Source organism: Streptomyces sp. NPDC006193 (genome assembly GCF_040613915.1).
GTDB lineage: Bacteria > Actinomycetota > Actinomycetes > Streptomycetales > Streptomycetaceae > Streptomyces.
The window spans coordinates 57,672-105,764 of record NZ_JBEXTB010000024.1 but is presented as its reverse complement, the minus strand read 5'-3'; the positions used below and the strand labels follow the sequence as shown (position 1 = coordinate 105,764).

Here is a 48,093-nt window from a genome sequence, read left to right as displayed (position 1 = left end):
CCAGCCGCCCGTCGTCGGTCGACCGGAGCCGAGCGGCGCTCATCGCAGCGGGTCAGATCTCACGAAGGTACGCATCTCGATCCCCGGCGACCTCGCCGGGGCGCGGCTCCTCTTTGCCGTAACGGCAACAGAAGTGGCCTTCGGCCGGTGCGCCGTCGCACCCTGGCGGCATCCGGAAGAGAGGCTGATCATCATGGCACACGACCATCACGCGACCGGGCACGGCCACGGGCACCAGCACGGCCACGGGCACGAGCACGGCCACGGGCACGGTACGGACATCGACTGGAACGAGATGGCCCCCCTGCTGGAGTCACAGGCGGAACTGTTCAGTCCGGTCTACGAGCGGGCCATGGCGTGGCTCGCGCAGGAGGTGACCGAGCCGGGGCTGATCGTGGACGCGGGCAGCGGCCCCGGGGTGGTGTCCTGCCTGTTCGCCGAGGCGTTCCCCGGAGCCCGGGTCGTCGCCGTCGACGGCACCGCGCCGCTGCTGGAACGCGCCCGCGCCCGTGCCGCCCGCCTGGGGTTCGCCGACCGCTTCGACACCCTCGCGGGCGAACTGCCCGACGTGCTGGGCGAGCTGGAGTACCCGGCCGACCTGCTGTGGGCCAGCCGCAGTCTGCACCACCTCGGCGACCAGCGGGCCGCGCTCGCCGCGTTCGCCGAACGGCTCGCCCCCGGCGGCACCCTGGCCCTGCTGGAGGGCGGCCTGCCCTCCCGTTTCCTGCCCCGGGACATCGGCATCGGACGGCCGGGCCTGCAGGCGCGGCTGGACGTGCTGGAGGAGGAGTGGTTCGCGCGGATGCGGGCCGAACTGCCCGGCTCCGTCGCCGAGACGGAGGACTGGCCGGCGCTGCTGGCCGCCGCCGGCCTCACGCACACCCGTACCCGCACCTTCCTGCTCGACCTGCCCGCCCCGGCCGCCGACCGGACCCGCGCCTACGTCGCCGCGCACCTGTCCCGGCTGCGCGAGGGCTTCGGCGACGCGCTCGACGCCGAGGACCGCGCCACCCTCGACCGCCTGCTCGACCCGTCCGACCCGGCGAGCGTGCACGTGCGGCCGGACGTGTTCGTCCTGGGCGCGTACACGGTGCACACGGCGGTCCGGCCGGTCTGAGGCCCGCCGCCGGAGCGCGCCGGCGCCGGGCGGCCGCGGGGGCAGCCCGCGACCGGCGCGCGCGCCCGTCAGTTCGCGGCGATGAACTGCCGGGCCAACTGGTCGCCGAGGGACACCGCGGCGCTGTGGCTCTCGATGGGGGAGACCTTGGAGTTCGTGAACAGGATGTAGGTCACGCCCGAGCCGGCGCCGCCGGTGGCCGGGTCGGGGTCGATGCCGAGCGCCTTGGCGGTGGCGTACGACGCCTCACCGATGATGCCGGAGGGACCGGTGTCGCCGACGACGGCGTACTCGACCTTGTCGCGGTACACGACGGCGACCACGCCGCCGCCCTTGATGCCGGCGCCGGAGTAGTTCCAGATCCCGCCGGCGCTGGGCACCACGACGTAGGGCAGCGTCTCCGCCTTCAGCGGCCTGCCGTCGGACTGGTGGAAGGCGGTGTCGTCCTGGAACCACGGGTCGCGGTCCTCGTTGCAGTTGGCGGTGCGCTGGCCGTCGCAGTCGATGTCCATGTCGGCCTTCCAGAACACCGCGCCGTTCTTGCCGCACACGGGGACGGTCGCCGCGGTCTCCTCGTCGGTCCGGTACATGCCGTTGGAGATCTGCCGGCAGGACGTCGCCTTCGCGAGCAGGTCGGCGGCGCTGACCGTGCCCTCCCGCGCCGACCGCGGCGAAGGGGCGGCGGAGGCGTGCGCGGGGAGGAGCCCCGCGGCGAGCAGGGCGGCGCCGGAGGCCGCGGCCAGGGAGAGTATTCGGAGGCGCACGGGGACACCCTTCTGTCAGGAAAGTTTCCTTACTGGGTCACCGTGGCCCGGTGGGCGTGTGCCGTCAACCCCGGGGGTGCGAACGGCTGAACACCGCGCGATTGCGGGGCCTTGCCGCGCAAGGCGAGACTGGTGGGACCGGATGTGCCGCATCCGTCCGGCGCCGCCGGCGGGCCCAGTTTCCGGGAGGCGAGCTTCATGTTCGTGCGCACGGTGTACGCCACCGGTGATCCGGCACTGCTCGACACGGCCGTCCGCTCCCTGAACAACGAGGGACGGGACCTGCTGGAGGAACGCCCCGGCTACCGCGGCGCGGGCGTGTTCGCCGACCGGGAGCTCGGCAAGCTCCTCGCCGTGAGCTGGTGGGACAGCGAGGAGGCGCAGCGCAACAGCGACGAGGTGATGCGCGAGCGGCGCGGCGCGCTCCTGGAGCCGTTCGCGGGGACGGTGGCGGTCGCCGTCTACGAGGCGGCGGTGGTCCACCACGTCCGGCACCCGCGGCAGGGCGGCGGGCTGCGCGTCACCCGGCTGGAGTTCGACCCGCCGGACGGGGACCTCGTCGTCGACGCCTTCCGGGCGGCCGTGGTGCCGCGGGCCGAGTCGCTGCCGGGCCTGGCCAGGACGTCTCTGCTGGTCGACCGCGGACGCGGGCGGGCCCTGGCCGGCGCCCTGTTCACCGACCGCACCTCCCTGGCGGCCTCCCGCGCGGCCATGGCGGGCGCGCGCCACGAGGCGACGGCGAAGGCGCACGTGGACGTGGTCGGCCTGGAGGAGTTCGAGGTGGTGTACGCGGACGTGCGCTTCGACTGAGCGTCCCCGGCACGCGCGCCCGGGGTCATCGCCGGGCGGCACGGCCACCGCCGGGACGCGGCACGGCCGCGCATCCCGTGCGGCGGCGGGGTGCACGGCCGGGCCCGGCGGTCAGACCATGTCGAAGGTGGCGGGGTCGGGACCCAGCCTCCGGTCCTCGTCGAGGGCGCTGATCGCCGCGAGGTCCTCGTCGTCCAGGCTGAAGTCGAAGACCTCGATGTTCTCCTTGATCCGCGACGGCGTGACCGACTTCGGGATCACGATGTTGCCGAGCTGGATGTGCCAGCGCAGCACGATCTGGGCCGGGGTGCGGTCGTGCTTCTGCGCGATCGCGACGACGGCCGGCACCTCCAGCAGGCCCCTGCCCTGGCCGAGCGGCGACCAGGCCTCCGTGGCGATGCCCTGCTCCGCGTGGAACGCGCGGGCCGCCTCCTGCTGCAGGTGCGGGTGCAGCTCGATCTGGTTGACCGCCGGGACGACGGAGGTCTCGGACATCAGCCGCCGCAGGTGCTCGGGGAGGAAGTTCGAGACGCCGATGGCGCGGATCCGGCCGTCGGCGTGCAGCTTCTCGAACGCCTTGTAGGTGTCGACGTACGTGTCCCGCGACGGCAGCGGCCAGTGGATCAGATACAGGTCGACGTAGTCGAGCCCCAGCTTCCGCAGCGACGTGTCGAACGCGCGCATCGTGGCGTCGTACCCCTGGTCGCCGTTCCAGAGCTTGGTGGTGACGAAGACGTCCTCACGGGGCAGGCCGGAGGCGGCGATGGCCTTGCCGGTGCCCTCTTCGTTGCCGTAGATCGCCGCGGTGTCGATGCTGCGGTACCCGGCCTCGAGCGCCGTGGCGACGGCCCGCTCTGCCTCGTCGTCCGGCACCTGCCAGACGCCGAAACCGAGCTGGGGCATCTCGACGCCGTTGTTGAGGATGATCGGGGGGACCTTGCTGCTCACGAGCCTCTTGATCCTTCGTTTGTCGACAGGTGGTACTCCTATCGTCAACGATCACGGGCCGCTTCGCATTCCTGACCGCGCAATCCGTCCCGGCCGGCCGCCGCGACGGCCCGCCGAGCCGGTGCGTCAGGTGCGGTAGAGGGCGTCGACCTCGTGCGCGTACGCCTTCTCGATCGCCTTCCGCTTCAGTTTCAGCGACGGGGTGAGCAGGCCGTGCTCCTCGGTGAACGGCTGGGCCAGGATGCGGAAGGTGCGGATCGACTCGGCCTGGGACACCTGGGTGTTGGCGGCGATCACCGCCCGCCGCACCTCCGTCTCCAGATCCGGATCGCGCACCAGGTCGGCGGGCGCCATCCTCCGCTTGCCGCGCATCTGCAGCCAGTGCTCGACCGCCTCCTGGTCGAGGGTGACCAGGGCGGCGATGTAGGGGCGGTCGTTGCCGACGACGATGCACTGGTTGACCAGCGGGTGCTCGCGGACCCGTTCCTCCAGCACGCCGGGGGAGACGCTCTTGCCGCCGGAGGTCACCAGGATCTCCTTCTTGCGGCCGGTGATGGTCAGATAGCCGTCCTCGTCCAGCGAGCCGAGGTCGCCGGTGGCCAGCCAGCCGTCGTGCAGGGCCTCGTCGGTGGCCTTGGGGTTGTTCAGGTAGCCCTGGAAGACGTTGCCGCCGCGCAGCCAGATCTCCCCGTCGTCGGCGATGTGCACGGTCACGCCCGGCAGGGCCTGGCCGACCGTGCCGTAACGGGTGCGACCGGGCGGGTTGGCGGTCGCCGCGGCCGTCGACTCGGTCAGGCCGTAGCCCTCGTAGATCTGCACGCCCGCGCCCGCGAAGAACAGCCCCAGCCGGCGGTCCATCGCCGACCCGCCGGACATCGCGTTCCGTATGCGTCCGCCCATCGCGGCGCGCACCTTCGCGTACACCAGCTTGTCGAAGAGCTGGTGCTGCATCCGCAGCCCCGCCGACGGGCCGGGCCCGGTGCCCCAGGCCCTGGCCTCCACCGCCTCGGCGTACTTCACGGCGACGTCGACGGCCTTCTCGAACGGGCCGGCCTTCCCCTCCCGCTCGGCCTGGCGGCGGGCCGCGCCGAAGACCTTCTCGAAGATGTAGGGGACCGCGAGGATGAAGGTCGGCCGGAACGCGGCCAGGTCGGGCAGCAGCGCCGCCGCGTTCAGCTCCGGCTGGTGCCCGAAGCGGACCCGGCCGCGGACCGCGGCGACCTCCACCATCCGCCCGAAGACGTGCGCCAGCGGCAGGAACAGCAGCGTGGAGGCCTCGTCGCCCGTGCCGGAGCGGAACACCGGGTCCCACCGCTGGACGGCGGTGTCCGCCTCGAACATGAAGTTGCCGTGCGAGAGCACGCAGCCCTTGGGCCGGCCGGTGGTGCCCGAGGTGTAGATGACCGTGGCGACCGAGTCCGGGGTGACGGCCCGCCGGTGCCGGTGCACCGTCTCGTCGTCCAGGTGCGCCCCGGCGTCGTACAGCTCCTGCACGCAGCCCGCGTCCAGCTGCCACAGCCGGCGCAGCCGCGGCAGCCGGTCGATGACCGTGGCGATGGTCATGGCGTGGTCCTCGTGCTCGACGACCGCCGCGGACACCTCGGCGTCGTGCAGCATCCAGAAGCACTGCTCGGCCGAGGACGTCGGGTAGACGGGCACCACCTGCGCGCCGATCGACCACAGCGCGAAGTCGAACAGCGTCCACTCGTAGCGGGTGCGGGACATCACGGCGACCCGGTCGCCGAAGCGGACGCCCTGGGCGAGGAGGCCCTTGGCGAGGGCCAGGACCTCGTCGCGGAACTCGGCGGCGGTCACGTCCCGCCACCGCCCGGAGAGGTCCTTGCGGCCGAGGGCCACGCGCAGCGGGTCGGTCAGGGCATGCTCGAAGACTGCGTCCGCCAGACCGCCCACCGGGGGCGGCGACGCCAGCGGAGGGTTGGTGAACTCGCGCAACCTCGCTCCCGGTCTCTCACGCGTCGGTGCCGTTGGCCCGCGCACCGCACAGCGCCGTGAAAGCTACCCCAACGGGGCACCCTGCGGGAGGGGTGCGGAAAGCGAGCAAACCTCACGTTTCTCCTGCCCAGGGGGCACGAAATGCCCCCACATGGGGAAGGGCCGGACACAATACTGACCCGTCAGTAAGTTTCGGTACCGTAATCTCCACCGAATCTGTACGCACCGCTTACGACGTCCCGGACCCGCGGCGGCGCCCGCGCCCCGGCGGCGCGGGCACCGACCGCCCTCCGGGCCCGCGCGGCCGCCGCCGTCCGTCAGCCGCCCCGGCGCCGCAGACGCTCCCCGCCCGCCAGGACCGCCGACGCGAGCGCGTCCGCCGCAGCCCCGGCCGCGCCCCGGCGCGGGCCGTGGACCAGGACGAAGTCGACCTTCCCCAGATCGGGCAGGCCGACGTTCCCCCGGGCTCTCGGCTCCGCCTGGGCCGCGGGGGTTCCCGCGGGCAACCGGAACAGGCCGGGCGGGATCAGACGGCGGGCGTGGACCATCACCCCGAGACCGGCCCGCGCGGCGGCGACCAGCCCGTTGAGGCTGCCGCTGGTGCACACGATCCGCCACGCGCGGCCCTGCCGCTCCAGCGCCTCCAGCGCGCGGGCCCGGGTGATGCCGGGCGGCGGGTACACGATCAGCGGGACCGGCCGGTCGGGGTCCAGGCGCAGCCGCTCCGCGCCGATCCACACCAGGTCGTCGCGCCAGACCAGCTCACCGCGCGGATCCTGCGGACGCCGCTTGGCCAGGACCAGGTCCAGCTTCCCGGCGGCCAGCCGCTCGTGCAGGGTGCCGGACAGCTCCACCGTCAGCTCCAGGTCGACCTCCGGGTGGTCGTACCGGAAGCCCTCCAGGATCTCCGGCAGCCGGGTCAGGACGAAGTCCTCCGACGCGCCGAACCGCAGCCGGCCCCGCACCCGCGTCCCGGTGAAGAAGGCCGCCGCCTGCTCGTGCGCCTCCAGGATCCGGCGGGCGAAACCCAGCATCGCCTCGCCGTCCTCCGTCAGCTCCACCGCGTGCGTGTCCCGGGAGAACAGCTGCCGGCCCGTCGCGTCCTCCAGCCGGCGCACATGCTGGCTGACCGTGGACTGGCGCAGCCCCAGCCGCCGTGCGGCCTGCGTGAAGCTCAGGGTCTGGGCGACCGCCAGGAACGTGCGCAGCTGCGTCGGCTCGTACACGGGACGAGCCTAGGCGACGAAGACGCACCTGGGCGGGCCCGCACCCGTGCACGGTGTGCGGCCGTGGTCAGCCCGTCCGGCTCAGCGAGCCCGTGGCGCGTCCTTCAGATGCCGGTCCAGGAACCGGCAGCTGTCCTCCAGTTCGAACCACGGGGTGCCGGTGTGCCCGCCCGGGTTGGCGTGCAGCGTCTTCTCCGTGCTGCCGAAGGCGTCGAACAGGTCCAGGGCCCGCTGCCGGGGGTTCCCCTCGTCGTCCCACTGCAGCAGGAACAGCAGCGGAACGGTGACCAGCCGGGCCTCCTCGCGCTGGGCGCGGGGCACGTACCCCCCGGCGAAGAAGCCCGCCGCCGCGATGCGCGGCTCGGTCACCGCCAGCCGGATGCCGAGGGCGGCCCACCCCCCGGAGTACCCGACCGGGCCGTCGATCCCGGGCAGCCCGAGCAGGGCGTCCAGGGTGGTCCGCCATTCGGGGACCGCGTTCTCGACCAGCGGGCCGACGAAGGACTCCAGGACGTCGTCGGCCGGCTCGCCGGCCTGCATCGCCCGCCGGAGGTCGGCGCGGGCCCGCTCGTCGGCGGCGGAGCGGGGACGGTCACCGCACCCGGCGGCGTCGATGGTGGCCACCGCGTAGCCGCGCGCCGCGGTGTACCTGGCCCGGGCGACCAGCCGGTGATCCGCCTTGGGCAGGCCGTTGTTGTGGGCCATCAGCACCAGCGGGGCCGGCGCGGAGCCGGGCGTCCACAGGGTGCCGGGGATCTCGCCGAGGGTGAACTCGCGCTCGACGACGCCGTCGTGGAGGCGGTTCTCGGAAGTGAAGCGCATGGTCGTGCCTTTCGGGAGTGCGCTCGAACGGCGCTCCCGGACGACCTATCGCCCGACCGTGACCCCGAAGGGGAGCACCCATGCCGATACTGCGTTCACGGGTACCACCTCCTCGTCGCCTCGCACGGTCTCCGGGAGGTTAGCAACGGCCGCCGTGGTCCTCCAACGGGTTTTCCGCAGGCTCCCCGGCCGCATGCCGCCGCCGGGGCCGGGGCCGACGCCCCCTCTCCTCCTGTCGCGGGGGAGGAGAGGGGGCGCCGGGCGGGCCCGCCGCCCGTCGTCAGCGGGCGCGGGCACCCGCCCGTGCCCGCCGAGGCCGGTAGACGCTGGCCAGCACGGAGACGGTGATCCGGCCGGGCAGGGAGCCCTCGCCGTCGAGGTCCGCGCGGCTCACGTGGTGTGCGCTCGGCGTCATGGCCACCAGGTCCAGGGCGTCCGGTCCGGCCAGCGTCGCGGAGTACTCCACCCGCTCGGTGGCGCCGGCCTCGAAGAAGGGGTCCAGCGCCCGGTGCAGGCGCTGTTCCTTGGCCGGGTCGACGGTGACCGCCGCAGGCAGCCGGCCGTGCAGCTCGGCCAGGTGCCGCACGGTGGGACGGACCACGATCAGCCGGCCGGCCGGGCGGAGCACGCGGTGGAACTCGGCCGGGTTGCGCGGCGCGAACACGTCCAGCACGACATCGGCCGCTTCGTCGGCCAGCGGGAAGGGCCGGAAGACGTCCCAGGCCACCGCGGCGGCCCGCTCGTGGGCCCGTGCCGCCGAGCGCAGTGCGCGCGCCGACGTGTCCAGGCCCAGACCGCGGGCGCCGGGCAGCCGATCGAGCACGCCGGCCAGGTAGTAGCCCGTGCCGCATCCCACGTCCACGACGGTGGCCGCCCTCCCGGATGCGGCGCCGGCCGCCAGGCGGGCGGTGGCTTCGCGGACGGGCGCGTAGGCGCCGGTGGACAGGAAGCGGCCTCGGGCCCGGACCATGGCGGTGTCGTCGCCGCTGGTGGCGCGGGTGCCCGTCAGCAGGCTCGCGTAGCCGTGGCGGGCGAGGTCGAAGGTGTGGCCCTCCGGGCAGCGCAGTGCCCCGCGGTCGGGGCGCAGGCGACGGGTGCGGCACGTCGGGCAGCGCAGCAGGTCGAGGGAGAGTTCGAGGGCAGGGGGAAGCGACACGGGCACGAGGCACTCCTGGCAGGGGGTGAAGGGAAGGGACCGTGCCTGCACATGCGCAAGGGGCGCCGCTGCGTGGCAATGGGCGGCGGCGGGAACGCGGTCCACGGTGCAGGCACACCGAGGAGGGCGACGCCGTCCGGCATCGCCCTCACGGTCTTCCGGTCACAGGAAGCAGCAGTGCGGGGTGCTCATGAATGCCACGTCATGAGTCTACGAGCAACAGAAGTCGTCGATGCCCGAACGGAGTTGCCGGACACGCCCTGGCCGTCGGCCCGGACGGGTCCGGCAAGGGGCTGGGGGCGGCCCCGGCAGCGTCTCCCCGGCTCGTCGGGACGGCAGCGGACGGCCTGCGGTGTTATCGCGGAACGTGATGACAGTGAGTGCGGTGTGCCGGTTTCCCGATCGGCGCCGGTGACGGCACGATGGGAAGGCGCCCGGTCCTGCGGCCGGACCGCGGACGACACGCACACCCCCCGCGACACCCGCACGACAGCCACTCGGAGCATCGTGAAACGCCTACGCCTACGCCTGCCGAGCCGGATGCCGATCGACCCGTACATCGTGCTGCTGCTCGGCACGGTGGGCCTGGCCGCGCTCCTTCCCGCCCGGGGCGCCGCCGCGGACGTGGCCTCGGGCGCCTCCACGGCCGCGATCGCCTTCCTGTTCTTCCTCTACGGCGCCCGGCTGTCCACCCGCGAGGCGCTGGACGGACTCCGCCACTGGCGGCTCCATCTGACCGTCCTGGCCTGCACCTTCCTCGTCTTCCCGGTGCTCGGGCTCGCCGCGCGCGGGCTGGTGCCGGTCCTGCTGACCCAGCCGCTCTACCAGGGCCTGCTCTTCCTGACGCTGGTGCCGTCCACGATCCAGTCGTCCATCGCGTTCACATCCATCGCCCGCGGCAACGTGCCCGCCGCCATCTGCGCCGGCTCCTTCTCCTCCCTCGCCGGCATCGTCCTCACCCCGCTGCTCGCGGCGGCCCTGCTCACAGGCGCCGGCGTCGGGTTCTCCACCGACTCCGCGGTCAGGATCGTGCTGCAGCTCCTGGCGCCGTTCCTCGCCGGGCAGGTGCTGCGGCGCTGGATCGGAGGCTTCGTCACCCGGCACAGGAAGGTGCTCGGACTCGTCGACCGCGGCTCGATCCTGCTGGTCGTCTACACCGCGTTCAGCGAGGGCATGACGCGGGGCATCTGGCACCAGGTCAGCCCTCTCCGGATGGCCGGGCTGCTCGCCGTGGAGGCGGTCCTGCTGTCCGTGATGCTGGCCCTGACCTGGTACGGCGGCCGCGCCCTCCGGTTCGGCCGGGAGGACCGGATCGCCCTGCAGTTCGCCGGGTCGAAGAAGTCCCTCGCCTCGGGGCTGCCCATGGCGAGCGTCCTGTTCGGCGGCCACGCCTCGCTGGCGGTCCTGCCGCTGATGCTCTTCCACCAGATGCAGCTGATGGTGTGCGCGGTCATCGCCAAGCGCCGCGCCCGCGACCCCGAGGCGGCCGGGGAGGTCTCCGCGGAGACCGCGCAGCCCGAGGAGGGGACCGGCGAGCCGCCCGCGGACCCCGCTCAGGCCCCCGGGGACACGGCGCGGGCCTCCGAGCAGACCGGCCGGGGCCCTGACGGGACCGCCCGGGCCACCGCGGAGTCAGCCGCGCACCGTGTTCAGGGGGAGCCACAGGACCGTGTCCCGCGGTGAGCGCAGCACGTGCGGATCCGCCAGCTCCTCGTCGCTGAGCACCCGGTCCCAGACGCGCACCTCGTCCAGCGCGCCCGTGAAGAAGGCGCGACCGTCCATGCGCTGACCGAGGTGGACGCCGAAGGGGGAGTTGCGGCTGACCGACCCCGGCACACCGGCGGCGGCCGGCCCCGCACCGTCGACGGACAGCGTCAGCCGGCCTCCCTCGCGCCCGGCGCCGCCGCGGGCGGCGCCCCCCTCCCGGCGGAGGACGGCGTGGTGCCACCGGCCGTCGTTGTACGCCCCGTCCGTGCGCACCGACACGGTGCGCGGCGCACCGGCTCCGTCCCGCACGGTGATCAGGCCCTGCACCCGGTCGTTCGCCGGTTCGCCGCGCAGCCACACCTGCGGCTGGCCGGTGCCGATCCCGCCCATCCACAGCAACGGCTGCTCCCCGGCCGTGGCCGTGTACCGGAACCACAGCGACGCGGTGAAGTCCCGTGTGCCGAGGGGGAGCCCGGAGCGGTACGGCAGGCGCACGGCGTCGTCGGTCCCGTCGAACGCCAGGGCGCCGCCGGACACCCCGGGCGTCTCCTCCGCGCCGCCCAGCACGGCCGCCGGGCGGGCGTGCGGGGCCCGGTCGGCGGTGACCGGGTCGGGGCCGCGGCGCGGCGCGAGCCAGTCGTCCGGGAAGCGGGCGAAGCGGATCTCGTCCCGGGCGTCCACCGCACCGCCCTCGTACAGCAGGCCCACCGCGCCGGCGCCGATGCGCACCAGGTCGGAGTATCCGGACCAGTCCGTGGTGACGACGGTGCCGCGGTCGACGGAGTCCCAGGTCCGGCCGCCGTCGTAGGAGGCGCGGATCATCATCGTCCGGCGCCGGTCGGGGTCGCCGGGGCAGGCGAGCAGGAGGCGGTCGCCCAGGCGCAGCAGCGAGCCCTGCACCTGCGGGGCGTACAGGCCGGGCAGGGCGCGGAACGGCGCGGTGAAGCTGCCGCCGCCGTCGCGGCTGACGGCCTGGGTGCGGTGGCCGAGGTCGGTGCCGTCCTGCTCCCGGCCGCTGACCAGGAGGGAGCCGTCGCCGCGTTCGGCGAGGGCGAGCTCGGACGGCTTCTGCCGGAAGGTGCCGTCGGCGGCCACGGGCCAGGTGTCGGTGGCGCCGGTCCGCCAGTGGCCGCCGTGGTCGTCGCTGACGATCAGGGCCGCGTGGTTGGCGGTGACCCTGCTGCCGTCCCAGGTCTCGGCGTTGACCCCGAGGACCAGGCGGCCGGCGTACCGGCCGCGGGTGAGCTGGACGCCGTGCACGGGCCCGGTCGCGTACCAGGAGTTCCAGTCGGCGGGGAGGATCTCGGGGCTCAGGTCGCGCGGCGCGGACCAGCTCCGGCCGTCGTCGTCGCTGTACTGCAGGTGCGGGGTCCGGTCGCACGGCACCGTGCAGGCGGCGCCGTCCGTGCGGCCGGTGTTGTACGTCTCCGCGAGCCAGATCCGGCCGGTGGCGCGGTCCACGACCGGCGCCGGGTTGCCGTGGGTGTCGCCGCCCCCCTCGGTGACCACCTGCAGCGGGCCCCAGCTGCGGCCGCCGTCGGTGGAGCGCTTGAGCACGATGTCGATGTCGGCCGCGTCCCCGCAGTTGAGGACCCGTCCCTCGGCGAACGCGAGCAGCGTTCCGCCGTTCGTGCGCACGACAGCCGGGATGCGGAAGCACGCGTATCCCGGGTCCTGGGAGGCCCGGAACAGCACCTGCTGCTCGAACTGGGGCGACCGGGCGGCCGGCTGCGCGTGGGCCGGACGGGCCTGGAGCGACGGTACGAGCAGCGCGGCCGCGACGAGGACGGCGGCCGGTGCGGCTCTGCGGCGGACGCGGGAACCTGACGGCACGGTGCGACCTGCCCTTCGTCGGCCGGACAACGGGACATCATCCGGACGTCCCACGTCCGACGTGCGCCCCCCGACGGTAGTGGCGGGTGGGGCGCCCCGCAAGGAGGGCGCCCCGCAAGGAGGGTGCGCGCAAGGAGGGTGCGCGCGTCAGGGCCGCAGCACCACTTTGCCGAGGTTGGCCCGGGAGGTGACCGCCTCGTGCGCCGTCGCCGCGTCCTCCAGCGCGAAGGGGCCGTGGACGGCGGGCTTCACGGCGCCCTCGGCGAACAGCCGCCACACCTCGCGCCGCCACCGCTCGTACAGCTCCGGCCGGCCGCGGGCGATCAGCGCCATCTGGAAACCGATCACCGACTTGGCGCCCACCAGCAGGTCGTACGCCCGCAGGGTGCCGCCGCCCGAGCTGAAGGCGACCAGGCGGCCGTGCGGGGAGAGCGCGGCGAGGGCGGGGGCGAGCAGGTCGCCGCCGACGGCGTCCAGCACGCAGTCGACGGGGTCCCCCCAGTCGTCGTCGCCGTACCCCACGCAGCCGTCCGCGCCCAGCGACCGCACGAACTCCGCCTTTCCGGGGCCGGACACCGCCCCCACCACCCGGCCCGCGCCCTGGGCCCGCGCCAGCTGCACCGCGAGGTGTCCGACGCCGCTCGCCGCCGCCGTGACGAGCACCGCCTCGCCCGGCCGGAACCGCGCGGCCCGCAGCGCCCCGAGGGCGACGAGGCCGCTGCGCACCAGGGCGACCGCCGTCACCGGGTCCGCGTCGCCGGGGACCGGCGAGGCCATGGCCTCGGACATGACGGCGTAGTCGGCGTACCCGTGCCCGAAGCACAGCCCGGTCACCGTCTCGCCGGGCCGGAACCGGGTCGTGCCCTCGCCGGCCGCCACCACCTCACCGGCGATCTCGCCGCCCAGCGGGACCGGTTCCGCGGCCTCCGCGACCTTGCGGACCACCGGCAGGGTGACGCCGACGGCCGCGCAGCGCACCAGCAGCTCCCCCGGGCCCGGTTCGGGGACGGGCGCCTCCTCCACGAACAGCGGGCCGCCGGGGACGTCGTAGCGGACACGGCGCATCGCACCCTCCTGTGGCCGGGAGAAACCCGGCGGAACGGTCCGTGGGAAGCCCCCACGAAGTCATTGGAAACCCCAACGATAGGCAGAGATCATGGGGAAGTCCAACGATTCCTCGGATAGGCTGCGGGCATGGCCGCCGAAGCACCGCTGCCCGCGATCCGCTCCCTGCCCAGCTGGCTCCTGGGCCGGGCCGCCGCGCGGGGCCGCGCCCTGGTCGCCGAGGCCCTCGCGGCCGAGGGGCTGCGGATGTGGCACCACGTCGTCCTCTCCGCCGTCCGCGACCTCGCCCCCGTGGCCCAGGCCGACCTCGGCCGCAGCGTCGGCCTCGACCCCAAGGACGTCGTCGGCATCCTGAACGACCTCCAGTCGGCCGGCCTGGTCGACCGCGCCCCCGACCCCCGCGACCGGCGCAAGAACGCCGTCACCCTCACCGGTGACGGCGCCCGGCTCCTGCGCCGCTGCGAGAAGGCCGCCCGCGAGGCCAACGACGCGCTGCTCGCCCCGCTGTCGGCCGCCGAACGCGAGCAGTTCACCAGCCTGTTGATCCGGATCTCCGGCACGGACGGCTGACGGCGGCCGACGCCCCGGCATGACCGCAGTCCCCGTCCCCGACCCCCGGCGCACCGCCCCCAGCCTCGTCGACCGGACGGAACGCACCGTCGCGCTGTCCAGGCGGGGCACGGTGGCCAGGTCCGCCGCCTGGCCTTCGGCTGACCCTGGCCTTCGGCTGACCCCGGCCTCGGGCTGACCCTGCCTTCGGCCGACCGGCTGCCGCCGCCCGCGCCGTAGCCCGCGCTACCGCCCGCGCCGTACCGGTCAGGTCCGGGGCGCCGTCTCCCGCAGGGCTATGCGGTCCTCGCCCGCATACACGTTCATGGAGCTGCCCCGCAGGAAGCCCACCAGCGTCAGGCCGGTCTCCGCCGCCAGGTCCACCGCCAGCGACGACGGCGCCGACACCGCCGCCAGCACCGGGATCCCGGCCATCACCGCCTTCTGCGCCAGCTCGAACGAGGCCCGGCCGGAGACCATGAGGATCGTCCGGGACAGCGGCAGCCCGCCGTCGCGCAGGGCCCGTCCGACCAGCTTGTCGACCGCGTTGTGCCGGCCCACGTCCTCCCGGACGTCCAGGAGCTCACCGTCCTCGCCGAACAGCGCCGCCGCGTGCAGCCCGCCGGTCCGCTCGAACACCCGCTGCGCCGCCCGCAGCCGGTCGGGAAGGGCAGCCAGCAGCCCGGGGGTGACCCGGAGCGGGGGAGTGTCGGCGATCGGCCAGCGCGTGGTCGTGCGGACGGCGTCCAGGCTGGCCTTGCCGCACAGTCCGCACGAGGAGGAGGTGTAGACGTTGCGCTCCAGGGTGAAGTCCGGGAGCGTCGCACCGGGCGACGTCCTCACGTCCACCACGTTGTACGTGTTCGAGCCGTCCGCGGCCGCCCCCGCGCAGTAGACGATGTTCCGCACGTCGGACGCCGCGGCCAGCACGCCCTCGCTCACCAGGAAACCCGCGGCCAGCGCGAAGTCGTCGCCCGGCGTGCGCATGGTGATCGCGAGCGGCTTGCCGTTCAGCCGGATCTCCAGGGGCTCCTCGGCGACGAGCGTGTCCGGCCGGGTGGAGACCGCCCCGTCGCGGATCCGGAGGACCTTGCGTCGTTCCGTGACTCGTCCCATGTCCTGATCAGCCCCGGTTCTGTGCGTGCTGGCAGCCGAAACCGCCCCTGATGCGGAGGGTGCCGTGGGGCACCGGCCGCCGTGCGGCGGGGTGACCTCGACGCTTCCATTGTCCGGCACCGTGAGGGCGGGCACGCGGCCGCCGGTCTGACCGGAGCCGACAATCGGCGCGCCGGATTCCTGTGGCTTCACCTGCCGCCGTACCCGTGAGTCACTGATCAGACTGGTGCATCCCGCTAAGCACGGCAACGAGGGGATCTCCGGCATGAACGGCTCGCGCATCGCCGCCATCGGTCACTACCAGCCCGCCAGGGTGCTGACCAACGACGACCTGGCGGCCATGGTCGACACCAGCGACGAGTGGATCCGCAGCCGGGTGGGCATCCGCACCCGGCACATCGCCGGCCCCGACGAGCCCGTCGACGAGCTGGCTGCGCACGCGGCCGCCAAGGCCCTGGCCGCGGCCGGCCTCACCCCCGGTGACATCGACCTGGTCCTCGTGGCCACCTCCACCGCGATCGACCGCTCGCCGAACACCGCCGCCCGGGTCGCGGCCCGGCTCGGCGTCCCGCAGCCCGCGGCGATGGACGTGAACGTGGTGTGCGCCGGGTTCACCCACGCCCTGGCCGTCGCCGACCACACCGTCCGGGCCGGCGCGGCCACCCGGGCCCTGGTCGTCGGCGCCGACAAGATGACCGACGTCACCGACTGGACCGACCGCACCACCTGCGTCCTCGTCGGCGACGGCGCCGGGGCCGCCGTGGTCGAGGCGTGCCCGCCGGGACGGGAGCCCGGGATCGGGCCCGTGCTGTGGGGGTCGGTGCCCGAGATGGGGCACGCCGTGCGGATCGAGGGCACACCGCCGCGGTTCGCGCAGGAGGGGCAGAGCGTCTACCGCTGGGCCACCACCCGGCTGCCGGCCATCGCCCGCCAGGCCTGCGAGAAGGCCGGGGTGGCGGCCGAGGAGCTCGCCGGGGTGGTCCTGCACCAGGCCAACCTGCGGATCATCGAGCCGCTGGCCGAGAAGATCGGCGCCGTCAACGCGGTGGTCGCCCGCGATGTCACGGAGTCCGGCAACACCTCGGCCGCCAGCATTCCGCTCGCCTTCTCCAAGCTGCTCGAACAGGGAGCGCTCACCAGCGGCGACCCCGTGCTGCTGTTCGGCTTCGGCGGCAACCTGTCGTACGCCGGGCAGGTCGTGCGCTGCCCCTGAGACGCCGCCCGGGGGAGGCCCCCGCCGGCCCCGGCCACCTCGCCGGGCCCCCGGCGCGCGGGTGCTCCGCCGCCTGCCGGCTCACCCTTCGTGCACACCCTCTCGCCGACCGTGAGACGCGGGCGATGTGCCGCGCCGGCTGCGGCGCGGAGGCCGTTCAGCGGACGGATACGCAGGTGAAACGCACTCCGAAACCTTGGTATTGTTGTCCACGTCGCCGCGGGGGACACCCCGAGCGAGGCGGCAGACACCTGGTCCGGGTGGCGGAATGGCAGACGCGCTAGCTTGAGGTGCTAGTGCCCTTTATCGGGCGTGGGGGTTCAAGTCCCCCCTCGGACACCACGGAGGGACGTTCACGAGATCGTCCCGAAGCGTTCACGAATTACCGGTCGAGTCATGTGACTCACCGGTAATTCGTCGTTTCTGGGGCCTTCAGGCCTCGTGATCGGCTCGGTGAGGAGGCGGGGCGGTGGCGGTCCAGGTACTGCGCCTCTCACCTGCGGAAACAGGACATGCCTGCGCGACGGCTGGTAGCCGTGGCGCAGGCATGTGGGGTTTTCAGGGGGCGGAGCGCGGCGGAGGTGTGTCACTCGCGTGGCGGAGGCTCGACCTGCTCCGTCGGAAGCGGCCACGCCTGGGGCGGGTCGGAGGGCTCACGGGGTTGGGTTACGGCGCTCTGTGTGCTGGCTTTGCGGGGCTGGATGCCCTGGTCGCGGAGGAACCGTCGGATGGCTCTGAGGTTGGCCACGAAGATGATGACGGCATTGAGCAGGGTCTGTGCGACGCGTCCGTGCGGCAGGCGGAGCTGGGGATTGTCGATGCTATCGAGAGCGGACTTCTTGAGGTTGCCGTTGCCGCCCTCGTTCTGACTGCGCAGTCCGGACCAGGCTTCCTGCCACAGAGGGGTGAACAAGGGGTATTTCTGCCGCCACTTGGCCAACACGGTGCCCGGGACGGTGATGCTCTTCCCCCGGCAGATGTCGGGGTAGACGGGGGTGTCCCGCTTGGGCCTGCGGATGGTGGGCAGGGCTGCCGGGGTACGGACAGTGGGGGCGTCGAGGTCGACGACGGTGGACGGGCGTGGCTGGGGCCGGCGGTAGCAGGTGACCGTGGCGTGGGATCCGAGGGCGGGGCACTGTCGACGCTGGTCCCCTGCGGGCCCGTACTCCTTGATCTTGGTCTGGTAGTCCTTCCGGGACTGGATCAGGTTGAGTGCGTGGGCGCGGTCCTCGTCCGTGCGGCTGTCGATGTATGTGGCGCCCGCAGTGACGAGCGGGGTGGGCATCAGCGGGCAGTAGAACTCGCCGCCGACCAGCTGCATGCCGCGGAACTCTCCCTGCCGGTCGACCTTGTCGTCATTGTAGTGCTTCACCGTATTGAGGCCGAGTTTCAGCAGCTGCAGATGCAGGTTGTGAGGCTTGGCCTGGGTGATGCCCCGGTCGGCGCAGAACAGGTCTTTGACCAGGCCTCGTTCGAAGGCCGGCTGGATGGCGCGCAGGGCGGCCGGGCCGGGTTCGGTGCCCGGGGTGTGAAGGATCATGCCGAGGCAGACCGCGGGGTAGGTGCCGGCGAGGTCGCCATGGCCATGGCCTGGGAACGCGGCCATCATGGCGTAGCGGAACTCCCCCTTCTCCGGCGCCTTGGCCTTCTTCTCCCGTGCCGACTTGGTCTTGCGAGGCACTGGCTTGTTTGCGATGCCGCGCCGGGTGCCAGTGTTCGCGGAGGCCGCAGCTTTGCCGCTGGGCCCCGACTTCTTCTGCGTTCCTCCCTTCACGTACATCCCGGCGGTGATCTCAAGCGAGGCCCGGTCCTGGTGTTAGTCCGGCTCTTTGCCCCAGACCGGAACCGGAGTGTCGTCGACCGCGATGTGGCCAGGCCACTGAGCGAAGTCGCCGCGCCGGTAGGAAGCCATCACCGGAGCGAGGATCAGATCCTGGGCGATGGCCTCCAGGTTGCGCACGGTGTCCTGGTTGTCGCGGGCATTCCACTTCCGGCGGATCTTCTTGGCCTCGCTGAGCGACAGCCTCTTGCGGCGGTCGTGCGGTGCAGGGTCGAGGCGCCGGGTCATCGAGGACCAGGACCGGTAGACACGCTTCGACGTCGCGTACTGGTGGTGCGCGACGCGGTCGATTTCTTCTCGGGTTGCGCCCTCGTGGATGTGCAGGTCGACGTCGGGGACATCAAGGAGGGCTTTGGACCCTGGAGACAAGGCGAAGAAGAGCGTCTCCCATGCGTCGTTGATGTTCGCGCTCTTGCCCATGTACTGCGACAAGATCAGGCCGATCAGCACTGTGCGGAACGGGAAGCCCTTCGGGCCTGGCCGGTGCTCGTTGGAGGGAAGGCATTCCAGTGCTCCGCTGTGGCGCACGAGGTCGAAGACTTGCCTCACAACGCGGTCGCTGAGGGTCCGGCCGGGGGCCTGCGGTGCAGGGCGTAGGGCTAGGCCGGTACGCCGGCAAGGTTTGTCCTCCGGGTTCTTCCTGCTCACGCCGCCGCCCCCCGCAACAGATCGGATGCCTCCGCTTCGGGCACGTCGTGGAGGAAGACGAGGTAGCGCGAGAGGCTGTGCAGGGTCCCGAGTCCGGACGCTTTGAGGATCACCTTCAGCGGAATACCTGCATTCAGCAGATCGACGAGCCAGGTCGTGCGCAGCCGCTGGGTCTGCAGCACTGCACCGTCACAACGGCCGATGATCCGCGGGTACCTGGCCAGCCAGTCCGATGCGATGTGCTTGCTGGTGCGGTCCTGCCAGTCCGGCCGGAAGGCGTACGCGTCTGCCGGGATGTGGGCGGCTTCCGCCAGCAGCAGTTCCTCGTAGGCGTACCGGCATACGACAGTGCGCGGACGGCGCCCGTGCACCTTGACCAGGGCCCGGCCGGTGGGGCCCGCGAGGATGTCCCGTCCCTGAACGTACACAAGATCCTCAACGGCGAGCCCGCAGCCGACGCCGAGACAGAACAGAAGACAGGCGTTGCGCCGCTGGGCGGGGGTGGGCAGGCTCTGCGCCCAGATCAGCCAGTAGGCGATTTCTGCCGGCGGATAGGGGGCCACTGGGGCGGCGGTGGCCTTCAGCCGGATCGGCGGATGCTGTCCGAGCTGGTCCAGCAGGAGTGCCTCGGAGGCCCGGCGCAGCTGGCTGCTGCAGGTTCGGCGGCTGTTGGCGGCCATGCCGCGGCAGCCGACGAGGATGAACCGTTCGACGGTGCTCTGGTCAAGGGTTCGAGCGGGAGGCCCTGGGACTCGACCCAGGCGACCAGCCGCGCGAGCGGCGTCATGACCACGTCTGGGCCGTAGGGTCCCGCTGCGACGGCCATGAATCCCAGCGAGCGGACGACCGGAGCGATGCGGTGCCACTGGGCGGGCGGCACCGTCTCCGCCTTCGGTGCGTAAGCCAGCAGGCGATTCGACACAGCGACCTCCAGGCACAAGGCCCATGACAGGTGGCCGGTTAACCGGCCACTGGTGTCAGTGTCGATCACGATCTGAAGGAACGCATCTTTATGACCGGAGGCCGAGCGCGCACGGCGCCGCCATGGAGCTACGCCGTCGATCCGGAGGAGTGGCCGGATGCCCGGATCGCCGGGGAGCCCGCCGCGGCGGTGGTCCAGACGATTGCCCGCCGCCTCGCCGCCGCCCTGCGTGAGAGGCCGGAGCTCTCGCTGCGTGCACTGGCCGCCCAGAGCAACGTCGGCAGACAGACCATCGGCGATCTGCTGGCGGGCGCCACCTGGCCGGATGTACTGACGGTCTGCCGACTGGAGCGCGCCCTGGGCCTGGCGCTCTGGCCCGGATCGAATGCGACCCAATGTGCTCATGACTGATCCCCAATTGCCTATTTTGAGGTCAGTCGTGCACGCTCAAGTGCGGAATGGCGCAGATGCCCTATAGCGCCACCCGTGGGAGCGCTAGAGTGAACGTGCGCGACGGACCGGAACCCTGCTAGGAGAAGCGTCCGTTCGCGTGTTTGGCGGCCTCCCTCGACCGCTAATCGAGGGAGGCCTGCTTGTTGGGTGAGGGTCGTTCTCGGGTAGATCAAGCAGCCCGGGATGACAGCACGGCCCGGAACATTCCCGGTGCTACGTTTTCCACCTCGCCAAGTTGCTTCATACGGTTGAGGGTTTTTCCTACGGATGAGCGGACCGTCGCGTCCGCTCCCGGGCGCACCGCCGCCGCGATATCGGTGATGGACATTGCCTCTTGAGCGGCGCACAGGAGCGTGAGGATCGCATCGCGCATGCTTCCGTTACGCGGTGGCCCCAGGGTCCGAGTGCCAATCCCCGGGCGCGCATCTTCGGACGAAGGATCCTCGTCGGCGACGGAAACTTCAGACGGACCCTCCTGGGAAGGCTGAGCGGTTTCCGCGTCCTCGCCAGTGTCCGGCGGCTCTTCGCGGACATCGGTGGATTCGGCGCCCTGGCACATCATCGCGTACACAGCTTCCAATGTCGCCAACTCGCCGCGCAGTGAAGTGATCAGCTCCTTCACGGCATGCCGGGCCTGGCCGATGTAGACACCCTTGTCTGACGCAGGTGCGCTGGTCCGGTATCCCACCATAGCGAACTCCTAAGGAAGGTCGCTGCCAGTGTAGGGACGGCACACTGTGGCACGCACGCAGTTCCTGTGAGGCGCTATCAAACGGTCAGTAGTGTGCTCAAGCACGGCAAGTTATCGCAGGACTCGACCTGTCTTGGCGCAGAGTTGGCTCGCCGAGGTCGTGCGATGCCGCACCGGAACTGTGAGACGTGCCATCACAGATTCGGATGGCCTCTCGGCCGTTCCCCCGTTTACCCCGCCCTCGTTCGGCGCGGAGTGTGACACCACCGTTCCCCTCCGGTTTTGCCGACGCCACGGACACCGACGCCCAAGGTTCCCTGCTGACTCTCCATATGCCTGTGCAGCATAGAGTCTCAGGTGGTGTCCTCGAACAACTGCCTTAGCAACTCCGTCTGGAAAAGGCCCACTTCGGCCCCGACTTCCGCAAGTTCGCAGGCGACCCGACCGAAGCGACGTCGGGCATTCTCCTCAATCACCACACTGGGGGCGCCGGCTGAGGAGTACCGCCCCTCACCGGTGGCCGGTTCCGGTTCTCTGGTACTACGAATGCATGCGGATCGAACGGTTCATAGGCATCGACCTTGCCTGGGCGCAGAGCGGAGCCCGCACCAACGCGCACGGCGTCGTGAGCGAATGCGGCTGGACCCGTGGCCTCAAGGAGACGATGTCATGGCTGGCCAGGACAGCCGTCGACGGATCGACCCTGGCGTTCGTCGACGCACCGCTGATCGTCGACAACCCGGCTGGCCAGCGGCCCTGCGAGCGGCAGGTCGGCCAGCGGTACGGCCGTTGGAAGGTGAGCGCGAACAGTACCAACCAGAGCTCTCCCCGAGAGGCTGGAGTGCTGCTGCCGGAACGGCTGGAGGAGTCGGGCTGGGCCTACGACGACGGCAGGGGCGGGCCGCCGACCGGCAGCCTGGTCTTCTCCGAGTGCTATCCGTACACAACTTTGGTCGGAGCCGCCGAGCTGGGCTACGACGAGGAACGCCCCACGTACAAGCGCCGACCGGCACGAGTTCCGACGACACAGTGGCGAGCGGTACGGGCGGCGGAGTGCGACAGGCTGATCGGGCACCTGGCGGGCCTGGCCACCGCCGATCCGCCCCTCCTGCTCTCCTCCCACCCAGTCTCTCGTCAACTGCTCTCCGAGCCCTCACCTCAGAAGGCAGCTGACTACAAGCATCGGGAGGACCTGATCGACGCGCTGCTCTGTGCGTGGACGGCCGCACTGTGGTACCGGCACGGACTGGGGCGCTGCCAGGTGCTCGGAGCGGACAGCTCCCTGCCTCCGGGACAGGCTCCCACCATCATCGCGCCTGCCGGCCTTGAGCAGCGGCGTGACGGTGAGAGGAGGTCGATCGAGGAGATTCAGCCGCTCGACGGTCCGTCGCCGGTGGCGTCACGGCGCTGATCGCTTTCTTCCCCCGTCACCTGTCGAGTGTGAACAGGCGGCTGACCAATTCCGGGTAGGTGAGGCCTGCTTCGGCGAGAATCTTCCTGAGAGCTTCCGGCGGGCCCTTCTGCAGCGGGGCCGGGGAACCGACGCGGCCAGGTACCGCGGAAAGATCGCCGCCGCTGAACCGTGATTCCGGTGTGGCGGGGAGTCGTACTTGGTAGGTGCGCCAGACGCGTGCCGGGGGATTGAGCAGGACCAGGTAGGGGTCCGCCCATGCCATGAAGGCCCAGCGGTTCTTGCTGCGGGCTCGTACGAGCACGCCGTCGGCGTGGTGCCGCCCGAGTCGTTCGGCGGCCTTGGCCACGACCGGAAGCGGATTGCCGAAGGAGCCCGTGATCTCCCAGAGCCCGTCCTCGCACGCGACCGACCAGCCGGCCGCGGTGAGCCCCTCGATCGCCTCCGCGTAGGGGTCGTCTTCCTGCGCCAGAGTGATGAGTCTGTCCACCTCACTCCAAGGCGCGACGCGGGCGAGCGCCCGCTCCGGGGGGATCATCAGGTCCTCCGCCTCGGCGGGCTCGGCGCGCGCGATCATCGCCTTGCTGCCGTGCCAGGCATGGGCCGCCAGTACGTCGTGCTCGCCGCCGCCGGAGAACGTGGCGTCCTGGACGAGCAGTGTCATCACCACGGCCGCCACCGCGTCCAGCCGTCGCCGGGTCTCGGGCGGCGCAGCGTGGTCCGCCTCACCCGCCGGGTCCTCAGAACGGAGTGCTTCGAGGAGGCGGCTGAGTCCGTCGCGCCAGCTCTGGTCTTGCTCGTCCCAGATTCCGGCGGCCAGGAGCTGGACGTACAGGTTGGCCACGAGTAGTCGGACCGGAACCGGTGCTGCGGCTGATCCGGCAGGGCCCGTGAGCGCCGCGACCCAGCGCTGGGCCCAGGCGCGACAACGGGCACGCTGCTCTGGCGCGACGTACGGGGCGAGCGGCTCGCTCGTGGTGGGGAGGTCCACCTCCTCCGTCTCGTCCTCGTGCTCTTCGTCGTCCTCCTCCCGCACGCCAAGGGTGACCGCCGACACGATCCACCGCGACGAGGGTGCCTGCGGCAGGTCGAGCGGCGAGGTGCCGAACGCCAAATCCGTCAACGGCGCCCCGATCATCCGGCGGCAGTCGGCGAGGTAGGCGTCCCAGCGGTCGACGCCGCTCGATGTCACCGAGCCCGTTGTCGTGTCTTCCACCGGGCTCACCCGGGGAGCGGACGTTCCGGCGGTGAGTTCGCGCAGGCGCAGCAGATCGGTTTCGAAACGGCGTGCGGCACGCTCGTCGGCGAACAGGGTCTGCGCCGTGTAGTCGTATCTCAGCCGGGGACCGCTGTCGGCGCTGTGGCGCCGTGCGCAGTGCACGGGGCTGTACACGAAGACGACGGCGGATTCGGCGGTGGTGCCGTCAGGACGGACGCACGTGGCGCGAACCGCCGCACCAGGAACCTCGGGCAGCGGGAAGGAACAGGCCGACGCCCCCGCCGGAATGGTTCCGGTCCGTGTCCAGGAACCCGGTGAACCGTCCGGAGACGTGCTGATCACCACGGGCAGGGGCTGGGGGTGCGCCAGAGAGACGTGCAGGCCTTCACTGTCCGTCTTCGCGCCCAGCAGGACGAGCGTGTGACCGGTGGACTGGAAGGGCCGGATGTTGCGGCCCGTCAGGCTCGCGAGTGAGGTGATGCGCCCCTGTTCGGGAAGCAGCGGCGCGGTGTCGGCGGCGAGTACGGCGAGCTCGCAGTTGCCGCCGTCCCGGGTGCTGGTGCACAGCGCGGCGCGGGTGAGATTCGGGCTCCCGGTGAGAGCGTATCGGCGGCCGCCGGCCTGCCACTCGATGAATTTGCCGTGCCGCATCCGAGTCTCCTCGAGGAAACGGATCTGCGCGTCGAAGCCGCCGAGTGCCCTCTTGATCGCTCCGGCGTCGTAGCTCGACCAGCGAGGCTGGAGCCCGAGGATGGTGCGGCGGGGTGTCAGACGGCCGAGCAGCCCGCTGAGGGCATGACCGGCCTCGTCGACGAACGGGGCGTACGCGTGCAGTTCGTCGACAGGACCGAGCGGCAGTTGGTCCAGCAGACTCTCCCGGAGATTGTGCAAAAGCCGGGCACCGGTTTCCGGTCCGACCGGGGCGTTGATATGCCGCTCGGCCAGAAGGGCAGCCAATTCCGTCAGATGACTCGCCGCCCAAGGGGCCAGTTCCACGGCGGAGGGCAGTGCGTCCAACCAGTCGGCGAGGTCGGCCAGGAGCGCGTGGGAGTCGTCGTCCTCGGTTTCCACCACCGTCCACAATTCGTCGTTGGCACCCCAGCCGGACAGCGTCGGGTTGCCCGAACCCACTGCGAGCCGGCAGGCGTGTTCTCCGATCAGAAGGACGACCTTGGGGTGGAACGCACGCTGGCAGGAGACCAGACCGTGCAGATAACTGCGGCCGGCCATGCGCACATCGACCGGGTCGTACAGCCCTTGGGCCGCATCACCGATCACCGCGGTGCGGGCACCCAGGCCACGGGCGACGGGTATGGCGACCTTCTCCAGGAAGGGGAGATCAACTGTGAAACCCAGGAAGAGTGCTTCGTGCAGCGCCTGCTGATCGCTGCGTTCATTCCACTCTCTCAGCAGCGTGACGGGAGATGCGAACCGGGTGTGCTGTGCCGCGCTCATGGGTTTGTCTCCAGGATTCGCCGTCCCTCCGCAGTGACGGTGTGGCAGTTGTCGCGGACCGCGAAAAGCCCCAGCTGCGCCGCCAAAGAGCCCAGTTGGGGGATGCGGGTGCCGATGTCGGAGTCTCCTTCGTCACCGGTCTTGAAATAACGCTCGTTGCGAAGGTGCAGACGGGAGAAGATCTTCAGCCCGCCGGTCGCAGGGTCGGTGCGCAGCTTCGCGAGGGCGACTCTGCGGGACTGGGCGAGCATGTCATCCACCAGCCGGGCGGCCAGGTCGCGGACCGGCCGGTCGGCATAGTCGTCGATGAGGCCGTCGACCCACGTCGGGTCGAGGAACTCGGCCCAGCGCCGCTGACGGCCCAGGAAGACGGCCCGTACGTCGTCTGGCAGATGACCCTCCCGGGAGCGCAGCGCACCCACCATCAGGAGCAGCACATTGGTCACCGGGGCATCGGCACCCTGCGTCAGGAGTTGCCGTTCGACCGGCAACAACTGACCTGCCGCGTTCTTGAGCGGAGGCAGGTCGTCCAGGACCCGCCGTACATCCACATCCGGGGCCTGTTGCGCCAGCCAGTCGCGCAGTTCCTCGGCCGACCGGTCGGCCTCGCCGTCCTTGGAGCCGACACCGGCCACCAGTGCCGCCCACAGTCGACGCCAGGCGCCGACGGAGTAATGGCGCAGCAGCACTCCCCGCCAACCTGCCGTTTCGGGAATCGCCGCCAGAACGGGATCCGTTGTCGCCTCGCCACCGAAGGCCACCGCGGAGCGCAGCGTCTCCTGATACCCGTCGCCCTCATGACCGTGGAGATCGATAGCCCGGCCGAGGATACGGAGGGTCGCACGCCGAGTGCGGTCGGACGCCTCCCAGTCCCCATGTGCGTCGGTACCTCCGCCACGGGTCGCGGTCAGGACGTCCGTCAGCCATTCCCGCTCGGCCGGACACTGGACACCAAGAGCCGCCTGCCCCGCTGTCTCCAGGTCGGCGAAGGACACGACGTCCCGCTCCGCGAGAGACAGCAGAGGGGCGAACAGCTCCTTGACCGCGGGAGGGCACGGGTGCCGACCGGGTCTGAGCACTCCGTCCCGGACGTCCACCGTGCCGAGCACCGTGGCGGGTCCGCCGTACTGGTCCCAGAAGCCCCAGCGGCGTGGTGAGTACGACTGGCTCAGCTGCTCCTCGTCGGCGGCTCGCGCGAGTTCCAGTTCCTCTGTGCAGAAACGCCGCACCCGATCGACCCCGTGGGCAAGCCACGCCGGTTCTGTCTCCTTGTGGTGCTGGAGCGCCGCCAGCAGGACCTCGCTGCGGCGGACAGCCCGGCGGCACGCGGTGATGTCCCACGCGTTCCGTTCCGCATGCGCCGCGATCGCCGCATACAGCGAGTGGTAACGGATGTAGCGGGTCACAGTGGATACTCCGGGAACCAACCGGTCCACCGCCCGCATCACCGGGCCTTCCACCGCCAGGGGATAGCGCCCGGACCGCACGCCCAATCCCTCGAGTGCCCATGCCGGCCCACGGACATCCGCTGTCACTTGCCACTCCTTGTCGGCTGCCGGAGCGTTGCATCGGCAGAAACTACCTGACCCTGCTTCAGGGTAGGTGCTGATTTCGGACGAGAGGCCAGTACGGTCGACTGGATTATGGAAGGTGCCAGGACACGCCCGATCCACCTCAAGGCCGTCCACGACTGGACTTTCCGCAACGCCCGGGTTAAGTGTGGCGCTGGCGCAGGCGCCCGCTGTACCAACCCCCTGGGGCAGCCCCGACAGACAGCGCATCAACGGACTCCCAACGTGTTCTCCACACCAGGGCGGCTGCGAGTTCCCAGAGCACATGAGGGCTGGCCGAGTTGGTGCGGCGCCATCGGGACGGCACTGGTCCTACTCCGTAGTGCGCCGCCTATTATCACCGATCTGGGGCCGTGGGCCGCGAGGCCCGACGCCAAAGAATTGCGCCTCGAAGGCTCTGGCATCGAGGCCTGCCTCAGGCGCCGGTAACCGGGGTCAGAAGGCTCGCAGCCTCTCGATGTGATGTCTCTGTTGTTTTTCGTCCTGTTCGATGTGCACACTGACAAGCACTCTTTGACCGTCCGGCTTGTAGTAGATGCGGCCAAGTCGCTCGCTTCCCGCGATGCCCGTCGCCAATTCCGTCACCTCAAACCAACCACGCATTCCCGAAAGGTCCTTCCCGACAGGGCGCCCAGAGTCGATTTCAGCAAGTGCTTTCATCGTGGACGCTGGCGAGTCGAGGTTGGCGATCACATCGACTGCATCGAGAACGAACTCAAGGCGGCTGAACGCCCGAGGCAGGAAGTCAATGACGCCCCCGCGTCGAGGCCGTTGCGCGGTCGCGGCGCGAAGTCGTTCCGTCTCTAGGCCCTCAAGTTCCGACACTCTCCCAAGGAGTGCGTCTACCTGCACCGCCAAGTCGTCAGCTCGTGCTCCGCTTTCTGCCGCTTCCGAGTCGGCCGCTCGCACACGTTCCAGCAGCAAGGAGTTCTCGGCAAGAGCGAGTTCTCGAAGTTCCTCGGCGTCAGCGAGGTTCTTCACCAGTTCCGCCGTGTCAGCCATGCCTCCCAGACCTTGTCGGAGCACGGCGAGTTGCTCTTGCAGATCTGAATGACGGCGTTCCGCGAGGGCAACGGATTCTCGGTATCGATGCTCGCTCGCTTCCGCGTTCGCAAGATCGTGACGGAGCTGCGCGACCTCACGTTCAGCCGCCTCGCCCTTGCGTGTCGCGACGTACAGTTGGTTGAGCAGCTCCTCGATCCGAGCGTCGGCATCAGCAAGGCGAGCTGTGGTCGTATTCGTGACTGGCACCGTCGGCGGGGGAGACGACGGCGGTGCGATGACATCCCCGACGAGCGCAAGTGCTTCGGCCTGGCTGCCCTTGAACCGAAGGCGCGCGAACCAGTCGTAGAAGTTGCCGTCATCTGCTGGACGATGGCTGACGTCCCAGCGCTGGATGCTGAGACCCGCGTCCTCAAGCGCTGACACCAAGCTGCTGGCCATGCGCTCCGACGCGTTGAAGACGACGTTATGCCCGTACTGGTTGGTTTCGAGGTGCCACTCGACGTCGAAACCGCTGGTCTTCTCCAGTGGTTCACCGACAAAGGGAGCGTACGGAACCTCTGATCCGGTAAACAGGAAACGATCGCAGTCCGCGAGTTCCCAGCTCGTTCCGTCCAAGTCGATGAGATCGCCCTGCCGGAGTGGGTAGACGGAGCCCGCATACGCGACGCCTGCGTACCCATCGGGAGTCAGACGAATCGGACGGCGGACTCCAGACTCGACTTCCGTTCCGTGGTCAAGCACTCGCACGAGTGCCTTGGCGCTCGCCATGTCACGCCGTTCCGCATCGACACTCCGGGTGCCCCCACTGACGCTTGCAGGCGGCGCACGGCTTGTAGTAAAGGTGTTCCCGCAACTGGGTCTCTGTCGCACCGTCGCGCACGTGCCGGGTGAAGGCCCTTGAATTGTGCCGATACAGCACGTCGCCGGGAACGGTCGCCTGGTCCTTGTCCCTCGCCACATTCGCACGGACGACCAGTCCCGCCTGTGGCACGACCACGGACTCCTCAGGTGCTTTTGGGTGCGCGGCTGCACCTCCGGGCATAGCGGAAGCCGGGAGGCCAAGACCGAACTCCAGGTCGTAGTACGACGCCGTGACTCGATCGTGCTTCTGGCTTGATGACGCCTCGACCGACAACACCAAGTCGTCGTCGAGAACGACCTTCAGCTCGAGGCGCTCGTGCAGTGGCGGCGCGGTCTCGTCGACGCCGAGTGTGATCATTCCCAGGGACGTTCGCCGCTCGCTCGCCTGCGGGTGTGATGACAACGCGGTCGGAGTGGCGATCGGAAATTTCGCCTTCCCATCCGTCGGATCCGCGCAGTACAGGTGGAGGGTTTCGTGCTTGACGTCTCCACCGAGAGGCATTTCAGTGCCCGCAGCGAGGAGTGGCATCAACGACCCACGGGCGAGCTCGAGTTCGATGGGCTTTGCCAGTCGGAGCCTCTGCCTGTCATGCGCGATCCACGCAGCTCCTTGTGAGATCAACGTGGCGCTGTTCGTCGGCACCTCAACTCGGTCCGGACCGAACAGCTCGTGCAGCCGGCTCCGAATCGCGGGCATGGCCGCCATGCCACCGACCACTACGACCAGCGAGACCTGCCCGGGCGCCATCGACAAGCTGCCGAGCAGCGACTCGATCTCATCAATACCTGCCGTCACGAGCGGCCGCGTGATCTCCTCCAGCTCCTGACGAGTGAGCCGGTACTGCAACGTGGCACCTGATTGGAAGTAACTTGGCCGGTAGAACGTCACGTCAACACGGTCAGCCGAGAGCTCGATCTTGTTGCGCTCCGCGTCCTGGAGGAGCCGGAGCTCGGCCTCAGGGATCGCAAGGTCGTCGTCAGTGGCACTTCCGCGAGCCCGAGCACGCTTCACGACCTCGTCGCGAATTACCTTGTCGAACTCGTCGCCGCCGACCTGGGTCGAGCCACCGTTACGAAGTTGTCGCACTTGGTCTTCGTCGACTCGGCAGAGAGTCAAGTCCAGCGTTCCGCCGCCCCAGTCGACAACCAGGACGTTTCGTCGTGCAAGCCGCCGTGCCATCTCTTCTGGGTCGGTTGCTCCCCGGATGAACCCGTACAGGGCGGCGAGCGGCTCATGGACGAACTGGGCTATACGCATCCCGGCCCCGGCGAACGCCTCTCGCAGCGCCGCGCGGCGGTGCCCATTCATGGTCACGGGGATCGTGACCACAGCGTTGTCGAGGCTGCCGAGCACCTTCCGCTGCGGACTGCGCAGGGACTCCGACCGGACGTGCCGCACGACGTCCGCAACGATGTCGACAGGGCTCCGGTCGACGCCTCCGACTGCGATCGCCTCCTCGCCGAGGAGGAACTTCGGCGATTTCACCGTGTTGCCGTGCACCCCAATGCCCGCGGCACCCAACGCGTCCTTGGCATCGCGGCCGACGACTACCTGCTCGCCCTCGTACCGGACGATCGAGGGATGTGGCCGGCCAGTCTCGACGTCCATCACGTCGATCACGCGGTCACCAACTACCACCGAAACAAGGCTATTGGTCGTTCCGAAGTCGAACCCGACGATCACGCGAAGCCTCCAGCCGCGTCCTTCAGCTGCTCGACCTCACGCGTGAGGGCAAGCAGAGAACGGTCGAGGAACTCCTCCGCGACGTCGGGCGCACCGTTCCGGAGTGCGTGCAGACCATCGGTAAGCAGATCGATCTCACCCCCGAGACGCCGGATGATGCGCGTTCGCAGCGTTTCGTAGTCGTCCGCCATATGGCTCTTGTCGACCACTCTGTTATCGCGCTCGGCCGCGAGCTCCTTCTGCAGTCGCACCACGTCGGCAGAGAACGCGTCGGCGCGAGCCAGCGCAGATTGCTCACGCTCCTCGACGGTCGAAAGCTCATTGCGGAGCCGAGTCTCGCGATTCCGAGCAGCGGCAGCCTCACTCTCGAGATGTGTGACCTGCCGTTCCAAGCGGGCGATCCGGGCGAGGTAGTTCGCGCCGACGATCCCGAGCACCTTGTGATCGCTGCTTGCCCCGACCTGGCTGGCGGCTCGCTCCAGCCCTGCTGCCTCCGGGGCCTCGTACCTCCAGAGGGAGTCGTACGACGCATCGATGAACTGATCCAGGGTCCACTCACGTTGGAGTGCGCGGAGGAGTCCGTAGCACGCGATCGCATGCCTGACGAGGCGCTCACTGTCTGCGGCTTTGAACTGCTTCGGGGCCGTTCCAAGTTCGTCGACGACCCGCTGAGCCGCGGCACGCACGTGTTCGATCGAGAGCTGCGGATCCTTGCGGGGATCGACCAGCTGGTCTACCCTGCCCCCGAACACCGGGCTGTGGCCCAGTGCGACTACCGCGAGGTCAACGAGCCGGTTCAACGCCGGTGCGAGGCCACTGTCCTCGGCGCGCTTGAGCGGGACCCCTTGGCGCGCCGCGTACTGAAGCAGCTTGAACGGGGCCGACAACGTTGGGTCTGTCGGCGCGAGAGACTCGACCAGCGCACTCTGTGACGCGATGCCCTCATCGGTAATCGCCAGCTTCTTGAGGTCCTCCCTCGAGATCTCAAGCAGTCGAGCGTTCGACTCGTAGGCGAACGTCAGCAACTCCTCGATCGAGGTAATGATCGGCTTCGGTTTCGTCTTGGACTTGGGCCGCTGTGTCCCGTTCTCCGCAGCGGGTGCCGCTGACGCATTGTCAGTAGATGCGGCCGAGCCGGTGCCATCGCCGGTAGCGGTAGCCGATGCGGGGTCGCTCGGCCCCGACTCCGCGCCGGGCTCTGGAATGGTCTCGTTGCTCAACGTCCTACCTCTTGCAATCGGGTCCGAAATGCTGCGTACCAGGCGCCGGTCTCCTTGGAGTGCCTGAGCGCCTCGCCGTGTCGTGATGCACCATCGATGTCTCCCACAGCGAGCAGCGCCTCAGCCGCGATGAGTCGGACCTTGAATTGGTCCTGGGGCCGGAGCTCGCCCAGCGAGGGCAGTAGCTGGGTGACCATGGATGACTGTGTCCCGTCCAAAGCCGTCGCACCGAGGTCCAGAAGGTCCTCGGTAACGGAGTCGCTCAAGGCCCGATCGAAGCTTCCGTGCGACCGGTCGGCCAGGCTTGTCGTGACGAATGCGCCGCCTGCGAGGAGGGATCGGAACCGCGCCGCGACATCGGAGACACGGTGGCTGTTGGTCTTGCGCACCGCAAGTTCGAACTGGTTGTAGTGCAACGCGACCAACCCGCAGATCGCCTCCGCTGCGGGGCGGTCGAAGGTCGACAGCAGAGAGACCGCACTGTTGTACCGCTGCTCGTAGATCGTCGCGCCCGACGCATCTACCCGGCCGGGGTCCTCGACCGCTTCACGCGCGAGTACGCCGTACAGGTATGCCGCCACACCTTCGCGGTAACGGCGGGCCGTCACCCCGCGGCCGGCACGCATGATGAAGGTGTCGATTGCGTTGAGACTCAACTCGCGGCTGGAGATGAGCTTCTCCAAGGCCTGGTCGACGAGGCAGAGGTCCTCTTCCTCGGCAAGGCAGAAATCGAACTCAAACGTCCGCTCCAGCGGGCCATTGGAGACGGCCACTGCCTGGACGCCGACCTTCACCGACGCGAGGAAGCCGGCGGCTTCAGATGTGGAGGTTTCGCGGCCGTTGACAGTGATGGATTCGACATCCGATGTCACCCAATCGGCGGAGCTGCTGGAACTCGTGACCATCAAGCGCGTGCGCCCGCACTCTCGTCCCCTGAAGAGGAGGATCGGCCGCTTGGTCGCATGACCGTCGAAGCGGTGTGCTCGGCGGGCGCGCTCGGACGAGAAGACGAGTCCACACTCAGCGCAGGGAAACCGAGGGGGCTTTGGCGGGGCTGGCGGTCCGGCCGATTCGAGTCCGGTCGGCTCATGGAACTCCATGTAGCCGGTGTGCCAGAACCCCACGTACCCCCCTGTCACTTGCTGATCCGCGTCCCCTACACCTTCGGAAGGGTAGTCCGAGCACACGAACTTTGCGAGGTGGCCGGTTGAGTGAGATCGACCTGTGATGGGCTGTCATGTCGCGTTCGTGTGGGTGTAGATGTCGGTGCGAGGCCCCTGCACCGTTACAACGGCCGATGATCCGCGGGTACCTGGCCAGCCAGTCCGATGCGATGTGCTTGCTGGTGCGGTCCTGCCAGTCCGGCCGGAAGGCGTACGCGTCTGCCGGGATGTGGGCGGCTTCCGCCAGCAGCAGTTCCTCGTAGGCGTACCGGCATACGACAGTGCGCGGACGGCGCCCGTGCACCTTGACCAGGGCCCGGCCGGTGGGGCCCGCGAGGATGTCCCGCCCCTGAACGTACACAAGATCCTCAACGGCGAGCCCGCAGCCGACACCGAGACAGAGCAGCAGGCAGCACCTGAGGATGCGGGTCTGAGCCAGCTGACTGGCGCAATGTCCGGATTATGCACCGGCCGAGGATCTCGGCCGTCCGTTCGGGAACAGTGATCAGGCCCCGTTTCGACTCTCACGCCTCCAGCGCGGGCGCTCCGAGTTGATCGAGCATTGACTGGGCTTCGATCTGGATCGCGCTGATTTTGCGGTCCAGGTCGGTACGGAAAGCCCTAGCGTCGCGAACTGACCGGTTCACCTCGTCGATCGCGCGGAGCGCCTTGCCGAACTCGTCGTCGAGTTCAAGACGCACCTGGATAAGCGTCTTGCTCGAGATGTCATCGCACTGCGCAAGGACGCGGCCGACCAGGGCGTTCCGGCGGCGCATCTTTTCCTTCGCAGCATGCACCTCCTGACGCTCCTCTTTGACGACCGCATAGGCTTCAAGGGCAACAGGGAGTACAGCGCCGCCGATTTTGGCAACCTTTCCGATGTTGTTCGCCCAGCGCACGGCCTGGTACGGCTTGAACTTGATGTCGACGACCTTTCCAGCCTTGTAGACGATCTTGTGCCCCGCGCTGCCTGCCGACTTCTTGATGCCTTCGCCTGCGCCCCAGACTTTCTGGAAGGCCTTCAGATGCTCGATCGACTTCGGACCCCAGGCTGGGACGCGGGGTTGCTTCCGACCTGGCTGGCGTGCCAGGCCTGGGTCTACCGGGATGTTCTGCGTCTCGATGTCCCCTTGGACATCAAGGGCGAGCAACTGGCGGGCGTACGGTGACGCCTCGATCTCCCGTACCTCGGAGGTCAAGTCGGCAAGCTGAGAGGCCAGGACGGCGCGTACCCCGTCCAGTAACCTCTGGTTCGCCGAGCTCAACTCGTCGTTCAGAGTCACGGAGGCGGCGTCGACCCTAGACCAGTCGCGGTTCGGCGACTCCTGGATCGACTCCACCGTGTCGGCGAGGTGCTCGGCTGCCCGGATACACGCTGTGCGGAACTCGGTTGCCTGCCGTTCGAGGGCCGAGTCCAAGAGCCCGCGGCGCGTTGTGAGCGCACTGCGCTGGCGTGCGAGGACAGTCAAGACTGCTTCCTCGTCGGGGTCGTCTGTGAGCGCGGCGAGTGCCTCGCCCGCGACGAGGGCGACCCGCTGGAGCGCCACACGGAAGCTGGCCAAGTCGCCGCGGGCCCGCGCGATCCGGTTGATCGCGTCCGTGACCTTGTCCATCCGGGACGCCGCGATGCGGCGGGCGGCCCGCGACGGGTCCACCTCTAGCGCTTCCAGGTAGGTTTTGGCGTCGCACTCGACCCATGGCACCTGGTCGGCGAAGCTGCCGAGAGCTTCACGGACCTCGGCCTCCCGCACTCCTTCGGCCGCGCGAAGGCTGCGGCACTTGGTGAGCACCACAAGCAACTGCGGCGCCTTTCGCAGATCCTCGGTGACGTGCCGCAGGTGTTCGACCAAGCGATCATCGAACAAGTCAACAGTGACGGTGAACAACACAAGATCTGCGGAGCGCAGAGCCTCCTCTGCGCGTTCGTCGTGCTCCGGCCGGCCCGCCTGCACGCCCGGGGTGTCGACCAGGTCGACCATGCCGTCCCAGTTGAAGACCTCGACCCTGTCCGTCGTGACCGCCGAGCCCCTCGGAACCTGATACTTGCCATCCGTGAGTGCCTCGATCAAGGTCGACTTGCCGCTGCTGTACTGCCCGGTGAGGACCATCTGGGGACGATGGTGTTCATCCACTGCCAGCATCCGCTGGAGCCTCGACGCATCATCGGGTCGAAGGTTTCGGATCAGCTCGACGAGCCGCTCCGAGAGGTCGCGCGTCACCGCGGGGGCGGAGTGATACAGAAGGTTATTCACGTTGGCACGCTCCTCGGTGCGCTTGGTCGGAAAATCTTCACCGGGGTGCCCAGGTGGTCAGACAGGGTTGCGGACCATGCCTCCAGTACCTGGTTTGGCGCTGGAGCAGTGGTGGTAACGATGGTGCCGTCGGGGCGACAGCGAATGAAGGCCGGTACCCCTTCGGTCAGGCCGAGGACGTATGACATCGCGGACGCGCCCGGCAGGTCAGGTGACGGTGTGCGCCCGAAGGCCAGGAATTCGGGCGAGGACGGCGGGAACAGCCGTGTATCTGCTAGAGCGTCATCAGGCACCTCGACCAAGATGCAGACCCCGGGAAGCCGGGTCACCTTCCCAACGGACGCAGCTAGGCGAGGCCGGCCGTCTATGCGCAGCAGGCAGCGGACCGTCTCGTGGTCGAGGGTGGAGACCGCGGAGTCAATCACCTGCTGCTGACTAGCCAGAAGGTCGGCCACGACCAACGCAGCGGCCTCGGCCTCTGCGCGTCGCACGTGGGAAGTGGTGAGTGTCTCCAGAACCCGCGCGATGGTCCCAGACACCTCGGCCAGCACCTGGGCCTCCAGCTCATTGAGGACCTTGCTGATCTCGGTCCGCAGCAGATCGCGGTTCGCCTCCAAGATTTCCGCTCTGCTCGTGAAAAGTGACTGGACCTTCTTGCGCACCGGAGTGACGAGGAACGAACCGAGGCTCATGACGACGGCGCCGACGACTGTGCCGGCTGGACCTGCCAAAGAACCCACGTACGCGCCAAGCGCCATGGAGGCGAGCGCTCCGCCTGCCCCAACCGCAACCCCGGCTGCTTTCTGCTTCCACAGCCCCCTGAAGTCACGCATTCCGCTGACCTTAAGGTGCGGGCGGACAGCCGTCGTCCATTCGTGCTCGACGGCGACAGCCGCTTCCTCGATCGCTCGCGCGAGGTTGCTGAGCCGTGCTTCCAACCTTTCGTCGAGTTCGGCGACCAAAGCGGCCTGTTCCGTGTCCCATTGCTCGCCGATCTGCGGGCCGAAGTCAGTGACGTTCTGGGGCCACCCCTGCCGTCGGCCGACGAGGCGAACAACGTCGTCCTCCATCCTCTGCATGCAGGCATCGACCAGGCGTACGGTCCGTCGTTCCTGGTCTTCGCGCATCCTCCGGCCGACATCGACGATCTCTCGGGTCTCCCGCTCCACAGCGGCGAGAGCTTCGCTCAACGCCTGTGCCTGCGAGCGAACCTCGTCGGCCTCGCGTAGTACCCGCCGGGCGGTGCGGCGCTTGCGGCTTTCCTGTTCCAGGACGGCGAGCAGGGCGCTAAGGCGGCTCGCTTCCCAAAGGTCGGCATCGTAGTCGCCGTCCGCCCGCGCCTGGCGGGCGGCCTCGGCATGGAGCATTACCTCGGCGACGGGGCGTACGGCGGCAGCGGATAGATGGGAACGGATCATCTTGAAGTGACCCTCGTGCTCGGCGAAGACTGAATCCGGGTCCTCCAGGAACTCCTCGTGGTCCAGATCGTCCACGAGTGGTTTGCGGCAGTTCAATGCCACAACGACAGGCTTACCGCGCGACGCCACGGCACGTAGCTCCTGTGCAGTCTCCTCCTGAAAGGAATCGTTGCTCGCAACCCACAGCACGAGGTCGGCACCGGGGACCTCAGCCATCGCTTGGGCGACGTCATCCGTACCGTCCCTGGCACCCACTCCAGGAGTGTCGACGACCTCAACGTCGTGCAGGTCCACCGCCGGGGCCGCGAAGACGTCGCGCGAGTACCGCTGCCGGCCGTCCCCAATCCGCTCCACAGACCCGCCGGTGAGCGCCGCAAGGAGGGTACTCTTGCCGGCCATCGTCCGCCCCATCAGGACGATCCTCATCGGCGCGCCGACTGGCGGTGCGTCGGTGACCTCCACTGACATAAGGAAGTCGACAAACTGCCTAGTCGTCTTCTCTGCCGAGGCCCCGTCCCGAGACAGCCGGTGAACCTCTGCCAGTGTCGCTCGGCAGGCAGCGACTGCCTCCGCATGCGCGGGAGAGGGGTTATCGCAAGGCGGTTCGGGACCGCGCAACTGGTCCCGAGCGGCAGGACTCCAGCCGTGCCTGTTCTTGCTCGTCAATCGCCCCCCTTGAAGCGCACCCGTCCCCTCGAAGGGTGTCGTGCCAGCGTCATGTTAGGCCGTATGAAGTGCGGTACTTGCGGTGCCGGGCCTGCCCGGCCGGGTAGGTTCCCGGTTTCGCGGGTGGTGTCAAGGTCGGCCGCTGCGCGGTCGCTTCGCGAGCCTTAACACTGCCCGATTGAACCGAGAGTGATCGGCCTTCTCTCCGGGCGGGCCCGGGGAGAAGGCTGCGGGACCGGGAACGAAAGACCGGGGCCTTGCACGCAAGTTACTGCGGATTGCCGCCACGGAGGACCGTGAGCGGTAGTGCCGCAATCGCGGGTACTGCGGTCGGGCTGGACGTTCACGACCGATCGACCGTGGCCTGGGCCCTGGACGGCCTCATCGGCGAGGTCGTCGCCGAACACCTGGTCCCCGACACTGCGGCGGTGGTGGACTGGCTGGAGCGGTTGCCTGGCCCGGTGGCCGTGGCCTACGAGGCCGACTCGACAGGGTTCGGCCGGGTAGCTGGTGGAACGCTTTTGAGGATCTTCGTCTTTTCGACTTCGAAGACGGCATCAAAGGACGACCGTACTTGCCGTCGCGGTCGCGAAGCTCCCAGGTCAGGGGCCGCAGGGCGCGGGATCACCGCGACGCTCATGCATGCATGTGCATATTGCTGGGGAGTGATCTTGCGTCCGACGGGATGTTCGTGAGTATTTAGGCACGCTGTGCCTGGCCAGGGGATTTCGTGAACGACCCACCACGGAAACCCCACGGCTTCGGCCGTGGGGTTCTTTCGTTCGCGCGAGCGGAGGCGCGGGGCCGCCGCGGCGACGCTTCGCGCAGGGGCGCACGGCCCGCGCCGCGCCGGAGCCGCCGGGGTGACGGAGCGGACGATCGCGGTTCCGCCGGAAGGCCCCGCGGCGGGGCGGGTTGCCTGTGTTCCGCCCGACAGGCCCGACGGAATGGCGTCCGGGCCCGGTGGGGCGGCCGGTACTGGCCTCGGAGTGGCTGGCACCGGCTGCCCGGCGGTCGCCTCGTCGTCCGGTGCCCCGTTGAGGGGTGGTCGGCCCTGATGCCAGGCCCGGTACTTCGCTGCGCGACCCGGTCACCCCGCGGCTGGTAGGTCGCCGCCTCGCCGTCGCCCCGGCCCGGCGGCCGGAGTCCCGCTGCCTTGTGCGGCTGGCCCTGCTGTCCGGTGGCCGGCGTCCCACGGCCCTTCCGGTTGGCCCCGTCGCCCGGCGGCCGTATCCCGCAGCCCGCCGGAGGACCGGGGAAGCCTCGCGGCCGGCACGCACTGTGCCGCGCCGGAGGGCGCTCCACGGCACAGGTCGCCCACGCCATGCGTGGCGAGCCGCGCCTGGATCGCCCCGCCTCATTGCCCCCCGCGTTCCCGCCGCGCCGCAGGGTGTTTCCCGTGCCGGCCGCCACGCCGCCGCACCACCACGCCACCACGCGGCCGTGCGGCCGGCCCGACGGGGACATCGGGGCGGTGTCCGCGGCCTCCCGGAGCGGGAATACCGCTGTCGCATCCCTTGACGGGCGTCCCCGGGAGGGATTAACTCACGTCCTAAATTAAGTCATGAGTGCAACCCCGAAGGGACCCGGGAGCCATGCGCAGCATCCGAGCCGCGGCCACAGGCGCCGTCACCCTGTCTCTCGTCCTCGCGGCCACGGCCTGCGGCGGCGGATCGTCCACCGAGGGAGGGTCGAACGACTCGCCGAAGACGCTGACGTACTGGGCCTCCAACCAGGGCGCCAGCGTCGCCGTGGACAAGAAGGTCCTGCAGCCCGAGCTCGACAAGTTCGAGCGGCAGACCGGGATCGAGGTGAAGCTCGAGGTCGTGCCCTGGACGGATCTGCTCAACCGGATCCTGACGGCCACCACGTCGGGTCAGGGGCCGGACGTGATGAACATCGGCAACTCGTGGAGCGCCTCCCTGCAGGCGACCGGCGCCCTGCTGCCGTGGGACGCGAAGAACTTCTCCAGAATCGGCGGCAGAGACCGCTTCCTGGAGTCCGCGCTGGCCTCGACGGGCGTCCGGGGCAAGGACCCGGCCGCGGTGCCGCTGTACTCGATGGCCTACGCGCTGTACTACAACAAGAAGATCTTCGCCGACGCGGGCATCACCAAGCCCCCGGCCACCTGGGACGAGCTGGTCGCCGACGGCAAGAAGATCCGGGCGAAGGGCACTGCGGCGCTCGGCGCCGAGGGCTCCAACCTGGCCGAGAACATCCACCACGTCTTCGTCTTCGCCAAGCAGCACGGCGCGGACTTCTACACCGCCGACGGCAAGCCCGACTTCACCGACCCGAAGGTGGTCGACGCGGTCAAGCAGTACGTCGACCTGATGGCCAAGCACAAGGTCATCCCGACCGGAGACGCCGAGTACGCGCAGAACCAGTCGGTGAGCGACTTCGCCAAGGGCAAGCAGGCGATGCTGCTGTGGCAGTCGGCCTCCGCCAACCTCGCGTCCCAGGGCATGAGCGAGGACGCCTACGGCGTCGCCCCCGTGCCCGTGCAGTCCGGCGCCCCCGGCTCCGGCACCCAGGTCAACTCGATGGTGGCCGGCATCAACATCGCGGTCTTCCGGAACACCCGCAACCTCGACGGCGCGACGAAGTTCGTCAAGTTCATGACGTCCGACGCCGAGCAGAAGGTCCTCAACAAGGCCTACAGCGCCATCCCGCCGGTCAAGTCGGCGCAGAGCGACGCGGCGTTCCGCACCCCCTCCAACACCGTCCTGCTGAACACCCTCGCCACGAGCGCCGCCGCGCTGCCGCAGGTGGCGTCCGAGTCGCAGTTCGAGACGGCGGTGGGCACGGCCGTGAAGGAACTCTTCGCCGACGCCGCCGCCGGACGCGCGGTGACCACCGGCTCGGTCGAGGCGAAGCTGGAGAAGGCCCAGCAGCAGATGCCGGCGGCGTGACCCCATGGCGACCACCGCACTGAAGGAACCGGTGCGCGAGACGTCCCCCGGCGCGGCGCGCCAACCCCGCCGCCGCGCCGGGCGGATCCGCCGCATCGGGCTCCCGTACCTGCTGCTCCTGCCCGCCCTGCTGCTGGAACTCCTCGTCCACCTGGTGCCGATGGTCATCGGCGCCGTGATGAGCTTCAAGGAGCTCACCCAGTTCTACATCCGCGACTGGGGGACTGCGCCCTGGTCCGGCGTCGACAACTACAAGGTGTCGGTGGACTTCGACGCGCCCGTCGGCAAGGCGCTGCTGCACTCGTTCGGCGTCACCGTCGGCTTCACCCTGCTGTCCGTCGGGCTGTGCTGGCTGATCGGCACGGCCGCGGCGGTCTTCATGCAGGGCGCCTTCCGCGGACGCGGCCTGCTGCGCGCCCTGTTCCTCGTGCCGTACGCGCTGCCCGTCTACACGGCCGTGATCACCTGGGTGTTCATGTTCCAGCACGACAACGGCCTGGTGAACCACGTCCTGCACGACCAGCTCCACCTGACCGGCGAACCGTCCTTCTGGCTCATCGGCGACAACAGCTTCTACGCCCTGCTGATCGTGTCGGTGTGGAAGGGCTGGCCGTTCGCCTTCCTCATCGTGACGGCCGGACTGCAGAACATCCCCGGCGAGCTGTACGAGGCCGCCGCGCTGGACGGGGCGGGGATGTGGCAGCAGATCCGCCGCATCACCCTGCCGTCGCTGCGCCCGGTCAACCAGGTGCTCGTCCTGGTGCTGTTCCTGTGGACGTTCAACGACTTCAACACCCCGTACGTGCTGTTCGGCAAGTCCGCCCCCGAGGCCGCCGACCTCATCTCCGTGCACATCTACCAGGCGTCCTTCGTCACCTGGAACTTCGGCACCGGCTCGGCGATGTCCGTCCTGCTGCTGCTGTTCCTGCTCGCCGTGACGGGCGGGTACCTGCTGCTGACCTCACGCGGACGGAGGACCGCCGATGCGTAACTCCCCGATGGCGCCGCCGCGCTCCTTCCTCTGGTCGCGGCGCGTGTTCCTCGCCCTGCTCACCGCCTTCGTGCTGCTGCCGGTGTACGTGATGGTGTCCAGCTCGCTGAAACCTCTCGCCGACGTCACCGGCGAGTTCCGCTGGCTGCCCAGCGAGCTCACCGTCCGCCCGTACATCGACATCTGGTCGACCGTGCCGCTGGCGAAGTACTTCGTGAACTCGCTGATCGTGGCCGGTGCGGCGACCGTCTGCTCCGTCGTCATCGCGGTGTTCGCCGCCTACGCCGTCAGCCGCTACGAGTTCCGCGGCAAGCGCGTGTTCACGGTCACCGTGCTGTCGACGCAGATGTTCCCCGGCATCCTCTTCCTGCTCCCGCTGTTCCTGCTCTACGTCAACATCGGCAACGCCACCGGCATCGCCCTGTTCGGTTCCCGCGGCGGGCTCATCCTCACCTACCTCACCTTCTCCCTGCCGTTCTCCATCTGGATGCTGATCGGCTACTTCGACTCGGTGCCGCGGGACCTGGACGAGGCGGCGCTCGTGGACGGCTGCGGCCCCCTCGGCGCGCTGCTGCGGATCGTCGTGCCGGCCGCGGTCCCCGGGATCGTCGCGGTCGCCGTGTACGCCTTCATGACCGCCTGGGGAGAGGTGCTGTTCGCGTCCGTCATGACCAACGACACCACCCGCACCCTCGCCGTCGGCCTCCAGGGCTACTCCACCCTCAACGACGTCTACTGGAACCAGATCATGGCCGCCTCGCTCGTCGTGAGCGTGCCCGTGGTCGCGGGCTTCCTGCTCCTGCAGCGCTACCTCGTCGCCGGTCTGACGGCGGGCGCCGTCAAGTGACAAACATCCCGCATCCCGAAGGGACTTCCGTGTCCGAACCCATCGACCTCGCCGCCCTCCCGCACGACTTCCTGTGGGGCACGGCCACAGCGGCGTACCAGATCGAGGGGGCCGCCGCCGAGGACGGCCGCTCGCCCTCCATCTGGGACACCTTCTCCCACACCCCGGGGAAGACCGCGAACGGCGACCACGGCGACGTCGCCTGCGACCACTACCACCGATGGCGCGAGGACATCGGCCTGATGCGCCGGCTCGGCGTCAACGCGTACCGGATGTCCGTGGCCTGGCCCCGTGTGATCCCCGGCGGGACCGGCCCGGTCAACCCCGAGGGCATCGCGTTCTACGACCGGCTGGTGGACGCCCTGCTGGAGGCGGGAATCACCCCGTCCGTCACCCTCTACCACTGGGACCTGCCGCAGGTGCTCCAGGACCGGGGCGGCTGGCCGGAGCGGGACACCGCCCACGCGTTCGCCGACTACGCCGCGGAGGTCGCCGCCCGCCTCGGTGACCGGGTCACCCTCTGGTCCACCCTGAACGAGCCCTCCTGCTCGGCCTGGATCGGCCACCTGGAGGGCACGATGGCCCCCGGCTGGACGGACCTCACCGCCGCCGTCCGCGCCTCCTACCACCTGCTCCTCGGCCACGGCCTCGCCACCCAGGCCGTCCGCGCCGCCGCCCCGGGCGCGCAGATCGGCATCGTCAACAACCTCTCCACGGTGCACCCGGCCACCGACCGTCCCGAGGACGTCGCGGCGGCCCGCCGCCACGACGGACACGTCAACCGCTGGTGGCTGGACCCGGTGCACGGCCGCGGCTTCCCCGCCGACATGGTCGACACCTACGGCGTGGAACTCCCGGTCGCCGAGGGCGACATGGAGACGATCGCCACCCCGCTGGACTGGCTGGGCCTGAACTACTACTTCCCCGCCTACGTCGCCGACGACCCGGACGGACCGGCCCCCCGCGCCCGTTCCGTGCGCCGCGAGGGCGTCCCGCGCACCGGCATGGACTGGGAGATCGACGCGTCCGGCATCGAGACGCTGCTGCTTCGGCTCACCGAGGAGTACGGCGCCCGGAGGATCTACGTCACCGAGAACGGCTCCGCCTTCCCGGACGTGGTCCGCCCCGACGGCAGCGTCGACGACCCCGAGCGGCAGGACTACCTGGAACGCCACCTGGCCGCCTGCGCCTCGGCCGCCCGCAAGGGCGCCCCGCTGGCCGGGTACTTCGCCTGGTCCCTGCTGGACAACTTCGAGTGGGCGTACGGCTACGACAAGCGCTTCGGCCTGGTCCACGTCGACTACCGCACCCAGGTGCGCACGATCAAGGGCAGCGGACACCGCTACGCCGACATCGTGCGCGCCCACCGCGGCCGGGCCCGCCGGGCCGCCTGAGCCCGGCCCGCACCCGCCGGGCCCCGGGACGGGCCCGGCAGGACCTGCCGGGCCGCCTGAGCCCGGTCCGGCCGGACGGCCGGTGGACACGGCTGGGGAGTCCGTGTCCACCGGCCCACCCACCCCCCATGTATGTCATGTACGTGACAGTCACAGGAATGCACCTCCACCCCACGAGGAGAGCCGCATGCCCACCCGCATTCCCCGCACCCTGCTCGCCGCCCTGGCCGCCACAGGTCTGCTGTGCTCCGGCCCGCTCCTGACCGCCCCCGCCTCCGCCGCCCCCGCCGCCGTCTCCTGGGACACCGACCGGGCGGCCGCCGCCTACGCGCTGAACCCCGCCTCCGTCACCGCCTCCGGCAGCGAGAACGCCGGCACCGCCCCCGGCCTCGCCTTCGACGGCAACGCAGCCACCCGCTGGTCCAGCAACTACGCCGACGACGCCTGGATCCGCATCGACCTCGGCGCCACCCTGCGCATCGACCGGGTCACCCTCGACTGGGAGGCCGCCTACGGCAAGCGCTACGTCCTGGAGGTCTCCAGGAACGGCGCCGACTGGACGCCCTTCTACACCGAGACCGCCGGCGCCGGCGGCTCCGTCACCGCGCACACCTACCCGCAGGAGGTCACCGGCCGCTACGTCCGCCTGCGCGGCCTGGAGCGCGCCACCCCCTACGGCTACTCGCTGTGGAACTTCAAGGTCTACGGCGGCGAACCCGCCCCCGCCTCGACGACCCGCACGAACCTCGCCCTGAACCACCCCGCCTACTCCCGCTTCCATCAGGACGCGGGCCACTCACCGGCGTTCCTCACGGACGGGGGCTGGCCCGCCGACCTCAAGGGCGACAGCAGCCGCTGGTCCAGCGACTGGAACGCCGACCGGTGGGTGTCCGTGGACCTCGGCGCGTCGTCGGTGATCGACACGGTCGACCTCTACTGGGAGTCGGCGTACGCGGTCGACTACCTGATCCAGGTGTCGGACGACAACCGCACCTGGCGCACGGTGTACGAGCCCTCGGCCGCCGACATCGCCGCCCGCCGCGCCGACGTCAAGCCCCCTGCCGAGGCGGCCGGCGTCCACGACACCGTCCGGCTCGCCACCCCGGCCACCGGCCGCTACGTCCGCATGCTCGGCAAGGAACGCCGCTCCTTCTACAACCCGGCCCCCGCCACCGCCCAGTTCGGCTACTCGCTCTACGAGTTCCAGGTGTGGGGCACGGGCGGCAGCGCCACGGCCGCCTACCCGGCGCTCCCCGCCGACCCGTCGGGCGCGTACCGCACCACCTTCTTCGACGACTTCACCAGCGCGGGCCTCGACCGCTCCAAGTGGCGCGTGGTGCGCACCGGAACGGAGATGGGGTCGGTCAACGGCGAGGCGCAGGCGTACGTCGACTCGGCGGACACCATCCGCACCCAGAACGGCGCCCTCGTCCTCAAGGCGAACTACTGCAAGGGCTGCACCCGGGCCGGCGGCGGCACCTACGACTTCACCTCGGGCCGCATCGACACCAACACCAAGTTCGACTTCACGTACGGCAAGGTCAGCGCCCGCATGAAACTCCCGGTCGGCGACGGCTTCTGGCCCGCGTTCTGGCTGCTCGGCAGCAACGTCGACGACCCTGCCGTGTCCTGGCCGGCCTCCGGCGAGACCGACATCATGGAGAACATCGGCTACCCGGACTGGACCAGCACGGCCCTGCACGGCCCCGGCTACTCGGCCGACGGCAACGTGGGCGCCCGCCAGACCTACCCCGGCGGCGGCACCGCCGACCAGTGGCACACCTACGCGGTCGAGTGGACCCCCACGGCGATGCGCTTCTTCGTCGACGACCGCCTGGTCCAGGAGACGACCCGCAACAAGCTCGAGTCCACCCGCGGCCAGTGGGTCTACGACCACGACAACTACGTGATCCTCAACCTCGCCCTCGGCGGCGCCTACCCGGCCGGCTGGAACAAGGTCACCACCCCCTACTGGGGCCTCCCCCAGTCCAGCGTCGACAAGATCGCCGCCGGCGGAGCACAGGTGGAGGTGGACTGGGTGCGCGTGGAACAGAAGGGCTGAGCTGACACACCCCTCGCGAACGCCCCGGACGCGTCCCGGCCGCAGCAGGCCGGGACGCGTCCCGCCGGAGGGCGGAGCGCGTCGGCCCCGGACGTGCGAGGTGTCGGAAGGTGTCGGGAACAGGAGGCTGCGCAGGACGGAGTGGCTTGACACCATGGGGCGTGGCGATCGCTGTGCGCGCGGTGCGTGACGTGCACGCGGGGTCCGACGACGGGTTGCGTGCGCCGACCGAGGGGGAGCCGTGGCGGACTGGATCTACATCCTCAATCCGAACAGGGACACGCTGGACGGGGAGCCGTTCGGCAAGGAGAGTGTGCGCCGGCTGGCGGAGGAGGAGCCCGAGCTCGAACTCTGGCTCGGTCGCCGCAACCGCATGAAGCGGGGCGACCGCCTCTGGTTCTTCTTCACGCAGCCGGAGTCCGCGGTCGCCGCGGTGGCGGAGGTCGAGGAGGAGCCCTGGAAGGACCCGGACGACCCCGAAGTGCCTTACCTGGTCGCGGTGAGCCTGCTCCCCGAGGCGACGAAGGCGCTGTACCGCGACCCCGTGCGCCGGGACGAACTGGGGCTCGGGCAGGTGCGGTCGGTGCAGAGGGTGAAGCCGCAGGCGCTCCCGGCGCTGCGCGCGCGGGCGGGGCTGTGACCGGCAGGGCGGCGATCGCGTGACCGGTGCATCGGCACGGTGAGGGGCATGCCGTCCGCACGCGCCGATCGCTCGACCGGCGGCGGCCGTCGCCGGCACTGCCGCCCGGGGTGCGGCGGGTGACCCTGCTGAAGCGTTCCGGCCCGCTCGGGGCGCCCTCGATGCGGGGCTCTCTGTGTGGCCGGGTTTCCGTGATGTCGCCGGGTCGTGGCAGTCGAGGCACTGGGTGCTGCCGCAGCAGTGCTGTTGTAGCCGACGTGAGCATGGCTCATTCGTGTGAGCAACGTCAACCACTCACCGTGATGCCGACGTTCACCCTGTGTACCATCGACGAGGCGGGCTACCGAAGGCTGTCGGGCTGTCCTGGTAGGGGAGTTCCGCGACATCGCGCACCACCCCGGTGTTCACGGCGGCGGAGGAATCCCGACGTGCGTGCGAGGCTGGTTGACTTCTGCCGCGCGGGATGGCGAGACCCCGGCAGTCCGCGCGCCGACACGCCACTGGGGCTCACCGAGGGAAGTGAACGTGGAGCAGTTCGCCGCCGGCAAGGTCCTGCGGGGCAGGTACCGGCTGGACCGCATCCTGGGCAGGGGGGCGATGGGGCACGTCTGGCAGGGGACCGACGTGTATCTGGAGCGTCCTGTCGCGGTGAAGACCGTCGCAGCGGATCTCCTTGCCCTTCCCGACTGGCGGCCCACCGCCCTGGCGCGCTTCGAGAGGGAGGCCAAGGCAGCCGCTCGGCTGGACCACGCCAACATCACCACCGTGTACGACGCTGCCGTCACCGATGACGTCTGCTGCCTGGTGATGCAACTCGTCGACGGGACGACCCTCGACAACGTCGTCGACGGCGCCGACGACGGGCGCCTGTCCGTCCCCGCCGCGGTCTCCGTGGCCGCGCAACTGTGCTCAGGGCTGTCCGCCGCGCATGCGGCCGGCCTCGTGCACCGCGACCTCAAGCCGCAGAACGTGATGGTGCGCACCGACGGACTGGTGAAGATTCTCGACTTCGGCCTGGTGAAGCTTTTGTCGGACACCGATCCGCAGCTCACCATGACGGGCGAGACGCCCGGCAACGTGGCTTACGCCTCGCCCGAACTCCTGGCCGGAGAGAAGCCGCTGGACGGCCGCAGCGACCTGTACGCCGTGGGCTGCCTGATGCACCAGATGCTCACCGGCCACCCACCCTTCCACGGCGGGAGCCCCGCCGAGCTGGTGACCCGGCACCTCACCGCACCCCCTCCCCGGCTGGCCGACGGGGGCGCCGAGGCCCCTGCCGCGCTCCAGGCGCTGTTGCACGCCCTGCTCGCCAAGCGGCCCGACGACCGTCCCGGCAGCGCGGCGGAGGTGTACGCGGCTCTCGCCCCGTACCTGCCGGCCCCGGATCCTGCCCTCGCGGCCCGCAGGATGCCGCCGGAGGATCCCCGGCGGCCGTTCCTCGTGCCCCAGGGGCCGATCGTGCCGCGGTAGCCCAAGCGATCCGCGGCACGATCCCCGGGTTTCTTACGCCGCGATCGGCGGCCGGACCTTGATCAGTTCCTTGAGGAACGGGCTCGGCTCCCCGTGCCAGAAGACGTCCAGGCTGTCCCGGGCACGCGTGGCCGCCACGAAGAGCAGGGACCGCGCGCGCTGCATCTCCGTACGATAACGGGCCGGGTCCGTGCTCCGCCGCTGCCGGACGCTCGCACGCGGCACCAGTCCGTCGGTCACCCCGGCGATGATCATGCGCTGGTACTCCAGACCCTTGAACCGGAACATCGTGCCGATGTGGACGCCGCTGTCGCCGAGGGGTCCGTCCGGGCCGATCTCCAGCGCCCGGATGCCGTGCTGGGCCAGCGTGTACGCGATCTCGCTCGCCATCTGGTTGGTCGGCACGGCGATGGCGATCTGCTCGTGCGGCACCTGGCCCCAGGATGCGATCAACGCGGCGATCGCCTCGCGCTCCTGGTGCCAGTCGTCCAGCCGGTGCAGGTCCGGTACGGCCCCGCTGAGCACGGACCGGTACCCGGCCAGCGTCTCGGTGCTGCCGTCGAGGTCGTCGTACTTCTCCTCGCCCAGGACGTTCAGCGCGGAGCGCAGGATCTGCCGGGTGGTGCGGTAGCTCAGCGACAGCTTCGACGACCGGCCGCGGATGTTGATGCCGAGGCTGCCGAGGGTCACCTGATTCTTGTAGATGCGCTGGTGGGTGTCACCGACCAGGAAGAGATCATTGCGGTCCGGAGCGGCCATGGCACGCAGCATCTTCCAGTGCGCGGGACGCAGGTCCTGCGCCTCGTCGACCACGATGTGCCGGTACCGGTACCGCAGCCAGCCTCCTGAGCCGTCGGCCACATGGATGTTGTCCAGGCCACCCGCTTCTTCCCGCCGGCGGTCGATCGCCTGAATGCGTCGGGCGCGTTCCGCCTCGAGCTGGGCGGCCCGCTCCGCGACCTGGTCCCACGTCTGCGCTCCGAGCCGGTCCAGACGCTGGGTGAACCGCTCGGCCAGCT

Annotated in this window: 36 protein-coding genes and 1 tRNA gene (1 of these 37 cut by a window edge); 15 read left to right on the top strand and 22 right to left on the bottom strand. The window is 70.1% G+C overall.

The features are described 5' to 3' along the window. The first annotated feature begins 193 nt into the window (after nt 1-193). Nucleotides 194-1,117, top strand: a complete 924-nt coding sequence (locus ABZ261_RS21525) for a class I SAM-dependent methyltransferase (protein ID WP_356861448.1) — start codon at nt 194-196, stop codon at nt 1,115-1,117. Nucleotides 1,118-1,185: 68 nt separating this feature from the next. Here ABZ261_RS21525 and ABZ261_RS21520 read toward each other — a convergent pair whose 3' ends face one another. Then, a complete protein-coding gene (locus ABZ261_RS21520) occupies nt 1,186-1,881 on the bottom strand; it encodes a glycoside hydrolase family 75 protein (RefSeq protein ID WP_356861446.1) in 696 nt (231 codons plus the stop codon). A 198-nt stretch (nt 1,882-2,079) separates the two neighbouring features. On the opposite strand from ABZ261_RS21520, the gene ABZ261_RS21515 reads away from it, so the two are divergent. After that, complete coding sequence (locus tag ABZ261_RS21515) at nt 2,080-2,691, top strand: hypothetical protein (protein ID WP_356861445.1); 612 nt, start codon at nt 2,080-2,082, stop codon at nt 2,689-2,691. Nucleotides 2,692-2,802: 111 nt separating this feature from the next. Here ABZ261_RS21515 and ABZ261_RS21510 read toward each other — a convergent pair whose 3' ends face one another. From ABZ261_RS21510 to ABZ261_RS21490, 5 genes are all read right to left on the bottom strand, one after another. Further along, nucleotides 2,803-3,639, bottom strand: coding sequence for an aldo/keto reductase (locus ABZ261_RS21510; protein WP_356861443.1), 837 nt, complete (start codon nt 3,637-3,639; stop codon nt 2,803-2,805). Between the two features lie 126 nt (nt 3,640-3,765). Further along, nucleotides 3,766-5,592: a long-chain fatty acid--CoA ligase gene (locus tag ABZ261_RS21505; protein WP_356861441.1), complete on the bottom strand. Its 1,827-nt coding sequence runs from the start codon at nt 5,590-5,592 to the stop codon at nt 3,766-3,768. Between the two features lie 317 nt (nt 5,593-5,909). Next, entirely contained in the window at nt 5,910-6,818 is a 909-nt protein-coding gene (locus ABZ261_RS21500) for a LysR substrate-binding domain-containing protein (RefSeq protein WP_356861439.1), read from the bottom strand. Between the two features lie 81 nt (nt 6,819-6,899). Continuing rightward, complete coding sequence (locus tag ABZ261_RS21495) at nt 6,900-7,640, bottom strand: alpha/beta hydrolase (RefSeq protein WP_356861437.1); 741 nt, start codon at nt 7,638-7,640, stop codon at nt 6,900-6,902. Nucleotides 7,641-7,920: 280 nt separating this feature from the next. Next, a complete protein-coding gene (locus ABZ261_RS21490) occupies nt 7,921-8,802 on the bottom strand; it encodes a methyltransferase (protein WP_356861435.1) in 882 nt (293 codons plus the stop codon). Nucleotides 8,803-9,336: 534 nt separating this feature from the next. Here ABZ261_RS21490 and ABZ261_RS21485 point away from each other — a divergent pair. Further along, complete coding sequence (locus ABZ261_RS21485) at nt 9,337-10,479, top strand: bile acid:sodium symporter family protein (RefSeq protein WP_356861458.1); 1,143 nt, start codon at nt 9,337-9,339, stop codon at nt 10,477-10,479. On the opposite strand, the gene ABZ261_RS21480 is transcribed toward ABZ261_RS21485, so the two are convergent. Together ABZ261_RS21480 and ABZ261_RS21475 are read right to left on the bottom strand one after the other, a co-directional pair. Then, nucleotides 10,429-12,336 carry an exo-alpha-sialidase gene (locus tag ABZ261_RS21480; protein ID WP_356861433.1) on the bottom strand — a complete coding sequence of 636 codons (1,908 nt, stop codon included), beginning with the start codon at nt 12,334-12,336 and terminating at the stop codon, nt 10,429-10,431. The genes ABZ261_RS21485 and ABZ261_RS21480 overlap by 51 nt on opposite strands. A 147-nt stretch (nt 12,337-12,483) precedes the next feature. Beyond that, a complete protein-coding gene (locus ABZ261_RS21475) occupies nt 12,484-13,401 on the bottom strand; it encodes a zinc-binding dehydrogenase (protein ID WP_356861431.1) in 918 nt (305 codons plus the stop codon). Nucleotides 13,402-13,530: 129 nt separating this feature from the next. Between ABZ261_RS21475 and ABZ261_RS21470 the strand changes: the two genes are divergently transcribed. Further along, nucleotides 13,531-13,971, top strand: a complete 441-nt coding sequence (locus ABZ261_RS21470; protein ID WP_356861429.1) for a MarR family transcriptional regulator — start codon at nt 13,531-13,533, stop codon at nt 13,969-13,971. 246 nt (nt 13,972-14,217) lie between these two features. Here ABZ261_RS21470 and fdhD read toward each other — a convergent pair whose 3' ends face one another. Next, complete coding sequence (fdhD, locus tag ABZ261_RS21465) at nt 14,218-15,066, bottom strand: formate dehydrogenase accessory sulfurtransferase FdhD (RefSeq protein WP_356861427.1); 849 nt, start codon at nt 15,064-15,066, stop codon at nt 14,218-14,220. Nucleotides 15,067-15,331: 265 nt separating this feature from the next. Here fdhD and ABZ261_RS21460 point away from each other — a divergent pair, with 265 nt between their 5' ends. Together ABZ261_RS21460 and ABZ261_RS21455 are read left to right on the top strand one after the other, a co-directional pair. Beyond that, complete coding sequence (locus tag ABZ261_RS21460) at nt 15,332-16,279, top strand: beta-ketoacyl-ACP synthase III (RefSeq protein WP_356861425.1); 948 nt, start codon at nt 15,332-15,334, stop codon at nt 16,277-16,279. Between the two features lie 254 nt (nt 16,280-16,533). Continuing rightward, nucleotides 16,534-16,621: transfer RNA gene (locus ABZ261_RS21455), tRNA-Leu, on the top strand. Between the two features lie 244 nt (nt 16,622-16,865). On the opposite strand, the gene ABZ261_RS21450 is transcribed toward ABZ261_RS21455, so the two are convergent. The 3 genes from ABZ261_RS21450 to ABZ261_RS21440 are packed head-to-tail and all read right to left on the bottom strand — an operon-like array spanning nt 16,866 to nt 19,447. After that, a complete protein-coding gene (locus ABZ261_RS21450) occupies nt 16,866-18,059 on the bottom strand; it encodes a hypothetical protein (RefSeq protein WP_356861423.1) in 1,194 nt (397 codons plus the stop codon). 36 nt (nt 18,060-18,095) lie between these two features. After that, nucleotides 18,096-18,767: a hypothetical protein gene (locus tag ABZ261_RS21445; protein WP_356861422.1), complete on the bottom strand. Its 672-nt coding sequence runs from the start codon at nt 18,765-18,767 to the stop codon at nt 18,096-18,098. Next, entirely contained in the window at nt 18,764-19,447 is a 684-nt protein-coding gene (locus ABZ261_RS21440; RefSeq protein WP_356861420.1) for a hypothetical protein, read from the bottom strand. Before ABZ261_RS21440 ends, ABZ261_RS21445 begins: the two co-directional genes overlap by 4 nt. 332 nt (nt 19,448-19,779) lie before the next feature. Between ABZ261_RS21440 and ABZ261_RS21435 the strand changes: the two genes are divergently transcribed. After that, a complete protein-coding gene (locus tag ABZ261_RS21435; RefSeq protein ID WP_079259476.1) occupies nt 19,780-20,100 on the top strand; it encodes a helix-turn-helix transcriptional regulator in 321 nt (106 codons plus the stop codon). A gap of 211 nt (nt 20,101-20,311) precedes the next feature. On the opposite strand, the gene ABZ261_RS21430 is transcribed toward ABZ261_RS21435, so the two are convergent. Then, complete coding sequence (locus tag ABZ261_RS21430) at nt 20,312-20,833, bottom strand: hypothetical protein (protein WP_356861418.1); 522 nt, start codon at nt 20,831-20,833, stop codon at nt 20,312-20,314. A gap of 550 nt (nt 20,834-21,383) precedes the next feature. Here ABZ261_RS21430 and ABZ261_RS21425 point away from each other — a divergent pair. Beyond that, a complete protein-coding gene (locus ABZ261_RS21425) occupies nt 21,384-22,244 on the top strand; it encodes a DUF429 domain-containing protein (RefSeq protein WP_356861416.1) in 861 nt (286 codons plus the stop codon). Nucleotides 22,245-22,260: 16 nt separating this feature from the next. Here ABZ261_RS21425 and ABZ261_RS21420 read toward each other — a convergent pair whose 3' ends face one another. The 8 genes from ABZ261_RS21420 to ABZ261_RS21385 form a co-directional block, all read right to left on the bottom strand. Continuing rightward, on the bottom strand, nt 22,261-24,918 hold the full coding sequence (locus tag ABZ261_RS21420) for a hypothetical protein (protein ID WP_356861414.1): 2,658 nt from the start codon (nt 24,916-24,918) through the stop codon (nt 22,261-22,263). Then, entirely contained in the window at nt 24,915-26,453 is a 1,539-nt protein-coding gene (locus ABZ261_RS21415) for a hypothetical protein (protein ID WP_356861412.1), read from the bottom strand. Before ABZ261_RS21415 ends, ABZ261_RS21420 begins: the two co-directional genes overlap by 4 nt. A gap of 471 nt (nt 26,454-26,924) precedes the next feature. Continuing rightward, nucleotides 26,925-28,262, bottom strand: coding sequence for a hypothetical protein (locus ABZ261_RS21410; protein WP_356861410.1), 1,338 nt, complete (start codon nt 28,260-28,262; stop codon nt 26,925-26,927). A gap of 1 nt (nt 28,263) precedes the next feature. Continuing rightward, a complete protein-coding gene (locus tag ABZ261_RS21405) occupies nt 28,264-30,039 on the bottom strand; it encodes an Hsp70 family protein (RefSeq protein WP_356861408.1) in 1,776 nt (591 codons plus the stop codon). Beyond that, the gene (locus tag ABZ261_RS21400; RefSeq protein WP_356861406.1) at nt 30,036-31,259 is read right to left on the bottom strand and encodes a hypothetical protein; all 1,224 of its coding nucleotides are present in this window, start codon (nt 31,257-31,259) and stop codon (nt 30,036-30,038) included. Before ABZ261_RS21400 ends, ABZ261_RS21405 begins: the two co-directional genes overlap by 4 nt. After that, on the bottom strand, nt 31,256-32,164 hold the full coding sequence (locus ABZ261_RS21395; protein WP_356861404.1) for a hypothetical protein: 909 nt from the start codon (nt 32,162-32,164) through the stop codon (nt 31,256-31,258). The genes ABZ261_RS21400 and ABZ261_RS21395 overlap by 4 nt, the downstream gene beginning before the upstream one ends. 782 nt (nt 32,165-32,946) lie before the next feature. Then, nucleotides 32,947-34,674 (bottom strand): GTPase, encoded by a 1,728-nt coding sequence (locus ABZ261_RS21390; protein ID WP_356861402.1) that lies wholly within the window; start codon nt 34,672-34,674, stop codon nt 32,947-32,949. After that, a complete protein-coding gene (locus ABZ261_RS21385) occupies nt 34,671-36,554 on the bottom strand; it encodes a GTPase (protein ID WP_356861400.1) in 1,884 nt (627 codons plus the stop codon). The genes ABZ261_RS21390 and ABZ261_RS21385 overlap by 4 nt, the downstream gene beginning before the upstream one ends. Before the next feature lie 1,799 nt (nt 36,555-38,353). Between ABZ261_RS21385 and ABZ261_RS21380 the strand changes: the two genes are divergently transcribed. The 7 genes from ABZ261_RS21380 (at nt 38,354) to ABZ261_RS21350 (ending at nt 47,074) form a co-directional block, all read left to right on the top strand. Continuing rightward, a complete protein-coding gene (locus ABZ261_RS21380; protein ID WP_356861398.1) occupies nt 38,354-39,670 on the top strand; it encodes a sugar ABC transporter substrate-binding protein in 1,317 nt (438 codons plus the stop codon). Between the two features lie 4 nt (nt 39,671-39,674). Continuing rightward, complete coding sequence (locus ABZ261_RS21375; RefSeq protein ID WP_356861396.1) at nt 39,675-40,661, top strand: sugar ABC transporter permease; 987 nt, start codon at nt 39,675-39,677, stop codon at nt 40,659-40,661. A 7-nt stretch (nt 40,662-40,668) separates the two neighbouring features. Continuing rightward, a complete protein-coding gene (locus ABZ261_RS21370) occupies nt 40,669-41,508 on the top strand; it encodes a carbohydrate ABC transporter permease (protein ID WP_356861456.1) in 840 nt (279 codons plus the stop codon). Between the two features lie 29 nt (nt 41,509-41,537). Next, nucleotides 41,538-42,902: a GH1 family beta-glucosidase gene (locus ABZ261_RS21365; RefSeq protein WP_356861394.1), complete on the top strand. Its 1,365-nt coding sequence runs from the start codon at nt 41,538-41,540 to the stop codon at nt 42,900-42,902. Between the two features lie 187 nt (nt 42,903-43,089). Continuing rightward, on the top strand, nt 43,090-44,964 hold the full coding sequence (locus ABZ261_RS21360) for a discoidin domain-containing protein (protein ID WP_356861393.1): 1,875 nt from the start codon (nt 43,090-43,092) through the stop codon (nt 44,962-44,964). A gap of 241 nt (nt 44,965-45,205) precedes the next feature. Then, nucleotides 45,206-45,604: an EVE domain-containing protein gene (locus ABZ261_RS21355; protein WP_356861391.1), complete on the top strand. Its 399-nt coding sequence runs from the start codon at nt 45,206-45,208 to the stop codon at nt 45,602-45,604. Between the two features lie 525 nt (nt 45,605-46,129). Continuing rightward, nucleotides 46,130-47,074 carry a serine/threonine-protein kinase gene (locus ABZ261_RS21350; protein ID WP_356861389.1) on the top strand — a complete coding sequence of 315 codons (945 nt, stop codon included), beginning with the start codon at nt 46,130-46,132 and terminating at the stop codon, nt 47,072-47,074. A 33-nt stretch (nt 47,075-47,107) separates the two neighbouring features. On the opposite strand, the gene ABZ261_RS21345 is transcribed toward ABZ261_RS21350, so the two are convergent. Further along, a protein-coding gene (locus tag ABZ261_RS21345) for a UvrD-helicase domain-containing protein (protein ID WP_356861387.1) crosses the window boundary here: on the bottom strand, nt 47,108-48,093 show its final stretch. It continues 1,273 nt past the right edge of the window; 986 of the gene's 2,259 nt are visible here — the last part of the coding sequence; the start codon falls outside the window, past its right edge; it ends in the stop codon at nt 47,108-47,110.

What these genes read in the sequence shown, in the direction of transcription:
- ABZ261_RS21380 (WP_356861398.1), top strand. Translation starts at nt 38,354, where the DNA reads ATGCGCAGCATCCGAGCCGCGGCCACAGGCGCCGTCACCCTGTCTCTC.
- ABZ261_RS21435 (WP_079259476.1), top strand. Translation starts at nt 19,780, where the DNA reads ATGACCGGAGGCCGAGCGCGCACGGCGCCGCCATGGAGCTACGCCGTC.
- ABZ261_RS21360 (WP_356861393.1), top strand. Translation starts at nt 43,090, where the DNA reads ATGCCCACCCGCATTCCCCGCACCCTGCTCGCCGCCCTGGCCGCCACA.
- ABZ261_RS21395 (WP_356861404.1), bottom strand. Translation starts at nt 32,164, where the DNA reads ATGGTCACGAGTTCCAGCAGCTCCGCCGATTGGGTGACATCGGATGTC.
- ABZ261_RS21410 (WP_356861410.1), bottom strand. Translation starts at nt 28,262, where the DNA reads ATGGCGAGCGCCAAGGCACTCGTGCGAGTGCTTGACCACGGAACGGAA.
- ABZ261_RS21375 (WP_356861396.1), top strand. Translation starts at nt 39,675, where the DNA reads ATGGCGACCACCGCACTGAAGGAACCGGTGCGCGAGACGTCCCCCGGC.
- fdhD (WP_356861427.1), bottom strand. Translation starts at nt 15,066, where the DNA reads ATGGGACGAGTCACGGAACGACGCAAGGTCCTCCGGATCCGCGACGGG.
- ABZ261_RS21515 (WP_356861445.1), top strand. Translation starts at nt 2,080, where the DNA reads ATGTTCGTGCGCACGGTGTACGCCACCGGTGATCCGGCACTGCTCGAC.
- ABZ261_RS21475 (WP_356861431.1), bottom strand. Translation starts at nt 13,401, where the DNA reads ATGCGCCGTGTCCGCTACGACGTCCCCGGCGGCCCGCTGTTCGTGGAG.
- ABZ261_RS21495 (WP_356861437.1), bottom strand. Translation starts at nt 7,640, where the DNA reads ATGCGCTTCACTTCCGAGAACCGCCTCCACGACGGCGTCGTCGAGCGC.
- ABZ261_RS21420 (WP_356861414.1), bottom strand. Translation starts at nt 24,918, where the DNA reads ATGAGCGCGGCACAGCACACCCGGTTCGCATCTCCCGTCACGCTGCTG.
- ABZ261_RS21485 (WP_356861458.1), top strand. Translation starts at nt 9,337, where the DNA reads ATGCCGATCGACCCGTACATCGTGCTGCTGCTCGGCACGGTGGGCCTG.
- ABZ261_RS21425 (WP_356861416.1), top strand. Translation starts at nt 21,384, where the DNA reads ATGCGGATCGAACGGTTCATAGGCATCGACCTTGCCTGGGCGCAGAGC.
- ABZ261_RS21525 (WP_356861448.1), top strand. Translation starts at nt 194, where the DNA reads ATGGCACACGACCATCACGCGACCGGGCACGGCCACGGGCACCAGCAC.
- ABZ261_RS21430 (WP_356861418.1), bottom strand. Translation starts at nt 20,833, where the DNA reads ATGGTGGGATACCGGACCAGCGCACCTGCGTCAGACAAGGGTGTCTAC.
- ABZ261_RS21470 (WP_356861429.1), top strand. Translation starts at nt 13,531, where the DNA reads ATGGCCGCCGAAGCACCGCTGCCCGCGATCCGCTCCCTGCCCAGCTGG.
- ABZ261_RS21460 (WP_356861425.1), top strand. Translation starts at nt 15,332, where the DNA reads ATGAACGGCTCGCGCATCGCCGCCATCGGTCACTACCAGCCCGCCAGG.
- ABZ261_RS21450 (WP_356861423.1), bottom strand. Translation starts at nt 18,059, where the DNA reads ATGTACGTGAAGGGAGGAACGCAGAAGAAGTCGGGGCCCAGCGGCAAA.
- ABZ261_RS21440 (WP_356861420.1), bottom strand. Translation starts at nt 19,447, where the DNA reads ATGGCCGCCAACAGCCGCCGAACCTGCAGCAGCCAGCTGCGCCGGGCC.
- ABZ261_RS21370 (WP_356861456.1), top strand. Translation starts at nt 40,669, where the DNA reads ATGGCGCCGCCGCGCTCCTTCCTCTGGTCGCGGCGCGTGTTCCTCGCC.